We start from the raw sequence: 56,114 nt of genomic DNA on the forward strand, positions 1-56,114 counted from the left end.
CGCGCGTCGCGATCGCGTCAGCCGGCCGACGCCGTCGACGCGCGCATGATCAACCGCGGCTCGAACGTCGAATAGCTCGCGTCGGTGCGCCCGGCGAGCGCGTCGATCAGCTTCTGCATCGCGAGCTCGCCCATGTTCTCGCTCTGGATGTCGACGGTCGTCAGCGCGGGCGCCGCGTATTCGCCGTACGGCACGTTGTCGATGCCGGCCACCGACACGTCCTGCGGCAGCCGGAAGCCGAGCGACGCGGCTTCCTTCATGAAGCCGAGCGCGATCAGGTCGTTGTAGCAGATCACGGCCTGCGGGCGCTGCGGCCCGAGCATCACGCGGGAGCACGCGCGCTCGCCGGCCTCGGCGGTCGGCGCGTGCGCGTCGTGCACGTCGAGCGTGAGCCCCGCTTCGGCGAGGCAGTCGCGCGCGCCCTGGATCCGTTCGTCGTTCACGCGCGCGGTGCCGAAGCCGAGATACGCGATGCGCGTATGGCCGAGATTGAGCAGGTGGCGCGCGAGCATGTAGGTCGACAGCCGGTTGTCGATGCCGACGCTCGGAATCGGCAGGCCGGGGCTGCGGCGCAGCAGCACGAGCGGCTTGTTGAGGTCGAGCATCCAGCCGGCTTCGTCGTCGGGCATCCGCGTGCTGACGATCAGCCCGTCGACGCGCTGCGCGAGCGCCTCGATCAGCGAGCGTTCGCGCGCCTGGCTCTCTTCGGTATCGACGAGCAGCAGCGTGTAGTCGTGCTGCAGCGCGACGCGGTTCGCGCCTTTCACGACGTTCGTGAAGTGCGGGTTGCTGATGTCGAGGATCACGAGGCCGATGGTGCGCGTGCGGCCGGTGATCATCGAGCGCGCGAGCGGGTTCGACCGGTAGCCGAGCCGCTCGATCGCCTCCTTCAGCCGTGCCTCGACGGTCGGCGAGAAGCGCTGCGTGCCGTTCACGTACTTCGATACCGTCGCGACCGACACGCCGGCTTCCGCGGCCACGTCGCGGATCGTCGAGGAAACTTTTTTCATGCGAAGGGTAACGTTTTCGTTCGATAACGCCCGATTGTGGCAGAAAAAGCCGGCGCGCAGATCGCAGCCGATATCGGGAAAGTGCGGATGGCTGCGAGCAGCTTCGACCATTGACGCTCGGCGTCGCGTCCGCGTATAGTTGGAAAACGTTTTCCGTCTTAGGTCAGATCCAAGGAGATTCGATGAACGCCTCATCCCCCGCCGCGCGCAAACCGTTCGGCCGCCTGCTGCTGACGGGCGCGGCCGGCAACCTCGGCCGCCAGTTGCGCGGCGCGCTCGCCGACTGGGCCGACGTCGTGCGCGTCAGCGACATCGCGACGCTCGGCGACGCGGCCGCGCATGAAGAGCTCCGCGTGGTCGACCTGGCCGACCGGCCGGCCGTGATGGATCTCGTCGACGGCGTGGACGCGATCGTCCACCTCGGTGGCATTTCGGTCGATGCGCCGTTCGACGATCTGGTCGGCGCGAACATCACCGGCACGTACAACCTGTACGAAGCCGCGCGCAAGCACGGCGTGAAGCGCGTCGTGTTCGCGAGCTCGAACCATGCGATCGGTTTCCATCCGGTCACCGACGTGCTCGACGCCGATGCGCCGCTGCGGCCCGACAGCCTGTACGGCGTGACGAAGTGCTTCGGCGAATCGCTGTCGCGCTACTACTTCGACCGCTTCGGGATCGAGACGGTGTGCCTGCGGATCGGGTCGTCGTTCGAGGTGCCGAAGAACCCGCGCATGCTCGTCACGTTTCTCAGCTATCGCGACTTCATCGAGCTCGTGCGCTGCTCGCTGCTGACGAACCGCGTCGGGCACGCGATCGTCTACGGCGCGTCGGACAACCCGGTGAAGTGGTGGGACAACACGAAGGTCGGCTTCCTCGGCTTCCGCCCGCGCGACAGTTCCGAGCAGTTCGCCGGGCTGTTTCCGGTGACGGCGCCGACCGCCGAGTACGACGATCCCGCGCAGCGGTTCCAGGGCGGCGGGTTCGTCGTCGGCGAGCCGATGGAGCGGAAGGCGTCGTAAGCATCGTCGGCGTCGAGCCTCAACGCAGAATGTCGGTCGCCTTGTGCCGCTCGTCGACGCCGTCGATCAGGATCAACGGGCCGCTCGCGTGCCGTGCGCGCAGCGGCTGGATCTGCCGGTACGCATCCGATTCGTACCATTCGCGCGCGGTGTCGAGATCGGGAAACGCGATCGCGATCAGGTCGCCGCGCCACACGCCTTCGCGCACTTCGGGCCGTGCGCCGTGAATCACGAAATGGCCGTCGTACGGCGCGAGCGTGCCATCGATCCGTTCGAGGTACTCGACGATGTCGTCGCACATGTCGACGTCATGCAGGTGGGCGATGGCGTAGGCGGTCATGGCAGGCTCCTTGTCGGGATGCGGTTCGAGAGTCGATGGAGCCATGATCGCGGCGCGCGCGGCGCGCGTCGATTACCTGCGACGTAAGCAAATCGCGACGACCGCGTTACATCGTGCTTCAGGCCGCGTCGCGCATGGATCGACGGGACGGTGCCGTGCAATTCCGCATCGCAATCGATCACGCCCGCTTGCGCGCCGGCCGCACGACGGGCAAGGGCTCCAGCGGCTCGGCAGCCTGCTCGCACAGCCGATCGAGCATCCGCTGCGCGGCACCCGCGCAATCCTCGCCGGCCGGCTTGTTCTCGATCTCGTCGATCAGCGCTTCCAGATGCTGCCGGTTCTGCGCGAGACGCCGTTCGAGCAGCGCGATTTCGTCGACCTTGTGCCGCAGCGCGACCAGCAGCTGATCGTGCGGCCATGCGCCGAGATCCGGCGGCAGCACCGCACGGATCTCGTCGAGCGAGAAGCCCGCGCCCTGCGCGCGGTCGATGATCGCGAGCCGCGTCAACGCTTCCGGACCGTACTCGCGATAGCCGTTCGCCTGCCGGCGGGCCGGCTCGAGCAGGCCGCTCGCCTCGTAGAAGCGGATGCGCGACGCCGCGAGGCCGCTCGCCTTCGCCAGTTCGCCGATTTTCATGGTGGGCTCCAAAAGGGCTTGACCTTAAAGTTGACTTTAAAGTTATCGTGGGCCATCGTCAATCGAGGACCTGCCACCATGAATCTGTTTGCGCCCCTCACACTGCCCAACGGGGCGGTGATTCCGAACCGTCTGGCCAAGGCCGCGATGGAAGAAAACATGGCCGATGCGGACCACGCACCGTCCGACGCGTTGCTGCGCCTGTACCAGGCGTGGGCCGACGGTCAGGTCGGGCTGATCCTGACCGGCAACGTGATGGTGGACGGCCGCGCGATGACGGGACCGAACGGCGTCGTGCTCGAAAGCGACGCGCATCTCGACCGATTCCGTCGCTGGGCGCAGATCGCGCGCTCGGGCGGCGCGCACGTATGGATGCAGATCAATCACCCGGGGCGGCAGATGCAGGCGGCGCTCGGCCAGACGACGCTCGCGCCGTCGGCCGTGCCGCTTGCGATGGGGGCGCTGTCGAAGCAGTTTCCGGTGCCGAAGGAAATGACGGCAGCCGATATCGCCGACGTGCAGCAGCGCTTCGTGCGCGCCGCGCAGCTCGCGGAGCAAAGCGGTTTCACCGGCGTGCAGGTGCACGCGGCGCACGGCTATCTGCTGAGCCAGTTCCTGTCGCCGCTGACGAACCGCCGACAGGATCAATGGGGCGGCAGCATCGAGAATCGCGCGCGCCTGCTGCTCGATATCGTGAAGGCGGTGCGCGCGACGGTGTCGCCGGCATTCGTCGTCGCGGTGAAGCTGAACTCGGCCGATTTCCAGCGCGGCGGTTTCAGCGCGGACGACGCGAAGCGCGTGGTCGAACTGCTGAATCCGCTCGGCGTCGATCTCGTCGAACTGTCGGGCGGCAGCTATGAAGTGCCGGCGATGCAGGGCGAGGCGCGCGACGGGCGCACGCTCGCGCGCGAAGCGTATTTCCTCGAATTCGCGCGCGACATCACGGCCGTCGCGCGGATGCCGCTGATGGTTACGGGCGGTATTCGGCGCCGCGCGGTGGCCGAGCAGGTGGTGGACAGCGGCGTGGCGATGGTCGGCATCGCGACCGCGCTGTCGATCGACCCGAACCTGCCGCGCGACTGGCGCGCCGGCAAGGACAGCGCGCCGGTGCTGCAGCCGATCCGCTGGAAGAACAAGGCGCTGGGCGCGCTGGCGAACATGGCCGTCGTCAAGTTCCAGCTCGCGCGATTGAGCGAAGGGCGCCGCACGCACCCGCAGGTGTCGCCGCTGCGTGCGCTGGTGCGGCAGCAACTGGCCGCGCAATGCCAGACGCGGCGCTACCGGAAGTGGATGGCGGGCCCGCGTGCGTGACGGGCGCGGGCGGGCTGGCAGCGGCGCGACCGGACACTGACCGGCCCGCCGCCGCGCACCCGTTGCGCGCCGGCGCGCCGCATCAGAACCGGTAGTTCGCCAGCACCTCGAACCGCCGGTCGTTGCCGAGCAGATACTGCGTTTCGTTGTAGTACGCGGACTGCACGTAGCGGCGATTGAACACGTTGTACGCGCGGGCGGTGATCGTCGTGTCCTTGCGCGGCTTCCATGCGAGGCCGAGATCGACGGTCGTGTACGACGGCATCACGAGCTGGTTCGCGGTATCGGCGAACCGCTTGCCGACGTATTTCACGCCTGCGATACCCGTCCAGTCTGGCGCAAAGCGCCAGCTCACCCACAGGTTCGCGAGCCGCTGCGGCACCGACACCGGCACGTTGCCCGCGCGCGACACGGCCGTGCCGCCGGACGACTGCTGGAAATCGTCGTATTTCGCGCGCAGGATCGACACGTTCGCATCGACGCGCCAGTCCTTCGCGATCTCCGCGCCGACCGTCGCCTCGAGCCCGCGCGACGACTGCTGGCCGACCTGGATCGACTGGTTCGGGTTCACCGGGTCGGCCGTCAGCAGGTTGCGCTTCACGATCCGGTACGCGGCGAGCGTCCATTCCGCCTTGCCGTCGAGGAACGACTGCTTCACGCCGATCTCGATCTGCCGGCCGGTCGCGAGCGTGAAGTTCGCCTTCGACGCATTCAGCGACAGCAGCGAGCTGACCGGATCGGCCGCGACCGAATACTGGCCGTACACGGCGAGGCCGGGCTGCACGTCGTACACGGTGCCGATGCGCCAGCCGGTGTTCGCGAACACCTTCGTGAACGCGCCGCCGTTCACGAGATCGTCGCGGTTCACGCTCGCGTGGTCGTAGCGCAGCCCGCCGATCACCGACCAGCGCGGCGTGATCTCGAGCCGGTTCTCCGCGAACAGCGCGTACTGGTTCGACTGGCTGCGGTACTTCGGAAACGTGCCGGCCGTATTGATGAAGCTGCCCGGATCGAAGTCGAACGGATCGACCGTCGACGTGCCCGCATACGGCGAGTTGTTGTCGTGCTGGAACGTCGTGTGGTTGAACTCGACGCCCGCCGAAAACGTGTTGCGCATGCCGAACAGCGCGCCGCCGACGGTGGCCGTCGTCACGTTGCCGTATTGCTCCTGGTCGTGAAAGATCTCGGTGTAGCTGCTGCGCCGGACTTGCGCGCTCGATGGCAGGTACGTGTAGTACTCCGCATCCTTCCAGTGACGGTTGCTCTTCATCCGGTAGAGCGTGCTCGTCACGTTCAGGCTGTCGCTCGGCTGCCAGTTCGCCGAGACGGTCGCCCAACTGTCGCGGAACGCGATGTCGGCGTCGCCCACGTTGTAGTTCTTCTTGTCGAGCCCGCGATCGCGCGCACCGTTGACGAGCGGCACGCCGAAGTACTGCATCGGATGCATGAAGCCCTGCGCGTACGACGCCGTCACGAACAGGTCGGGCGTCACGTCGTAACGCAGCGCGCCGGAGACCGACAGGTTGCGCGAATTGCCGTGATCGACCCAGTTCGACGATCGGTTGCCGCTGATGTCGAAGCGGTACGACAGCCTGTCGTTGATCGCGCCGCCGCTGCCGAACGCGGCCCGCGCGGTGCCTTCGGTGCCGCCGCCGACCTGCAGTTCGTTGCGGATCGGCGTGCGTGTCGGCTTCTTCGGGACGATGTTGATCACGCCGCCGATCGCGCCTTCGCCGTAGATCACCGAAGCGGGGCCGCGCAGCACGTCGATATGGTCGACCGACCACGTGTCGAACGGGAACGTGACGCCGATCGCGCCGTACGGGCGCACGCCGTCGTAGAGCTGCGTGACCGACGACGCGCCGACGAAGCCGCGCGCGGCGAGCTCCGAGTTGCCGTTGCCGGGATGCGGCGACGCGCTGATGCCGGCGGCGCGGCTCACGGCGTCGATGATCGAACGGTCGCCGCGCGTGTCGAGTGTCGCGCGGCTGATCTGCTCGACGCTCGCGGGCGTTTCGAGCGACGACAGCCCGAGATGGCTGCCGGTGTCGAGCGGTTGCATCAGCGCGGGCGCCTTCTGCGCGTCGACGCGAATCGGTGCGAGCGTGGCGCCGCTGCCGTCGACGCCGTTTTCCTGTGCGTGTGCGTGCCCGGCCGGCGACAGCGCCGCGAGCACGGCAGCAGGCAGCATCAATCTGAACTTCATTGCTTCGGTTTCCTTCGAATGGGGGAAGCGCTTGCGTCGGTCACGCCGCGGCGCGTGCCGCGCGGCCGAACAGCAGCCGGTCGAGCAACCAGACCGCGACGATCGTCAGCCCCATCAACGGGAACACGATGCCGAGCAGCACGAGCCCGGCGATCCAGCCGCGCATCGGCGGCGCGCCGCGTTCGCGCGACGGTGCGCCCAGCGTCCGGGCCGGGCGGCGCTTCCACCACATCACGGTGCCCGTGACGGCCATCGCGGCCAGCCCGAGCGACAGCACCGCGCAGAGGATCTGGTTCGCGAGCCCGAAATAACGGCCCATGTGCAGCGACGTGCCGTACGACACCGCGCGCGATACCGCGCCGTAGTCGTCATAGCGGATGTCCTTCAGCACGGCGCCGCTGTACTGGTCGACGTAGATCGTGCGTTCCGCCTTCGGGTCGGCCGGAAAGTACGACGCGGTGAACACGCCGTCCGCGCCGGCCGGCAGCGCGAGCGTGTAGCCGCTCGTCACGCCGAGCCCGGCGACGATCGCGATCGCGCGGCCTAGCGGCAGCGGCGCGGGCGTCGGCGCGGACGTTGAATGCGGGACGGGCACGTTGCCGACCGCCCACGGCGTTTGCGGCAACGGCAAGTCGTCCATCACCATCCCGGGCATCGATTCGTCCGATTCGTGGTGATGGCCGGACGGGATGGCGGCCGGCGCACGCGCAGTGTCGGCCACCGCGGCGGCGCCCGGGCGCGTCGAGCGCACCGACGCACCGCCCCACGCGCCTTCCGGCGCGCCGAGGTTCACGGTCGCGGCGAGCGCCTTGAAGTTCTTGCCCCACGAGCCCGACCACGGCAGCCCGGACAGGATGAACGCGATCGTGCCGGCCGCGAGCCAGATGCCGGCCGTCGCGTGAATGCTCTTCCACAGCGGCCGGCCGCGCAGCGACAGGTCGGGCTGCAGCGCGCGCCCGACGCGTGCCGCGCCGCGCGGCCACCACAGCGCGATGCCCGTGCCGATCATCACGAGGGTCCAGCAGGCGGCGAGTTCCATCAGCAACTCGCCGGTCTTGCCGAGCAGCAGCTTGCGATGCAACATCCGGTCGACCTGCATGAAGCGGTTCTCGACGCTCAGCGTGCCGAGCACGCGGCCGTCGTACGGGTTCACGTACACGCTCTCGCGGCTGCCGTCGCGCAACCGGAAAACGTACTCGGCGCTGCGGTCCGGCGCGGCGGAGACTTGCACGGAAACCGGCGTCGCGCCGGCCGGCATCGCGGTGCGGGCGCGAGCGAGCAGCGTGTCGGCATCGAGCCGCGGCGTCGCGCGCGGTTCGACGACCAGCCGGTGCGGATACAGCAGCGGCTCGATCTGCGGCTGGAAGCAGTAGAGCGTGCCCGTGATCGCGAGGATCACGAGGAACGGCATCACGAACAGGCCGGCATAGAAATGCCAGCGCCAGAGCGTCCGGTAACCGGCGCTGGCGGAACGGGCGGGCGAGATGGCCCTATCGACGATGGTCGACATGGTATGAACTCCTCGGGTTCGTCGAGCGGCGGGGCCGGCGCGGGCCGGCGGCCGTCAACGTGCGTCGCACCCGCGTGCATGCGTCGGCGCGGCAGGCGGCACCGCGCGCTGCGCAAACGGGGCGCAGGGCGGCGTCGCCCGCGCGACGCGGGCATGCGGGTGAACGCGTGAATCAGGTCGGGCGAAACGAACGGCGTGAACGCGCATGCACGGCGACGTGCATGCGTCACAGGACGGAACGTTCAGCAGAACCGGGGAGGCGCGCGGGAGGGCGGGCGATCGTCGAATATCGATCGCACGAAAGGAGGGCTGTAGAAGTGAACGCGGAAGCGCCGCGGCGCCGCCGCGGGAAACAGCAGCACCAGCAGCACGAACGACGCGAGCGCGGTGAACAGCGCGGCGCCGAATGCGCACAGGCCGTCGCCGTCGCCGGAGGACGCGGGCTTGTCGGCGTGCGCGTCATGCTTGAGTGCATCGACGAGCGCGAGCGCATCGTTGGCCGGCGTGATCGGCGCGCTCGCGTCGAAGCGGGCGGCCAGTGCGGCGCCGGCGACGATCAGCGGACCGCGGCCCGAACACAGCACCACCGAGCCCGCCTCCGGACCGTCCGGATCGAGCATCACGGCGCCCGACATCAGCGCGCGGGACAGCAGCGTCACGAGGAGCAACCCCCACAGCCACTGTCGCGCGACGCCTGGCCGGAGCAGGAAGCGGCGAAGTGCGTTCATGGCGCGCGATTGTACCGCCGTTTGCGCGCAGGAGCAGGCGGGCCGTGCGTGTGCGGAGGCGAATCGCGCCTGGCCGGCGTGGCCGCAAGGGACGTGCGCGGCCTCCGGTCCGTTGCGCCGGCTTACACCGGATACGCGTCGTCGACCTTCAGGTTCGCGAGCCGGAACAGCGTGCGCAGTGTCTGCGGATGAATGTCGCGATGCGCGGCGAGCGACGTCAGCATGAAGTCGAGCACCTTCGCGTAGCGCAGCAGCACGAGGCAGCGCGCGAGATCGGGCGTGCGGCCGCGCATGTCTTCGGCGAGCGTGACCATTTGCGTCGACAGCGTGTGCGCCATCTCGAGTTCCATCTGCTGTTTTTCGGTCCAGTCGGGCAGCGGCTGTTCGAGCACCTTCGCGAGGAAGAGCTGGAACGACGAATCGGACGAGTTGGGCTGCGCATCCATGGAGAGCCTCGTTGCGTGTGCATGTCGTACGGGCGGATCCGGGGAGCGCCCGAGGGTGAATTCATGTCCGCGCGGTAACGGGCGCGGCTTCTGCCCGAACGGAATGCAGATTCCGTACCAGCGCCGCCGCGCGATTGTTGAGTAATGTTGAGCCGCGATCCGGCATCGCGCGGCGAGTCCCGTCGGGACTGGATCGCGCAGGCGATCGAAGAGCGTGTCTATCGGCTGCAGGCAGACGGTATTGGACGCCGGAAGCGGTGCGACGATGCGAAATGCTTCACGGATGTAACGTAACGCGGGCATCGGGCGCGTCGCGCGTTTCTGCCGGCGAAAGGCCGCAACGGCGCGTGCCGGGTGGTTCGGCCACGCCCGTCGTGCGTTCGCCGACGGGAAACGACTGCATGGAGCGCCCGCCGCCGCATCGCGCGAACCGGCGGCGAATGCGCCAGTTGTTTCAAAACAGAGACGGTCCGGGCGTGGCGACTGGTTGCATGGCCACACAACTGGCCCAGCGAATTGCCGTGCAATTGTCCATGGGCAGACGGCGCAGGTTTGCCAACAATCTCCCGATCGTCTCCGCGAGCTTCGACATGAACGTCCACGCCTTCTTCTCCGCCAACCTGTTGCTTGCCTACACCGCGTATTTCATCGGCACGGCCAGTCCCGGGCCGAGCAATCTCGCGATCATGTCGGTCGCCGCGAACCAGGGCCGCAAGGCGGCGTTCGCGTTCGCGCTCGGCGTAATGTCGGGGTCGATGTTCTGGGCGACGGTGGCGGCGCTCGGCGTCTCGGCCGCGCTGCTCGCGTGGTCGAAGCTGCTGGTCGCGATCAAGGTGTTCGGCGGGCTGTACCTGCTGTGGCTCGCGTTCAAGTCGGCGCGCACGGCGTTGTCCGGCCCGCCGGCGGCAGCGGCGAACGCCGCGCGCGAGCAGCGGCTGTCGCGCTTCTACGTGCGCGGCGCGATGCTGCACCTGACCAATCCGAAGGCGATTCTCGTGTGGGTGTCGATCGTCGCGCTGTCGTCGAACGGCGCGGGCGGCGCGCACGGCGCCGTCGTGCCGGGCTGCCTCGCGATCGGCTGCCTGGTGTTCGGCGGCTATGCGCTGGTGTTCTCGATGGACGGTGCGCGCCGGTTGTACGTGCGCGGGCGGCGCGCGATGGAAGCGTGTCTGGCTGTCGTGTTCGGGGTGGCGGGGTTTCGGCTGTTGGCGACGAACGTCTAGCCGACATGTGCCGGCATCCCTCCGCCGCACCGACGTGCGACGGAGGCGCCGGCATCGATCAATACCGCTTCAGAAAATGAAGCCCGTATTGATGAACTTCGAGTGGTGATCCGACACGATCGAATCGAGCAGCTGCTTGCTGCTGTCGGTCTGCTTCGCCGCGACCATCGAGCGGATCGAGAACGCGCGCAGCGCATCGCTCACCGACAGCGTGCCTTCCGCCGAATCCTTGCGGCCCGCGAACGGGAACACGTCGGGCCCCCGCTGGCACTGGCAATTGATGTTCACGCGGCATACCTGGTTCACGAGCGGATCGACGAGCGCGCCGATCTGCGCGGGATCCGAACCGAAGATGCTGACCTGCTGGCCGTGTTCCGACGTCGTCACGTAGTCGAGCGCGGTGTCCACGTCGTCGAACGGCGCGACCGGAATGATCGGCCCGAACTGCTCCTCGCGGTACAGCTTCATCCCTTCGGACACCGGATACACGACGGCCGGGTAGAACAGCGTCTTGCTGAACTCGCCGCCCTGATGGTTGACGACCTGCGCGCCCAACGCCCTCGCGTCGTCGATCGCGTCGGTCATGTACGCGGTGCGATGCATGCCGGGCAACGGCGTGATGCTGACGCCCTTTTCCCACGGCATGCCGATCTTCAGCTGTTCGAGCGCGGCGGTGAAGCGCTTCAGGAATTCGTCGACGATCGAGCGATGCACGAGCAGCATCTTCAGCGCGGTACAGCGCTGGCCGTTGAACGACAGCGCGCCGAGCAGGCACTCCTTCACGGTGAGGTCGAGATCGGCGTCGGGCAGCACGATCGCCGCGTTCTTCGCGTCGAGGCCGAGGATCGCGCGCAGCCGGTGCGACTTCGGATGCTGCTTCTTCAGGTGATCGGCGACCTTGCTCGAGCCGATCAGCGCGAGCACGTTGATCTTGCCCGACGCGAGCATGTGCGGCACGACCACCGCGCCCGGCGCGTAGATCGTATTGATCACGCCCTTCGGGAACGCGTCGCGGAACGCTTCGAGCAGCGGCTCGAACAGCAGCGTGCCGTATTGCGGCGGCTTGAACACCACGGTATTGCCCATCAGCAGCGCGGGGATCAGCGTCGCGAAGGTTTCGTTCAGCGGATAGTTGTACGGGCCCATGCACAGCACGACGCCGAGCGGCGTGCGGCGGATCTGGCCGATCGTGCCTTCCGCGATCACGAAGCGCGAGTTCGCGTTGTCGAGCTCCTTCAGCGCGTCGATCGTCTGCGTCATGTACGTGACGGTGCGGTCGAACTCCTTCTGCGAATCGGCGAGGCTCTTGCCGATCTCCCACATGATCAGGTTCACGACGAGTTCGCGCTGCGCGACCATCCGCTTGATGAAGTCCTGCATGCACGCGATGCGCTGCTCGACCTTCATCGTCGGCCACTCGCCGCGGCCGGCGTCGTACGCGCGCACCGCGGCGTCGAGCGCCGCGTCGCTTTCCGTTTCGCCCATCACCGGGTAGCTGCCGATCTCGACCTGCTCGACGCTGCCATCCGCCTGCCGCACGCACACGGGCGACAGCACGGTCTTGGTCGCGCCGTCCCACGGTCGCAATTCGCCGTCGACGAGCGACACGCGCTGGTGAATCGGCGAAGCCAGCCGGAATTCGGCGGGGATGTCCTGTAATGCGGGAAACAGGTGCTGCAGGGAGGCGGAATCGGGCATGACGGTCTCGTTTGACGGGGTGTCCGGGAAGGACGGGCGATGCGAATCCTGAACGGAATGATCCTCGATCCTGAATCGGCATCATGACGCGCACGCGAGCGCGCGTCACGCACGAACATGGCCGATTCAACGAATGGAACCAGTTCCATTTAAAAGGAACGTGGCGACGAATGCAACACAGAGGGAATCGTGTCGCAATTACCGTAAGCATTTGGAAAGACTGTTGCCGAATCGCCGGTATAACAGCTTGAGTGCAACCGCAAACGTTTTACTTCGGCAGGATTGAGCGGATAATGGCCCGACGCGGTGAGGAAAAAAATGCAGTGAACCTGAGAGCAGACGTAGTGAAGAACAGAAGAAGATCCGCCGCGCCGCCGATGCGAGGTCGGCTGGCCGGAGCGCCGGGCCGGGGTTGCCCGGTCCGGCGCACACCGGACTATTGAATCCGTCCCGCCTGCTTGTCCCGATCCTTCGTGATCCTTCCCAGCTTCTCCGTCGCCCTCCCGAATCCCGCCTTTTACCGATCGTTGCCGCATGAGGCGACTGATCCAATGCTTTCTTTTTCATTGCGATTCGGGCCGCCAAATGGCCTGAATAGAAAGGCATTCGTCAGGAATGCGGGGCGCGATAAGCGTTCACGTTGCGGGCAGGCGACACGATGAAAATTAATTAAAAACACGAATCATTCTCGTTTATTATTTCGCCGCATTACGGGCCGTGACGGGGCGTCACGGCTTTTTTCGTGCCGGTTGCGCCGGCCGGCAGCGATACGCGCCGGCCGTTCGCCGTTTTCTTCACCCCCTTCCACGTTCACGATGAAACTCAACACGAGCGCGTGCCATGCGCTTCTGATCGCCACGTCGCTGGCCGGCGCCCGCACTTCGTTTGCGCAGGCGGCCGACGCCGCGGCGACCCTGCCCGCGATTTCCGTCAACGCGGCCGCCGAGCATGCGTCGTACGACGGCGGCCATTCGCGCGCGGCGACCAAGACCGACATGTCGCTGATGGACGTGCCGCAGACCGTGAACGTCGTGCCGCACGCGGTGATCGAGGATCAGAACGCGACGTCGCTGCAGGACGCGTTGCGCAACGTGCCGGGCGTCGGCTTCTCGGTCGGCGACGGCCAGCGCGACCAGATCACGATCCGCGGCTTCAACAGCATCACGGACCAGTACGTCGACGGCATTCGCGACGATGCGTTGTACTACCGCGACCTGTCGAACGTCGATCGCGTGGAGGTGCTGAAGGGGCCGGCGGCCGTGCTGTACGGGCGCGGCTCGGCGGGCGGCATCGTGAATCGCGTGCTGAAGCGGCCGCAGGCGAACCCGGTGAACGACGTGGGCGTGACGCTCGGCACGCGCGGCGAGCGGCGCGGCGAATTCGACCTCGGGTGGAACCCGAACGACGCGGCGCGCTTCCGCATGACCGGCGCGGCCGAGAATTCGAACAGCTTCCGCGACCAGTTCCAGCTCAACCGGCAGGCGATCGCGCCGTCCGCGCAGTTCAAGCTCGACCGCGACACGGTGCTGAACGTCGAATTCGACTACCTGCACGACCGCCGCACGTCCGACCAGGGAGTGCCCGCGTATCGCGGCCGGCCGGTCGACGTGCCGATCAACACGTACTACGGGTCGGCCGACGGGGTGAACAGTTCGTACAACGACGTCTCCGCGAAAAGCGCGACGGTGTCGCTCGATCACCGCTTCAACGATTCGCTGTCGTTCCACGGCGCGATCCGCGCGTACGACTTCTCGCTCGAGCGGAAGAACTACGTGAACTACGAGCCGATCAAGACTGCCGCGCACCCGGTCGTCACGCTCGACCAGTCGACGCGCCAGCGTACCGATCACGGCATCGACGGGCTGTTCGAACTCACGCAGAAGACGTCGCTGTTCGGCATGCGCCACGAGCTGCTGTACGGGCTGGAGCTGTCGCAGCAGCAGAAGTTCGACACGATCTACAGCGTGACGAAGGTCGCGACCTACGATCTCTTCAATCCGCAGCCGGTCGTCCTGCCCGGCGTGCCGACCGGCACGCGTGCGAAGACGAACGCGTCGACCGTCGTCGGGCTCGCGGGCGTCTACGCGCAGGACCTGATCTCGCTGACCGAACACTGGAAGGTGCTCGCGGGCCTGCGTTTCGACTACCTGAACCAGATCCGCCACGACTACACGTCGTCGAACGTCAATCTCGACCGTACCGATCATGCGTGGAGCCCGCGCGTCGGGCTGATCTACGAACCGCTCGACTGGCTCACGCTGTACGGGTCGTTCAGCCAGTCGTTCTCGCCGCTGGCCGACACGCTGATCAGTTCCGGCGCGTTCTCGAACGGCGCCGCGCTCGCGCCACAGAAGACCACCGCGTATGAAGTCGGCTCGCGCTTCGACCTCGGCGGCAAGGCGACGGCCAGCGTCGCGCTGTTCGACATGCGCCAGACCAACCAGCAGATCGGCGATCCGGCGAATCCCGGCTACGCGCTGCCGATCGGCACGCAGCACGTGCGCGGGATGGAGCTCGGCTTCACCGGCGAGATCGCGCCGAAGTGGTCGGTGTATGCGGGTTACGCGTACCTGAACGGCACGGTGGACGGTTCCGCGCAATCGACGGCGGCCGGCCTCGCGGTGTCGAGCAACACGCCGGGGCTGATGCCGCGCCACAGCGCGAACCTGTGGCTCAAGCGCGAGCTGCCATACGGCTTCTATGCGGCGGCCGGCATGCAGTTCCAGTCGGCGCGCTATACGTCGGCGAGCGATCTCGTCACGCTGCCGTCGTTCACGGTGTTCAACCTGGGCGCAGGCTATCGCAGCAAGAAGGTCGACGTGACGCTCACGCTCGACAACCTGTTCAATCGCCGCTACTTCATCTCCGCGCACGGCAACGCGGACCTGTACAACATGCCCGGCGATCCGCGCACGCTGACCGCCACGGTGAAGTGGCACATGTAACGCACGCGGTGCGCGACAATGCGGGTCTTCGTCACGATGATCCGCACTTCGCTGCCCATGATCCGCCCCGCGATTGATGTCTCGAGCATGACCGGCCGCGCCCGCGCGCTGTTTTTATCTTTGCTGGCGTGCGGCCCGCTCGCGGCCGGGGCGCAGACGATCCCGGCGGATGCCGAGCCGGCTTGCCATGCGATGCAGATCGACCGGACGATCACGCTGTCGGGGCGTTACGCGCTCGACTACGGCGACGAATCGATCGGGTCGGACGTGTGGTTCGAAGAGGACGACGCATCGGCGCGACGCTTGCCCGCCCGCTCGCAACGCGCGGGCGTGATCGTTTTCACGAACCAGCACGAGGCGAGACGCGGGCTACGGCTACCGGCCGTGCAACCCCGCGGCGTATGCCGGTTCGACGGGCGTGCGACGCTCGTGATCCGCGATCTGGAGACGGCGTGTCCCGGGCTGGAAACGCCCGATCGTGCGCGGCTGGTGAAGGTCGTGGCGGCCGACGTGCCGTCGCGACACGCATGCGCAGCCGCCGCGCGATGACGCCGGTGCGACGCCGCCGTTACTCGACGTCCTCGTCGTCTTCCTCATCTTCCGCATCGGCGTCGTGCGCATCGCGCTCCGGCGCCGCATACGCGCTCGCCTGTTCGAGCAGCCAGCTGCGGAACGATTCCAGCGGCTTGCTGTGGCTGAACTCGGTCGGATACACGAGGTAGTACGCCGAATCGCCGACGGTTGCCGCATCGCACGGCACGACGAGGCCGAGCTGCTGCAACTGTTCCTCGACGAAGAACTTCGGCACGAGCGCGACGCCGAGCCCGGCCGCGGCCGCGCTGATCAGCATCGTATGCAGTTCGTAGCGCACGCCCTGCATCGTGCGGATGTCCTCGACGCCGTGCGTCTCGAACCACTGCGCCCACGCGCCGGGGCGCGTCGTCGAGTGCAGCAGCGGATACGCGAGCAGATCCTCGACACGCTCGACCGGCCCGTTCAGCAGCGCGGGCGCGCAGATCGGCACGACTTCCTCGCCGAACAGGTAGTCGGACGACGTGCCGGGCCAGGTCGGCTTGCCGTAGTGGATCGCGGCTTCGAAGTGCGTGTCCTCGAACGAGAACAGGTCGGTGCGGCTGCCCATGTTCACGCGCACGTCCGGCGTGCGGTCGTAGAAGCTCTTGATGCGCGGAATCAGCCAGTGCGACGCGAAGGTCGGCAGCACCGCGAGTTCCAGGTAACCGCCGCCGCTGCCATGAGCGATGATCGACAGCGTGTCGCGGTCGAGCGCTTCCAGCGCGCGCCGCACCTGCGTGCCGTATAGCTTGCCGGCGCGCGTCAGCACGACGCGCTGCTTCACGCGCGCGAACAGCCGCACGCCGAGGCTCGCCTCCAGCGTCGCGATCTGCCGCGACACCGCGCTTTCGGTCAGGAACAGCTCCTTGGCCGCGTGCGTGAAGCTCTCGTGGCGGGCGGCGGCTTCGAAAGCCACGAGCGCGCCCATGTTGGGAATCTTGAATTTACGCATGATGTTCGATTCGTCTGACGAACGCACCTGCCCGGTGCGGGCCGGCGGGCGGAGCTGGGAGCGGCCAATAATTCCAAAAACTCATCACATATCAATTTAATCTCGCTTTACGCCCGGCTGCAACCCTTTGAATAATGCTCCCCACGCAAGGTCAGGCGCTCGTGGGGCGGCCGGCCGACGAGTTGCCGGCACGATTGCCGGCGGTCCCCGACACGAGAATCCCGATGCGCAATCCGAATATCGACAGCCTGCTGACGAAGCTGCTGGGACAGGCGAAGACCGACGCCCTGTTCTCCACCCTGAACATGCCGGCCATCCTCGAGGAATGGGAAGACGGCGTCGTGACGCGCGCGGAAATCGCGCAGGCGATGAACATGGCGCTGTTCGAAGGGCTGCTCGAGCGTTCGGCGAACGGCCGCGCGTACACGGCCGACGCGGTCGAAAGCGGCGGCTCGGTCTATTTCGACCACGGCGCGTTGCGCACGGTGCGCTGGCCGCACACGGGCGCGCTGCCGCCGGGCGAGGCCGCGTTCACGCGCATCCTGCGGCCGCTCGGCTTTCGCCTGAACGGCCGTTACCCGCTCGACAAGCTCGGCATGACCGGCCGCGCGTATGCGCATGAGGACGCGCCGGACGAAATCGCGCAGTTCTTCGTCAGCGAACTGCATCCGGAGCGCTTCTCGAAGGAATTCCAGCAGGCCGTGACGAACGTCGTCGGCTCGTCGCGCGATCCGCTGTCGCCGGCGGCCGTCGCGCTGCTGTGGGAAGTCGAGCGCGAAGGCTGGCTGTCGCTGGAAGCCGCGCATGCGCTGCTGCCGGAGATCGTCGGCGCGTTCGCGCGTCAGCACGACGTGCCGAACGAACTCGACTACGAGACGCTGCTGATGGAATCGGCGGAAATGGCGTGGATCGCGACCGAGGGCAATGCGTTCAATCACGCGACCGACCGCGTCGCCGACGTGTTCAAGCTGTCCGACGACGAGAAGGCGAAGGGCCGGCCGATGAAGCCGGAAGTCGAACGCTCGCGCTCGGGCCGCGTGTTCCAGACGGCCTATCGCGCGGATACGGTCGAGCGCGAGTTCCGTACCCGCGACGGCGGCACGGTCAAGCGCAACGTGCCGGGATCGTTCTACGAGTTCATCACGCGCAAGCGCACGTTCGACCAGGCGGCGCGTCGCTGGGTGACCGACCTGCGCTTCGACGCGGGCAACGCGCAAGGCATCTTCAAGATGACGGCAAACGCGGCGAAGTAAGCGCGACGCATCGCATACAGCATGCGAAAGCAGACGGGCCGGCGGCTGGTGTCAGCCGTCGGCCCGTTTTCGTCGACGGGGCGTCACGTGCATCAGAAGAGGTGCGTGACCAGATAAAACAGCACCAGCAGCCCGATCGGTACACCGAGCAGCCATGCGATCAGATATTTGCCCATGTCGTTGTCCTCCGCGTGGCCGCGACGCGGTGCGCGTCGCGGCGGGGTGAGACGACTGGCGCGTTACAGCTCGCGGTCGAATTCCTTCAACTGCCTCTCGGCTTCGTCGCGGGCGATCCCGTAACGCTCCTGGATCTTCCCGGCCAGATAATCGCGATTGCCTTCCGCGACCTGGAGATCGTCGTCGGTCAGCTTGCCCCACTTGGCCTTCAGCTTGCCGGTGAGCTGTTTCCACTGACCCTTGATCTTGTCTTCGTTCATGGTGTGCTCCTTGTGTACGGGGAGAAAAGTGCGGCGGTCGGCCGCCGCGTGGTAGCTCAGCCCTTCGCCTTCAGGCCGGATGCGTCGACGTGCTTCACGCCCTTGACCGCGCGCGTCACGGCGACGGCCTTCTTCACGGCGGTCTTGGTCGGCAGCACGCCCGTGAGCGTGACGACGCCGTCGACCGTCTTCACGCTGACGTCAGTGCTTTCCACGCCCTTGGTGGTGGCGAGTTCACCCTTCACCTTGGTCGTGATCCATGTGTCGGTGACAGGCTGGTTCGATTCGGTCGCCATGCCGCTGTCGGTCGACGAGGCTTGGGCGTGCGCGTTCGTGAGCGGGGCAGCGGAAAGCAGGAAAGCCGCGCTGACGGCGAGCAGCGTCGAAAGGTGCGAGGTCTTGTTCATTGATGTTCTCCTTCGATTGGCGGGTTGAATCAGTTGCTGCGGGAGCACGGATCGTTCCCGTGCACTTCGGCGCGTTAGCGGGCGATCGGCGTGTCGTAGCCGGGCTCGCGCGGCGGCATGTCCGGGCGCGGCACGTCGGGCGGCAGCGGCACCGGCGGATCGGTGCCGGGCGCCGGCTCGGGCGGGTGATCCGGGGCCGGCTCGGGCCGCGTCGGATCGGGTGTCTGTTGCAATTTCATCCGGTGTCCTCCTCTGCGGTATGAAAGGGCGGCGCCTGAGCGCCGATGCAGTACCAGCGTACCGACGCGAACGCGAGCGGACATCGCGCAAATTCACCTGATCGGCTAGTGCGTTTGCACTGGGGACGGAACGGACGGGCGGGCACGCGACGTGCACCATGACCTGGGCAATGCTGCGTGACGGGCGCGCGGGCTGCGCTGCGCCATTGGGCGGGGCGCCGCACGAAACGCGGGCGGCGTGCGAATGTACTATTCGAGATAGTGCATCCGCGCCTGTCGCGCCGTTGCGCCGCACGTGATCATCGCCGCACCCGCCGGCCGGCGCGTGACGCTGCAACGGGTGCCCGGCCGCACTGTTGACGCTCATGTTTGACGACAGGGACAACGAATCGATGAACGAACCAGTAGACGAACAGGTGCTCAAGTCGCATACCGACCGGCGCCAGCTGCACCAGATCATCGCGGGACTCACCGAGGGCGTGATCCTGATCGAGCCCGACCAGCGGATCGTCTGGGCGAACGAGGCCGCGCTCGCGATGCATGGCGTGACCGAGCTGAAGGCGCTCGGCGCGAACGTCACCGAATACCGCGAGCGGTTCCGGCTGCGCTACCGGAACAACCATCCGGTGCGCGACGGCCACTATCCGATGGACCGCGTGATCGCCGGCGAGGAGTTCAGCGACGTGACGGTCGAGGTCGAATCGGCCGCCGACGAGTCGGTGAGCTGGGTTCACCGCATCCGCAGCCTCGTGCTGACGAACGCGGCCGGCGCACCCGACTGCCTCGCGCTCGTGCTGCACGACGCGACCGAATGGGCGAGTGCCGAGGAGCGCTTCGAGCGCACTTTCAACGCGAATCCGGCGCCGGCCGTGATCTGCCGGCTCGACGACCTGCGCTACGTGAAGGTCAACCAGGGCTTCCTCGACATGACGGGCCACGCACGCGACGACGTGCTCGGCCGCTCGGTATACGAGGTCGACGTGCTCGAACAGGCCGAGCGGCGCGAGCTGGCGATCGAGCGGCTCGGCGAAGGCGCGACGATCCCGCAGATGGAAGCCGTGCTGAAACTCGCCGACGGCAGCACCAAGGCGGTGGTCGTCGCCGGGCAGCCGATCGACATGAACGGCGAGGCGTGCATGCTGTTCACGTTCATGGATCTCGAGCCGCGCAAGCAGGCCGAGCGCGCGCTGATGCAAAGCGAGGAACGCTTCGCGACCGCCTTCCGGATGGCGCCGGTCGCGATGGCGATCGTCACGGCTGACGGTTTCGAGCTGCTCGACGTGAACGACGCGTTTGCCGCGATGACGGGCCACGCGCAGCCCGACCTGCTCGGCAAATCCGCGGACGAGATCGGGCTGTGGGCCGAACGCGGCGTATGGCCGCGCATCGAAGGCCGGCTCGTGCGCGACGGCAACGTGCGCAACGCGGACGTGCAGATCCGCACGCGCGACGGCGACGTCCGCGATTGCGTCGTGTCGGCCGACCCCGTCGCGATTCACGGGCGCGACTGCCTGCTCGTCGCGCTGCTCGACATCAGCGACCGCAAGCGCACCGAGATGGAGCTCGTCTATGCGATCGAGACCGCGATGCAGGATGCGTCGTGGTTCAGCCGCACGCTGATCGAGAAGCTCGCGAACGTGCGGCGCGCGAATGCGCCGGATGCGGGCGCGCAGTTGTCCGACCTGACCGCGCGCGAGCGCGACGTGTTCGACCTGCTGTGCCATGGCCTCGCCGACAAGGAGATCGCCGGTCGTCTCGGGCTGGCGCCGAACACCGTGCGCAATCACGTCGCGACGATCTACGCGAAGCTCGACGTGCACAGCCGCGCCGAGGCGATCGTCTGGGCGCGCGAGCGCGGGATCGTCGGTGCGGCCGCGGCCGAAACGAACGGCGCGCGTGGCGACAAGGGCGGCGCGAAGGACAAGGACTGACGGCGTTCGGTGCGAATGCACCATGCGCACTGGTGCATCCGCATCTGCCGCGCGCGGCGCCCGCTTGCGATCCTGTCCGCTCGGCGGTGCCGCGCAGGCCGCTGCATTGCCGGCTTTCCTCAACCATCGCAGGAGAAGACCATGGACAGGAATCGCATCGAAGGCAAGCTCAAGCAGGTCAAGGGTTCGGTCAAGGAAGCACTGGGCAAGGTGACGGGCGACCGCGAGACCGAAGCGGAAGGCGTCGCCGAACAGCAGGCCGGCAAGCTTCAGGAGAAGGCCGGCGAGGCGGCCGATGCGGTGCGCCACCACACGGGCACCGACCGGCACTGACCGATGATGCGGCGCGGGCTGTCGGCGTCGCGAAGGCCGGACGGCGTCGCCACGATGATGCGTTGCCGGCATGACCGCGCCGGCCTTTACCCGGCGACGCGACCGCCATTTCCCCTCGGAACACCTCCGTCCACGGCCCGCCGTCGTACGGGCCGCGGATCGGCCATGAATCCGGAACTTGATGACAAATCCTCACAACGTAGTTCCGATATTTCGTTTGCTGCACGGGTATTGGCTACCCACAATCCATTCACCTCTTTCGCGATGAAAGGTTCTTCGGAGACGGAATCGCGGTGATCGGCGCACCGGTCGCGCGCATTGCGCGTCGGCAGCGCAAGACATCATCGGCGCGCAGGAGGTTGCCGACGCGCGCCGATCGCGCGTTGCATCCCGACTCTCACAAGAAGGACTGCCATGACGTTCCGCATTCGTTCGCTTTCCGGCGTCGCCCTGACCGTCGTGCTTCTCGCGTTTCAGACGGGCGCGGCCCATGCGCAGGAGACGATCGTCAAGGTCGGCGTGGCCGGCCCGCTGACGGGCGGCGGCGCCGCTTACGGCAAGGACATCGAGAACGGCGTGCGGATGGCGGTGGACGAAGCGAATGCCGCGCACACGATCGTCGGCGGCAAGCCGGTGAAGTTCGTGATCGCGTCGCAGGACGACCAGAGCGATCCGCGCACCGGCGTGCAGGCCGCGCAGCAGCTCGCCGACGCGCAGGTGGCCGTCGTGATCGGCCACTTCAATTCGGGCACGACGCTGCCCGCGTCGAAGATCTACGCGAAGGCCGGCATTCCGATGATCACGCCGTCGGCGACCAATCCCGACATCACGCGCACCGGGCTCGATACCGTGTACCGCGTGATCGCGACCGACACGCAGAATGCCGGCAATGCCGGTACGTATGCCGCGAGCGTGACGAAAGCGAAACGAATCGCGATCATCGACGATCGCACCGCGTTCGGCCAGGGCGAGGCCGACGAATTCGAGAAGGCCGTGAAGGCGAACGGCGGCACGATCGTCGCGCGCGAATTCACGAACGACAAGGCCGTCGACTTCAGCGCGCAGCTCACGAAGATCAAGAGCGCCAACGCCGATCTCGTGTTCTTCGGCGGCCTCGACGCGCAGGCCGCGATGCTCGTGAAGCGCATGCGCCAGCTTGGCATCCGCGCGCAGTTCCTCGCGGGCGGCGGCGTGATGAATGCGAACTTCATCAAGCTCGCCGGCAATGCGGCCGAAGGCGCATCGGTGTGGGAGTACGGGCAGCCGCTGTCGCGTCTCGCGAAAGGCAAGCTGTTCGAGACGAAATTCAAGCAGAAGTACGGCGTCGACATGCTCGCGTATGCGCCGTTCGCGTACGACGCGACGTGGATCGCGATCAACGCGATGCAGAAGGCGAACTCGACGAAGCCGGCCGATTTCAATGGCGCGCTCAAGGGCACGCGCTACGACGGCATCACCGGCACGATCGCGTTCACGAGCACGGGCGACCTGAAGAACCCGAGCTCGACGCTGTACGAAGTGAAGAACGCCGCGTGGCAGCCCGTCACGACCAAATCGGCGGACTGAAGGCAACCCGCGCGGGCGGGCTTTCGCGGCGATGCAGGACGTGCTGAAATAGCCGCAGCGATCGTCCACGAAGCCTGCCCGCGCGACGCCGCGTGCGACGCGGCATGAATCACCCACAGGCCCTGAGCCTTTTACGTGCAACCGGAGTCAGTCGTGAGTTCTCAAGTCGTCATCGTCGGCGGTGGTGTGATCGGCAGCTCGATCGCTTATTTCCTGCGCGCCACCGATCCCACGGTCGCCGTGACCGTCATCGAACGCGACCCCACCTATGCCAAATCGTCGTCGGCATTGTCTGCCGCGTCGATTCGCCAGCAGTTCTCGACGCCGCTGTCGATCGAGATGTCGCTGTTCGGCATCGACTTCCTGCGCACGATCGGCGAGCGGCTCGAAGTGGACGGCAATCGGCCGTCGATCGATCTGCACGAAGGCGGCTACCTGTTTCTCGCGACGCCGGCCGGCGACGCGACGCTGCGCGAGAACCATGCGCTGCAGACGCGCCTCGGCGCCGATATCCGGCTGATGGATCGCGATGCGCTGCGTGCGAAGTTTCCGTGGCTGAACGTCGACGATCTCGTGTCGGGCGCGTATGGCGTGAGCGGTGAAGGCTGGTTCGACGGCTACGGGCTCGTGCAGGCGCTGCGCAAGAAGGCGCAGGCGCTCGGCGCGCGCTACGTGCCGGCCGACGTGAAGGACGTGGTGCGCGACGGCCGCAGGATCACGCATGTCGTGACGGGCGACGGCGAGCGCTACGCGTGCGACACGCTCGTCAACGCGGCCGGTGCCTGGACGCGCACGCTGTCGTCGATGATGGGCATCGATATTCCGGTGTATGCGCGACGGCGCAGCATCTTCAACGTATCGTCGCCGGCGAAGCTCGCCGATTGCCCGCTGCTGATCGATCCGACCGGCGTGTATTTCCGGCCCGAAGGGCGTACGTATATCTGCGGGACGTCGCCGAGCCCCGATCGCGACCCGGACGACCTGCCGCTCGACGAGGTCGACCACGCGCTGTTCGACGACGTGATCTGGCCGACGCTCGCGCACCGCGTGCCGGAATTCGAGGCGCTGCGCGTCGAGAATTGCTGGTCCGGTTACTACGAGTACAACGTGTTCGATCACAACGCGATCATCGGCTACCACCCCGAGCTCGACAACGTCGTGTTCGCGAACGGCTACAGCGGCCACGGGCTACAGCAAGGGCCGGCGACCGGGCGGGGCGTCAGTGAACTCATTCTGGGCGGGCGTTACGACACGCTCGACCTGTCGTCGCTCGGTTGGGCGCGTGTGCTCGAAAACCGGCCGATCGTCGAAAAGAACGTCGTGTAGTGTAGTGCGGCGTAACCGCCCGGTATGGGGTGGGCGGGATTCTCCTTGTGTCTCAAACCCGTTGGCCCGACGCTGTCGGGCCTTTTTTCGTGTGCACGCGTTAGCCGACGCCGTAGACGGCATCGCGCAGATCGAGCGTGTACTGCCCGTTCATCCCTTCGTAGAGCGTGTTCGTCAGCGACACGACGGTGAGTCCGCGCGCGCGATCGACGAACCACGAATGACCGTAGACGCCGCCCCAGCGCCACGTGCCGACGGATTCCGGCGACGCGGCCGCCTGCGGGTCGCGCAGCACCGAGAAGCCGATCCCGAAGCCCGCGCCCGGCAGGTCCGGCAATTCGAAATCGCCGGTCTGCACGCGTCCCATCTCGTCGACCAGTTCGGCCGGCAGGATCGCGCCGCCACCTGCGCGCAGCGTGTCCAGCACCGTCAGCACGTCGCCGGCGGTGCCGACCATTCCGGCGCCGCCCGACGGGAACGCCTGTGCATTCAGCGCGCGCGACGGCGAGTACGTGACGCCGACGAAGCCCTCCTCGATGGGCACCGTCTCGTTTTCCGCGAGCCGGTGCGGCTGCGGCGTGTCGTTGACGTACGGCGTGGCGAGCCGCGCGGGATCGCGTGCGACGAAGCCCGTGTCGCGTGCGCCGAGCGGGCGCAGCACGAGCGCATCGATCGCGTCGGCGAGCGGCACGCCGCACACAGCCTCGATCAGCGCGCCGATGACGTCGATCGACAGCGAATAGTTCCAATGGGTGCCAGGCGCGAACAGCAGCGGCACGCTCGCGATCCGGCGCAGGTTTTCGGCGAGCGTGATCGATGCGCCGTCGAGCCCGTCGGACACGCCCGCACGCGCATAGGGACCGTTCGCGTCGGTTTCGTTGAAGCGATAGTCAAGGCCGGCGGTATGCACGAGCAACTGGCGCACCGTGATCGTCGGCACGCGGCCATCGGGCAGCGCCGGACGGAATTCCGGCAGCCAGCGCGTGATGTCTTCATCGAGCGACAGCTTGCGTTGCGCGACGAGCGCCATCGCGGCCGCCGAGACGATCGGCTTCGTGACCGACGCGAGCCGGAACTGCGTGTCCTCGCGCATCGGCGTACGCGATTCGCGGTCCGCGAGCCCGGCCGCGCGGCGATAGACGAGTTCGCCGTCGCGAGCGACGAGGACGACCGCGCCGACGAGGCGCTGCGTATCGAGCTGGCGGGACAGGACCGCGTCGATGCGCTCGGCGAGCGCGGGATCGGTTGACGACTGCAGTGACGATGCGGGAGAGGAGGTCATCGTGAATTCCGTCGTGAGGGGGCTGGTCGACATGTTAGGCGGCTGTTGCCGTGCGCGTCGTTAACCCTTACACGGAACAGGGCGATGTGCGCGGCACGGACCGGCGTCGGCGCATACCGAGCCCGGGAGCGGGCAAAAATATGCGCCAATCGGCCGGCGGCGTTCGCTAGAATCGGCTTTCGTCGAGGAAATGACGTATTTGCATGGTGCAGAGCAGTATCGAATCGAAGACGCTGCTTGTCCTGATTCCATCGTTCATCTTTCACCGGAGGCGAGCATGCCAGGTTTACTTCCCGATGTTGACCGCGAGGGGCTCCTCGAATATTCGGTGGTGTACACCGATCGCTCGGTCAACCATATGTCGCAGCGCTTCCAGGGCGTCATGCGCGACATCTCCGCCACGCTGAAGAAAGTCTACAACGCGAAGTCGGTCGCGATCGTGCCGGGCAGCGGGACGTTCGGCATGGAAGCCGTGGCGCGACAGTTCGCGACGAACAAGAAGTGCCTCGTGATCCGCAACGGCTGGTTCAGCTTCCGCTGGTCGCAGATTTTCGACATGGGCAGCATTTCGTCAGAGACCACGGTGCTGAAGGCGCGCCCGGTCGAAGCGGGCAGGCAGGCCGCCTATGCGCCGGCGCCGATCGACGAAGTGGTCGCCGCGATCCACGCCAACAAACCCGATCTCGTGTTCGCGCCGCACGTCGAAACCGCGTCCGGGATCATGTTGCCCGATGCGTACCTGCGCGCGGTGGCCGATGCCGTGCATGCGGTCGGCGGGATGTTCGTGCTGGATTGCATCGCGTCGGGCACCGTGTGGGTCGACATGCAGGCGAGCGGCGTCGATATCCTGATCAGTGCGCCGCAAAAGGGCTGGAGTGCGTCGCCGTGTTGCGCGATGGTGATGTTCAGCCCGCTCGCGCGCGAGCGCATCGATTCGACGACCAGCACCAGCTTCGCGTGCGATCTGCGCAAGTGGCTGCAGATCATGGAAGCGTACGAGGGCGGCGGGTTCGCGTATCACGCGACGATGCCCACCGACAGCCTCGCGACGCTGCGCGACGTGATGAAGGAAACCGACGCATACGGCTTCGACAAGGTGAAGGCGGAACAACTCCAACTCGGCGAGCGCATTCGCGCGCTGCTGACGGAGAAGGGGTTCAGGAGCGTGGCCGCGAAAGGGTTCGAGGCGTCGGGTGTCGTCGTGAGCTACACCGACGATGACGGTATTCGCACCGGGAAGAAGTTTGCCGATGTCGGTTTGCAGATCGCGGCGGGTGTGCCGTTGCAATGCGACGAGCCGGAGGATTTCAAGACGTTCCGGCTCGGGTTGTTCGGGCTCGACAAGCTGCATGATGTCGACGGCGCGGTGAAGCGGTTTGCCGATGCGTTGAACCGGATTGTTTGAGGCGGTTTTGCGGAATCGGGGGCTCCGGTGGCTGCCGCTCGTTCGTTGAGCGGCGGCTTTCGAGTCGTTGAAAACGCAACCATTCAGGATCGTGACATGACCGAAGGCGCTCTGACGTTTGCCAGTCAAGCCGAATGGGAAAGCTGGTTGGGGCAGAACGGCGGCACGTCGACCGGAGCATGGCTGCGGCTCGCGAAAAAAGGTACTGGGCAGCAAACCGTCACCTACCAAGAGGCGTTGGAGAGTGCCCTTTGTTATGGTTGGATCGACGGCCAAAAGAGGGCCGAGAGCGAGCAATACTGGTTACAGCGCTTCACCCCGCGCTCGGCGAAAAGCATCTGGTCCAAACTGAACAAGGACAAGGCCGAAGCGTTGATCGCCGCAGGCAGAATGCGCGCGGCGGGCATGGGAGAGATCGAGAAGGCGAGGAAGGACGGCCGTTGGGCGGCTGCCTATACGTCGGCCAGCAACTCGATCGTGCCGGACGACTTGCAGGCGGCGTTGGATGCCCATCCGAAAGCCGGGAAGTTTTTCGCAACGCTGAACAGCCGTAATCGCTATGCGATCCTGTTTCGGATACAAAATGCCAAGAAGCCGGAAACACGAGCACGGAAAATCGCCGAATTCATCGACATGCTGAAGCGGGGCGAGACTTTTCATCCGTAGAGCGTGGGTTTCCGACGGAGATTTTGTCGAACGCGATCGGCGCGTGAATTGTTCCGATCGCCATATGAATGGGAAAACGGGAATAGGAGCAAGAATGCATATCCGCGCATCGGCGTTCAGCCTTCGTCGCGCGGCGCTGGGCGCCGCCATGGCGCTGACATTGTCGTGGTTCACCGCTGCGCAAGCGCAGAGCTGCGCACCGGATAGCGTAGCTCCCGAGTGCTTGCTGCAGCGTAGTCAAGATGAATTTCAGCAAGCAGACGACGAATTGAACCGCACTTACCAAAAGGTATTGAAGTCGCTGTCTCGGCCACGTGACGAGTACGTCGACTATCCAGCACTCAAGGTGAAATTTGTCGCGGCTCAGCGGCAATGGATCCGTTTTCTCGACGACGAGTGTTCCGCTTGGTATCTGATAAACGAGGCAGGCGCGGATCGTAATCTTGATCTAATGACTTGCGAAATCGACAGAATACGCGATCGTACGCGTCAATTGAACGCGTGGCTCAAGCAAGTGAGCCACGGTTAGCGCAGCGCTAGATAAAGACAGCATGAGTGCCGTGCGCGCGGCTAGCGTCAGGTTGGTTACGTGGTGCGCCGGGATGGTAGCTCGGATATAACGGGGAAACGAACGATGGTGTCGAAAAGCGTCCGCAGAGCGACGGCAGACGATGTCCCGGTGCTGACACAGATCCGGAACGATGCACATGCAAAGAAGGTCGCGCACGGCGACTACGTGTGGGGCAAGGAAGGCGACGGCTTTTCCGAACGGTGGGTACGAAACCACGTCGCCGAGAAGGCCGTGTACGTCGTCGAACAGGATGGCGCGCTGGTCGGAACGTTTTCGCTCGACTTCGACGACGACAGGCACTGGGGGGCCCAACCGCCGACTGCAGGCTACGTGCACGGCCTCTGTGTGCGGCAAGGTTTCAACGGGCTCGGGCTCGGCAGCTTCATGCTGGACTGGTGCGCTCATGAGGTGAGCCGCTTGAACCGGCGTTTGCTTCGGCTCGACTGCGGCGCTGAAAACACGAAGCTCTGCGCTTACTACGAGTCCCTGGGCTTTGTCCGCGTTGGATTGAAAACGGACGGTATTGTCTGGTCTCTTTACGAAAAGCCTGTCAATTCGGCCTGCTGCTGATCGCGGCGGTCCGGCAGCAAACATCGGCGACGAATTCCACGTCAGCCGGGGTCACACGATCGAACATCATGCGTTCGCGAACGTTCGACATCATCTGAAGCCGCGTGACCGTTACCCTGCTACGCCGGCAAAAGGCCCGCTTTACGATAATTGTCGATCAGCGCGTCATAGAGCGAGAGATCGGCGCGACTCCGCGCGATGAGCTGAGCGCCGGCGATGGCGGCGAAGATTGCCCGCGCCCGCGGTTTGCTCTCCCGAGCGCTGACCACCGCCGCCGCGGACAGCACCTTGCTGAGCCACGCCACGTTCACGTCGGCGAAGGCCAGCACTTCTTTCATCACGACTTCCGGCAGATCGTCGGTTTCGGCGGCCATGAAGCTGCACAGGCACAGGCGGTTGCCGGTCTCGAGCGCCTTGCGGAAGGTATCCGGATAGCGACGCAGGCAGTCCAGCGGATCGCGCGATCCGGCCAGCATGTCGTCCAGCGCCGCCGCTGCATCCCCCCAATAACGCCTCGCTACCGCAGCGCCGAGATCGGCCTTGCTGTCGAAGTGGTGGTAGATGCTCGCGGCCTTGATGCCCACCTCGTTGGCGAGATCCCGGTAATTCAAGCCGCCGTAGCCGTGCGTCTGCGCGAGCCTCGTGGCGGCTGCCAGAATTCTTTCTCTCGAGTTCGAGCTCGCGTCGTTCGTCACTGCTTCAGTCTCCGCGCGCGGGAAATGGGTGTTGACACTCCGGATTGTACCTTATATGGTTAACCTAACAAACGTTAGGTAGTTTCGTCGGCGACATGTTTCCGCGTCGTCCGATCCAGTGCAACCGACTACGGAGCGCCCCTGCAATGATTGCCAGTAACGTCGACTTCGACACAGCCCAACTGCCCATGATGAAGATCCACGATTTCCCGACAGGGCCCTATCCGACACGCGTGCGCATCGCGCTGGCCGAAAAGGGGCTGCAATCGCGCGTCCAGTTCGTGATGGTCGATCTTTACAAGGGCGAGCATAAAAAGCCCGAGTTCATCGCCGGCAAGAATTATTCGGGTACGTTGCCGGTGCTTGAACTCGATGATGGCACCTGCATTGCCGAGTGCACGGCCATTACGGAGTACCTCGACACGCTCGATGGCGTACCCGTGCTCACCGGCAGCACGCCACGCGAAAAGGGCATCATCCACATGATGAGCAAGCGCGCCGAGTTGGAACTGCTCGACGCGATCAGCGTCTATTTCCATCACGGCACGCCGGGGCTGGGGCCCGACGTGGAGACGTATCAAAATCCGGAGTGGGGATTCCGTCAACGCGACAAGGCGTTGAGGGGCATGCGCTACTTCGATGCCATGCTGCAACGGCAACCGTATGTTGCGGGCGAGACGTTCTCGATGGCCGACATCACCGTCATCGGTGGTTTGATCTTTGCGATGCTCGTGAAGCTGCCAGTGCCTGAGGAATGCGAAGCGCTTCGAGCCTGGTACGCGAGAATGCTCGCGCGTGAGAGCGTCAGGAACCAGCCGGTGTTTGCGATGCTGGCCTGAGCTGCCCGTGCATCGGTCGATAACGGGCGGATGAGGCGAGCGAACGGATGACCGCGCTACCGCGTCAAGCGGTACAAAACATCGGGACAACCCTCCTCGTTTCTGCTTCCGTCGCTGTACGCAATGGCAACGAACCCCGTGCTGCTCGTAAAACGCAGCAGCATCGTGGTTCATTTGGAACGTATGGAGCTGGAGTGTGCCGTCCGTTTGCGACTTCACCGATTCCAGCAGGGCAGTGCCGATCCCTTGCCGTTTGAATTCAGGGCACACGTACAGTTGCTCGAGCCAGGTCACGCCGTCGGTGACAGCGTGTGCGGCCATGCCGATGATGTGGCCATCGTTCACGGCAACGGTAACGTTGCCCGACGGAACAAGCATGTTGGCAACCCAATCGCGGACGGCCGCTTCGGCGTGCGCGAGTGGCGCATAGGATGCCAGCGTGTCGCGCGACCGAAGATAGACGTCGGCCACCGCCGCGGCATCGGCCATCGTCGCGCGACGCAAGATCAGGGGCATGGTTCGGCCACTCCGAAGTCAGCCAGGAATGCTCGACGATAGCAGCATGGCATCGAACTTCCAAGGTCGTGTGGAATGCTGCTGAAGGGGGCGGCTGAAATCGGCAAGTCCGCGCGATATATCGAGTTTGCAGCACGGACGATTGACGCAGCGTCCGGCCAGAAGTGGCGGGTGGGTGTTTTTCCGTGGACGACCGCTTCAGGCTGGTTGCAATCGGTCGGGCTGGCACGCCCATTACGCCCATTACGCCCATTCGGTCGCTGGAAGGGCGAACAGACGTTGATCGACCGGCCAACGGGGCATTGCTCAGCGCGTTCTTGGCGGTCACACCCAAAATCACGGTGACGTCACGACACTGAACCTTGCAGATGAAGCCCGCGGTGCCTCATCGGTAGCGCACCGAAGCGTGCATAACATGTGCGTCGTGACGTCGACCGGCGTGCTGTTCATGGCCACGCGGAAGGCTTTACCACAACACCATGCACATGATGCCGTTGGCCATCGACCATGATGGACAATTGTTCACCGGCGCCCGTCACTGTCGTGCAGTCGCGCGTAAGATGCGGGCAACCCATCGCCCGGCGTTTCGCCGCCGAGCGAAGGAACGGTCGAAGGCGCGCGCGCGAGCCCGATAGAGAGCGGGAGGTCGATGGCAGGCAGAATAAACAGACACGATCAGCGCTCGAACATCATTGGGAAGATCTACGAACCACGACAATTTCACTCAGCGCGAGCGTGCTCACGGGCCGGTTCAGCGAATCCGCAGGAGGAGCGACGAACGTCACGAATAATTCAACGACGTTCAAGTTGCCGCATCCTGACGGCCCGCCGGCGCACGCCCAACAATCCGTCGTTCTTCGCTACCGAATCGTCGGGCGCTGATCGCTCACCGCGGCTGTAACGATTCGGGCTTCAAAGCCCCAACTCGCTCAGTCCCGGATGATCGTCCGGCCGACGGCCCAGGGGCCAGTGATACTTGCGCGCGGATTCCTTGATCGGCATATCGTTGATGCACGCATAGCGGCGTTGCATCAGGCCATCCTCGCCGAACTCCCAGTTCTCGTTGCCGTAGGAACGGAACCAGTTGCCCGAGTCGTCGTGCCATTCGTAGGCGTAGCGCACGGCAATGCGATTGCCGCCGAACGCCCACAGTTCCTTGATCAGACGATACTCGTGCTCCTTCTTCCACTTGCGCTCGAGGAACGCCTGCGCTTCCGCTCGGTTGTTCGCGAACTCCGCGCGATTGCGCCATTTCGTGTCGAGCGAATAGGCGAGCGCGACCTTGGCGGCATCGCGCGAATTCCAGCCGTCTTCTGCGAGACGGACTTTCTCGATGGCCGTCTCCAGCGTGAACGGCGGAAGCGGCGGACGAACTGCTGCGGGTGAAGTCATTTCGGAACTCCTTGTGGGGGACAGCGCGTTGTTGGTGCTCGACGTGGAGCGCGGCCCCGTCATCGTGCAACCCGAGAGGGCAAGGCCGCCCGAAGCGAGCGCGGCACCGGTGCTCAGTAAGAATTTTCGTCTTTGCATCATGGGTTCAGAACGGCTTGGTCGGCAGATACTTGCCGTTGAGCGTGATGACGGCACGCTCGCCGCCTTCCGGGTCCGGAACCTTCTGGATATCGAGTTTGAAGTTGATCGCGCTGATGATGCCGTCGCCGAATTTCTCGTGAACCAGCGCCTTCAACGTCGAGCCGTACACCTGCACCATTTCATAGAAGCGGTAGACGGTCGGATCGGTCGGCACGCCCCCCGGAATGCTGCCCCGCACGGGAATGGTTTGCAGCAGGCGAACAGCGTCGTCGTCGAGCCCGAGGCGTTCGGCGACGAGCTTCGCCGCATTCTCCGGCAGCGCATGCTGACCGAGCAGCGCGGCTGTCGTGTATGCGAGGCTCAGGCCCGTGCCTTCGTTGATGGCTTCGAACGTGAGGTTCTTGCGCACCTTCGCGTCGACGATCGTTTCCGTCAAAGCTTCGCGTGCGTTCGGTGTGACTTGCGATTGGGTCATGATGTTGCTCCTTGAGTAAATCAACCTGGTGAGATCGGCAGTCGGTGTGACGAGCCGGGAATCAGAGCGCAGCCGCGCACTCGGCGGGCGTCGCGGTGACATCGGGATGCGCGGCGAGCGGCACGAACTGGCGAGTCGCGGCGTCGAGCGCTTCGATCGAGCCGGATTCGATGTCGTAGACCCATCCGTGCAAATTGAGGCGGCCTTGCGCGAGTCCCAGTGCAACGGAGGGATGGGTCTTGAGGTTGTCGAGCTGTGCGATGACGTTCTCGCGCACCATCGAATCGACGCGCTCGCGCTCGCTCGCATGTTCACGCGCCTCGTTGACGAGCTTCGCCGAGTCGGCGTAGCGCAGCCAGTTCGCGACGGCGGGCATGTGGTCGAGGCACTTGCACGTCGCGACGGCCGTCATCGCGCCGCAGTCCGAGTGGCCGCATATCACCACATCCGTCACGCCGAGCGCGGCCACTGCGTATTCGACGGTAGCCGACACACCGCCCGGCTCGGGACCGAACGAAGGCACGATGTTGCCGGCGTTGCGGATTACGAACAGATCCCCCGGTTCACGCTGCGTGACCAGTTCGGGAACCATGCGGCTATCGGAACAGGAAATGAACAGAGTGCGCGGCGTCTGGCTGGTGGCCAGCTTGCGGAACAACTCCCTGCGAGCGGGCATGATGTCCCGTTGAAATTTCAGAAAACCGTCGATGATCTCTTGCATGGTCAGCTCCATTCAGTCTGGCGTTCGTCGCCGCGTCGGTCAGTGCGATGCGTTGAACAGAGAATGGCCCCGTTCCGTCATAGTGTCCAAGACGGGTTTGTGATGCTAACCATAGGAAAGACCAATTGTTGTCGGGCGCGAAGAAATTCGCCGTGCTGTTGCGTGGTATCCGTTACTTCCCGGCCGTCCCGGAACACGGCAATTTCACGTGCGCCGCCGAGGCACTGCACGTTTCGCAGTCCGCGCTGTCGCAGCAGATACGTCGACTGGAAGACACGCTGCGCACTCAGCGGCTAGACCGTTCGGGGCAGAACGTGCAACTCATGGATGCCGGCGCGGCGGGGATCCGCTAAGCGAAATCCGTGCTATGGGATCTGGATGCGGGTGGGCGATACATGACGTCGGCGAACTGAAGGCTCGGCAGACGAGTGATGGCGAATCGATGATTTTTCCTGCCGACACCGCGAGTCACTGTCCGGCCGGGCAATGGGTGCCCGCGATGCTGGAAGGCGTATGGAGGCAAGCCACAAGCGCTCACGAACAGTAAGATCCGCTTCGTTTGCGCCGTAGCCGGGGTGTACACGTTGAGCAAGCATATCGGCAGTCGAGATCTCCTCCTGGTCATTCGGCTGTTGGTCTTCGTGAAGAGCAAGCGCTGCCCCAATACCAACGGGAGACTGCGGCGGCTCAACATCGGAGGACCGGTTCATGGTGAACAAGGGTCATTGGCGCGAACGATGCGAAGCGCCGCTCAGGGTCCTTTGGAGCCGGTAACGGACCACCGCCGCATGTGGCAACATTGCGGCCATCGCTACATCACACCACCGTGATGACTGATCGATCCATCGGAGGGATCTCATGTTTGACCACGTCAAATTCGGCGTCAGCGACTACGCCGCCAGCAAGGCGTTTTTCCTGAAGGCACTCGAACCGCTGGGCGCCGAAATTGTCGGGGAAAGCGACCCGTCGTACGGGATCGAGATCGGTCTGCCCAGCAAGTCTTCGCTGTGTCTGTTCCCGACCGACGAGAAGCCGGCGCCTCTCCACATCGCGTTCGCGGCCGACACGCGGCAGCAAGTCGATGCATTCCATCGCGCGGCGCTGGAGGCCGGCGGGAAAGACAATGGCGCGCCCGGGCTGCGGCCGCATTATCACGCGAACTACTACGCGGCGTTCGTCATCGGGCCGGATGGACACAATATCGAGGCGGTGTGTCATCGGGCGGAGGGGTGATGCGCTGGATCGGTAAAACGCTCGCGGCGATCGCAAGCATGGCGCTCGTCGGCATCGCCTGCGTTCAAGCCGCGCCCCGCGAAACGGCATTCCCGCGCTTCACTCAGACGGAAGGCAAGCTCGACGGCGACGGGCTGCCGCTTTCCGGCGTGAAGCTCTGCGTGCTGCCCGACCGTGCGCCGTGCTTCGAGATGCCGCCGGCGCCGCTTCCTCATTCCTCGAAGGAGCTGTACCAGTTCGGCCTGAATCCACGGTCCGAGCGGTTGCCGATTGCATCGGGCGGCTCGTGGGTATTCTTCTCGGGGATGTTCTCGGGTGGCGGCAGCGGGATGCTGGAGCGCGTGGCCGTGCTGCGGATCGGCGCGACTGGCAAGATCGAGAACCTGATGCCGATCGTTACCGAAACGGAAATGGCCGACCGCGCGATGTGGAACTTGCCGGAGGTGTCGCCGTATCCGCTGTTCGTCCGGGCCGATTACGTGTGGGGCAAGGACGAGGATCATTTCGGTCAGCACTTCTTCGACGTCGACGCGTGGATGTTCGATCCCGCCGCCAATCAATACGCGAAGCGCTTTTCCTACCGCACGAGCAAACGCTACGACAGGGGCGAGGGTGCGGACCACGTGCTGAGCGCCGAGCGTCCGGAAATCCTGCGGCGCCTTGCTGCCGGCAAATAATGCCGCTATCGCTGCACTTCTCCGTACGTCTCCTTGCATACCGCGCGTAGCGCGTCGACGAGCAGATCTCGCGCGGGCGATTGCGAATCGGCGGAGCGCGTGAACAGCGCGATCGGCGGCAACGTCCACACCAGCGAATAAGGCACGATCGCCACGCCGGCGATCCGCACCAGTTCCTCCGCGATATCGGCCGGCACGATCGACACGGCCTCGTCGCTCGACGCGATCATTTCGCCGATCAGCTTCGACGAGTAGCTTTCGACGATCGGCACGGGCGGCGCGATGCCGGCCGACAGGAACAGGTCGGTCACCTGTTCGCGCATCGGCGTATGCGGCGCGCCGAGAATCCAGTCGAGCGCGTGCAGCTTGTGCCAGTCCAGCGGCGTGCGGGCGAGCTTGGCCGCCAGCCGCCGGCTCGCGATCATGCGCGGCTGCTGCTGGTACAGCACTTCGAACGAAACCTGCCCGAGATCGATCGCCGACGACGCGCGCCCGATCACGATGTCGACGCTGTGATCGCGGAGTTGCAGCAGCAACTGATCGCTGGTGCCTTCGTGAATCGTCACGGTCAGGCGCCGCTCCATGCGCGCTTGCAGCCGCTTCAGCGCGGCCGACAGCATCTGGCCGGAGATGAACGGAATCACGCCGACGTGCAGATGGGCCGCATGCCCGGCGGCGACGGTCTCCATCTCGCGGGCGAGGTGGTCGAGATCCTTGATCATCGCCTTCGCCCGTTCGAGCACGACCGCGCCGAGCGCGGTGGGCCGCATGCCGCGCGACGAGCGCTCGAACAGCGGCGTGCCGAACATGCTCTCCAGCTCGGACAGCGCGTTCGTCACGGCCGGCTGGCTGCTCGCCATGTGCTCGGCGACGCGCGTCAGCGATCCGTGCTGCTGGATCTGCAGCAACAACACCAGATGCCGAATCTTCAGACGCGCGCCCAGCCGCCTGGCCACGTCGTTTGCGTCAAAATTCATTGACTAGTCATGTATGCATCATGAAAAAGTGATGGACCGATACTAAAACAAAATCGTCACGTTATGGCGGATCCCTAGAATCACCTTCATGGATCGCGCCGGGACTGGCCTGGCGCCCACGCCGGGACCACAACATGAAACAGACAGAGACACAGCAGCAGGCCGCGTTCGACTATCACGAGTTTCCGACCCCCGGGAAAATCTCGGTCGTGGCGAGCAAGCCGCTGGTGACGCAGCGCGATCTGGCGCTGGCCTATACGCCCGGCGTGGCGAGCGTGTGCGAGTCGATCGCCGCCGATCCGCTGCAGGCCCACCGCTTCACGAGCCGCGGCAATCTGGTCGGCGTGATCACCAACGGCACCGCGGTGCTCGGCCTCGGCAACATCGGCCCGCTCGCGTCGAAGCCGGTGATGGAAGGCAAGGCCGTCCTGTTCAAGAAGTTCGCCGGGATCGACGTGTTCGACATCGAGATCAACGAGACCGATCCGGACAAGCTGGTCGACATCATCGCCGGCCTCGAACCGACGTTCGGCGGCATCAATCTCGAGGACATCAAGGCGCCGGAATGCTTCACCGTCGAGCAGAAGCTGCGCGAACGCATGAAGATTCCCGTCTTCCACGATGATCAGCACGGCACCGCCATCACCGTTTCCGCCGCGTTCATCAACGGGCTGAAGGTCGTCGGGAAATCCATCAAGGAAGTGAAGGTCGTGACGTCCGGCGCCGGTGCGGCCGCGCTGGCGTGTCTGGACCTGCTGGTCGACCTCGGGCTGCCGGTGGAAAACGTGTGGGTGACCGACATCGAGGGCGTCGTCTATCGCGGCCGTACCACGCTGATGGACCCGGCCAAGTCGCGCTTCGCGCAGGAAACCGAGGCGCGCAAGCTCGCCGAAGTGATCGGCGGCGCGGATGTGTTCCTGGGACTGTCGGTCGGCGGCATCCTCACGGCGGAGATGCTCAAGCAGATGGCGGCGCGTCCGCTGATTCTCGCGCTGGCCAACCCGACGCCGGAAATCTTCCCGGAACTGGCGCATGAGACCCGCGACGATGTCGTGATCGCGACGGGCCGCTCGGATTATCCGAACCAGGTCAACAACGTGCTGTGCTTCCCGTACATTTTCCGCGGCGCGCTGGACGTGGGCGCGACGACGATCACGCGCGAGATGGAAATTGCCGCGGTGCACGCAATCGCCGGGCTCGCCGAGGAAGAGCAGAACGAAGTCGTCGCGGCGGCCTATGGCGCGTACGACGTGTCGTTCGGCCCGCAATACCTGATTCCGAAGCCGTTCGACCCGCGCCTGATCGTACGGATCGCGCCGGCCGTCGCGAAGGCGGCGATGGAAGGCGGCGTGGCGACGCGTCCGCTCGCGAATCTCGACGCGTACGTCGAGCAGCTGCAGCAATTCGTCTATCACTCGGGCGCGTTCATGAAGCCGCTGTTCGCGACCGCGCGCCAGCTCGTGCGTGACGGCGGCAAGGCGCGGATCGTGTTCACCGAAGGCGAGGACGAGCGGGTGCTGCGTGCGGTGCAGGTGATCGTCGACGAGAAGCTTGCGCGGCCGATTCTGGTCGGGCGTCCGGAGGTGCTGCTCGCGCGCATCGAGCGATTTGGGCTGCGCGTGCGACTCGGTCAGGATGTCGAAGTGACCAATCCCGAATATGACGAGCGTTTCCCGCAGTACTGGACGAAGTATTGGGAGCTGCGCTGCCGCGACGGTATTTCGAAGGAAATGGCGCGCGTGGAAATGCGCCGCCGCCTGACGCTGATCGGCGCGATGATGGTGCAGCTCGGCGACGCGGACGGGATGATCTGCGGGACGGTGGGCGAGTATCACAATCACCTGCGGTTCGTGGACGAAGTGATCGGCAAGAAACCGGGTGCGTCGACCTACGCGGCAATGAACATCCTGTTGCTCGATCAGCGAACGGTCGCGCTGGTCGATACGCACGTGAACGACAACCCCGATGCGGAGCAGATCGCGGAATTCACGATCGCGGCGGCGCGGCAGATGGAATGGTTGAATCTGACGCCGAAGGTCGCGCTGCTGTCGCGGTCGAATTTCGGGTCGGGGAGTGCGGCTTCGGGCGTGAAGATGCGCCGCGCGCTGGAGATCGTGCGGGAACAGGCGCCGGATATCGAAGCGGATGGCGAGATGCATGGCGACTGCGCGCTCGATGAAGGGCTGCGGGCAAAGCTGCTGCCGATGTCGCCGTTGAAGGGGGCGGCGAATTTGCTGGTTTGTCCGAATGTGGATGCGGGGAATATCGCGTACAACCTGCTCAAGACCGAGGCGGGGAGTAATGTGGCGGTGGGGCCGTTCCTGTTGGGCGTTAATGCTCCCGTGAATATTCTTACTTCGAGTGCAACCGTGCGGCGGATCGTGAATATGGCTGCGTTGACGGTGATTGAGGCTAATCGGGGCGCTTCCGCGTGATGGAATGACGTTAGTGGTGGGGCGGTCATCGCCGGCCCGCCACTAACGCAATGCGAAACGCCTTTTATCTCCGCCACAATAGGCTTCATACGCAAGGAATCATGCTGTGAACTGCGCGCTCATCTTATTGGTTGGCATACAGCAAGCGCACCAGTATGGTCGCAAGGTTGGTCTGCGTCGTAGCGTTGTGAACAGGAGTGCCCGTCGCCTGTAAACCATCGGTGTCGATGACAGTCGAATCGCCTTCAATGTTCCAGAGGTGACCATTGGCGGGAAACTGCTTTCGGCCTGTATGGGGTGACTCACTTCCCACCATCTTGGTACAAATGCCCGTGGCTGTCATCGCTTCCGTTGCGTTCTGATTGTATGGATATTCTCGTATCAAGCCGCACGTGTTTGCACCAGCTTCAAGGCTTTCAGGAACGTATTGCAGCACGAAGAAATGATAGGGAGCCGGCAGCCAGTAATTTTCTGTGAGAAGTGCCGCTATACGGCTCTTGTCTCCGCATCCCACGGCGTTGCAATCCGCAAAACTTATCTGATGCGTTTTGTAGGAGGGATAGTGACCGATGGTGCTGCCACTTGAATCGTCCCCCGGATGGTCGGGATGCATGTTGCCCAGCAGGTGTGCAAACGGATAGGTACGTCGAGTTGTCCAATCGTCGCGGCTCGTGATGTTCAGCCATGTTGGTGTGGATGCAGTCGGCGCAAGGCGTGTGGAGTCGTGATAGAGGTCATAGTAAGCGTCTGCTCCAATAGCCGCATTCAATGTAACGATCAGCGTCTTTTCTCCAAGAGGCTGGTCTGTTTTCATGAACGTGGGTAACAGGGCGCGCGATAAGATTCTGCCACCCAAGGAATGACCGGTCACAATCATACGGTTTGCTGTGGGGCCCTTCTGGACGGCGCGAGCAATATCGGCCAAATCGGATGCCATCGTGCCACTTGTGGCGATCGAATCTGCCGCGCGTGCACGGTTCGCGATTGTAAAGACGCTTGCTACTGGCGTTGAGATGCTTTCTCCCCGCCAGCCAACATAAACACCGAGTACCTGCGTATTCGCTTGCCCCGCGCGCGACAGTGCATCCTTGTACCGCGCCAGCATATGGTCGAAATATTTGACGTTCTCGTCGTCGGGGCTGGCGCTATGGTGCCAGCCATGCACGTAGACAGCGACAAACGTTGCTTCTCCCGCGGTATTTGAATTCTCGATTTTATGCAGGATGGCTTGTAGCTGATTTGGCGCGAACAGTTGGCCCGGCCCCTTGCATGCCTCGCTCTCCAGTTCGCAGTATTCGAGAAAGGCCACGCTGAAGCGCCTTTCCACGCGACCATCGTTGTTCTCCGTAACGCCCGCTTGGGTAGCCGGACAGTCGGCGCGTCGGCCGACTTTATCGATTGTGCATGACCTGGATTGGAAGCCAACTTGTTGATACTGCTTGTCTGGTACGGCACTGCACCCTGCTAAGGTCAGTGAAGTGATGCATGCGCCAAAGATCATCGTGCGTGCGATGCTTCGATACTCTTTAATTTCCCCATTTTTCATTTTTTTTGTCGCTCCGTTATCGATCTGTAACACTTCTCAAGTGTGCAGGTCGAGTCCGAGTCACGTTGGCCGCTCCTGCATGATCGAAACATAGTCGATCATTTTTAAAAGTTCCACTCAGGAGATTCCGCACTATCTCTGTACGGAATCGAGTTCAATAGGGCGGTCGACAGACGAACCAGGAGATTTCGGGAATTTCGAGAGAAGGATGTCTACTGGTCGAAGCATAACAAGACGTACCGACACTGGAGATCCGTGGATAATTGTGGCGGCGACTTCGTGGTCTACAGCTAGCCCAAACTCATCAAGCTGGACAAGCCGATCATTCTGAAAATTGACACCGTATGCAGAACCATTCCGGCCGAGCAATGAAAGTGGCAATGACCATCCTCAAAGTAGTCTTGTCGGTGGTCGCCATATATCTGGTTGTCGATATCGGCTGGCTGTTCTTACCGCGCAACGTGAGGAACGGGATCGTACTTGTCTCGGTCATGAACACGAAGCTGGCGATCTTCGCCATCACGTCGATCATCTTCGGGTTCTACGTGTACCGGCTCGTCAGAAATTTCAACCGTTTCAGCCGAGCGAAGCGCGCAGGCGCCGCGATCGTCACACTCGTTTTTTTCGCATTCGTCTACTTGGTAGGCTATCGCGGAATCATGATTGACCGTACCGATTGTCAGCGCTTCAACTACAACGTCAAGATGGATGGTGGTGTCAAACAGGTCGACGGCATAACCTACATCGTCAACATCTGCGGAAGCGGTGTCCGCAGCAATGGTTTTTTGGGTGATCAGAATGAGCAGGTCAAACTCGTCGTCAGCGATGCACATGGCTCGACGCTTGCTACGCGACCATTTTTCGTTTTTTGGGACGGCCGGCCGGGTGGACTCGACCATCATCCGTAAGAACAAGTTGGATTATTTCGACGCATCGGATGAGGACGACAGTGAAAGGTCGATCTCGCTGCCACCCACCACGTTCGATTGGGTCGCGGCAAAATTTCCGATTTGGCTTCGCTGAGAATGGTCCCGCCGCCCGGGCGGTCGTTGCGTTGAAGCGGCGCCACCCACGATTCTCGCCGAACCACCCAAGCCAAGAAAGCAGCGGTGATCGCCGTGACCACCCCCGGCGAAACAATCGCCCGAATCAAACACCCGTTCGACGAACCGCCACCGAACCCCGCATCCCCCACGCACCGCCAACACCCGCCCAACCGCGATGTAATGACCAAACCGCAAGACCTAGTGCATAGATATCGTTTGCCGAGCCCTTAATGACTATCGACAATCGTGGCTCGAATTCACCGCCGCGGCGCCAGAAGCGCCTTGGCGGCCGGCGCTCGACGGCTATCCCGGCCGTCCGCGCCCACCTGCACACGACGACATGTACGCGTTCACGCCCTCATTCCAAAATCCCGCCGGCTCGCCGATCCGCGAGTTGTTCAAGTACCTGTCCGAACCGGGCATGATTTCCTTCGCGGGCGGCTATCCGGCCAGCGACCTGTTCGACGTCGACGGCCTGAACGCGGCGGCCGAACGTGCGTATGGGCAGCCCATCCGCTGTCTGCAATACGGCCCGACCGACGGCCTCGCCGAACTGAAGCAGCAACTGATCGCGCTGATGGCGCGTCGCGGCGTCGCGTGCACGCCGGCCGAGCTGCTCGTCACGACCGGCTCGCAGCAAGGTCTCGACCTGCTGCTGCGCGTGATGGTGTCGCCCGGCGACGTCGTGCTGACCGAACAACCGGCGTACCCGGCCACGCTGCAGGCGATGCGTTTGCAACAGGCGCGCATCGTGACGATTCCGGTCGACGGCGAAGGCGTCGACGTCGATCGTCTGGCCGAACAACTCGCATCCGGCGCGATCGCACAGCCGAAGCTGCTCTACACGGTCCCGACTTTCGCGAACCCGACGGGCGCGACGCTCACGCGCGAACGCCGGCTGAAGCTGCTGCGTCTCGCGGCGCAATACCGTTTCCTGATCATCGAGGACGATCCGTACGGCGACCTGCGTTTCGCGGGCGAAGCCGTGCCGTCGATGCTCGCGCTGGCCGGCGAGGTGGATGGCGCGCGCGACTGGCTCGTGCATTTCGCGAGCCTGTCGAAGATCGTCGCGCCGGGGCTGCGCGTGGGCTGGACGATCGCGCCGGCCGAAATCGCGCGGCGCTGCGTGATCGCGAAGCAGACGGTCGACCTGTGCAGCGCGCCGTGGACGCAGGCCACCGCCGCCGAATATCTGGCGGACGGCGCGCTCGAACGCCATCTGCCGCGCATCACGGCCGCGTACCGGCGCAAATGCGACGCGATGTGCGATGCGCTGCGCGACGGCTTCGGCGATGCGATCGAATTCCATCGTCCCGAAGGCGGGATGTTCGTGTGGGCGCGGCTCGGCGCGGTATCGTCGGACGGGCTGCTGCAACAGGCGATCGCCAACAAGATCGTGTTCGTACCCGGCAAGGCGTTCTTCGCGGACAACGTCGACGCGGCGTCGCTGCGCCTGTCGTTCGCCGCGCCGGACGTCGATGCGATCCGGGAAGGCGTCGCGCGTCTCGTGCGCGCGTATGGTGCGGCGCGGGCCGCGTGAGGAGACACCGACATGAATAACACCATCAACGAAACGGCCGCGGTGGGCGCGGCTGCGAACACCGGCGACAAGCGGCCGGCAAAGCATCCGTCGTCGCAGATCAGCGCCGGGCCGCAGTATGTGGCCGACGTGCTCGGCCGCTTCGGCGCGGAGCCGGCGACCGATGCCGGCGATGCGGCGCCGGTCGTGCTCGGCTACAACTGAGCGGCACAACGGCGGCTGCGGCGCATCCGATGCGAGCCGTCGCCGACACAAGCGGTTAAGCTTGCGCGATCGAAACACCGACGATCGCCGCCGCCTCATGTCCGACTCGACCTCCGAATCGCTCGCGCAAACCTACGACCGCGTCTGGTCCTGCCTCGAATCCGGCGTGAGCGTACAGCGTTCGCCGTTCACGATGCTGCAGGCGGCGACGCTCGGCCTCGATGGCGCGCCGAAGGTCCGGACGATCGTATTGCGTCAGGTGAGCCGCACCGCGCACGTGCTGTCGTTTCATACCGACGCGCGTTCGGAGAAAGTCGCGGAGTTGCGTCGCGATCCGCGCATCTCGATCGTCGCGAATGATCTCGACGCGCTCGCGCAGATTCGCGCGGAAGGTGTTGCATCGATCTGCGACGACGAAGCGCAACGGCGCGCGATCTGGGCATCGAGCCGCCCGCATACGTTGCTGCTGTATCGCGCGCCGTTGCCGCCCGGCACGCCGATCTCCTCACCGGAAGACGCGCATATCGACAACGCCGCCTCAACCGGCGACGGCTACGACAACTTCTGCCTGATCCACATGACGATCACGCGCATCGACTGGCTCGAACTCGCGCGCGCCGGCCATCGCCGCGCGGTATTCGATCTGAACGAAAGCGGCTACGAAGCCCGCTGGATCGCGCCTTGACGCTGGTCAAGCGCGCTCGATCCACTCAAGGCCGCCCGTCCGACGCGGCCTGGATCATCCACTCGCGCATCACCGCGATCGCGTCGTCGTCGCGACGCTCGGCTGGATACACGAGATAGAACCCCACCGACAGCGGAAACGCGAAATCGAACGGCTTGCACAGCCGGCCTGCTGCGATATCGCGTTCGACCAAAGGCTCGGTCGCGAGCGCGATGCCCTGGCCGGCGACGGCCGCATCGATCGCGAGCGACGTCTGGTTGAAGCGCAGCCCCTTGTGCGGATCGACGTCGACCGGTTCGGGCATCGCGGCGAGGAACTCGGGCCACAGGTCGTGCGCGTCGTGCAGCAGCACCTGCCCGGCGAGCGCGCGCGGCGAAGCCGGCGCGGTCAGCACCGACGGGCTGCACACCGCGCACACGTCGAGCGGGAACAGCGCATGAGTGGCGAGATGCTTGCCGAACGGCGGCTTGCCGTAGCGGATCGCGAGATCGACGCCGTCATGGCGGAACGTCGCGATCTGCGGATCGGCGATCACGCGCACGTCGTAGTCGGGATGCGCGTCGGTGAACTGCGCGAGCCGCGGAATCAGCCACTTCGACGCGAACGACGGCGTCGTGCTGATCGTCAGCGCGGCGCGCCGCTTCACGAGCTTGTCGGTCGCGTCGGCGATCGCGTGCAGCGCGCGCTGCACGTCGGAGAAATACGCGGCGCCGTCGTGCGTGAGCGCGAGGCCGCGCGGCAGGCGCTCGAACAGCTTCAGGCCGAGCACGTCCTCGAGGTGGCGCACCTGCTGCGCGACGGCGCCCTGCGTGACGCCGATCTCGTCGGCGGCCGCGCGGAAATTGAGGTGCCGCGCGGACACTTCGAACGCGCGAAGCGCATTCAGCGGTGGCAGGCGGGAAGGACGTGGCGGCATCGTCAGGCTGTAGAAAAACTATCGGCTGGCGGCAGAAATACTGGTTCGACAGTGGGAAGCGATGCGCCTACATTACCACCATGGCGCGCCGAATGGCGGCTGCGCGGCGGCAGAATGAGAATGAGGAGCGGATCGTGACTGTAGAAAAAGTGGCGTTGATCACGGCGGCGGGCAAGGGCATGGGCGCGGCGATCGCGCGCGAACTGGCGGCGACGGGCTATCGCGTCGCGCTGATGTCGCCGTCGGGCAGCGCGGTGGCGCTTGGCGACGAACTCGGCGGTTTCGGCATCAAGGGCTCGGTGACCGAAGAGGCCGATATCGACCGGCTCGTGCAGGAAACGGTCGCGCGCTACGGCCGGATCGATGCGGTCGTGAACAACACCGGCCATCCGCCGAAGGGCGAGCTGCTGGCGATCACCGACGACAACTGGCACACGGGGCTCGATCTGATCCTGCTGAACGTGGTGCGCGTGATGCGCCGCGTGACGCCGATCTTCCAGAAGCAGGGCGGCGGCGCGGTGGTCAATATATCGAGCTTCGCGGCGGACGCACCCGAGCAGCCGATGCCCGTGTCGTCGGCGCTGCGCGCGGCGCTGAGCGCATGGACGCGGCTGTACGCGGAACGCTATGCGGCCGAGAACATCCGGATGAACGCGGTGCTGCCGGGCTTCATCGACAGCTGGCCGGAAACGCCGCAGATCGTCGCGCGCATTCCGGCCGGCCGCTTCGGCAAGACCGGCGAGATCGCGAAGACAGTCGCGTTCCTGCTGTCGGACGGCGCGGGCTACATCACCGGGCAGAACATTCGCGTCGACGGCGCGATCGTCAACGCGCTCTGAGCGCGACACCGGCGAGCGGCCGCGCAAGCGCTGCTCGCCGCGCAGCAGCTACAAACGCGTACAAATCAGACAAATTCGGGATACATCCGACCTTTCAAATGGGCGACGCCGCGTGACATGGGCACGCCGGATTGAAAGCCTGAGCGCGATCCCCCGCGGCATGTTCACTTTCCATTTCACGAAAGGAGATGCCGAACGATGTCCTTCACACCGTTTTCCCCGATGCGTCGCCACCTGCTGGCCACTTCCGTGGCCGCCGGGGTCTCGGCGATGCTGCCCACCGCGCTGCATGCGGCCACCGGCGCGAGCGGCATACGCCCGTTCACCGCCCACATCCCCGATGAAGCCGTGGTCGATCTGCGTCGTCGTATCGTCGCGACGCGCTGGCCGGGCCGCGAGACCGTCGTCGACGAATCGCAGGGCGTGCGGCTCGAGCGCATGCAGGCGCTGCTGCGCTACTGGGGCACCGACTACGACTGGCGCAAGGGCGAGGCGCGCCTGAACGGTTTCCCGATGTTCATCACCGAAATCGACGGGCTCGACATTCATTTCATTCACGTGCGGTCGCGGCACGCAAACGCGATGCCGATGATCATGACGCACGGCTGGCCCGGCTCGATCTTCGAGCTGCTGAAGGCGATCGGCCCGCTGACCGACCCGACCGCGCATGGCGCGAGCGCGGACGATGCGTTCCACGTCGTCGTGCCGTCGCTGCCGGGCTTCGGTTTCTCGGGCCGGCCGACGAAGACCGGCTGGGGCTCCGACCACATCGCGCGAGCGTGGGGCGAGTTGATGGCGCGGCTCGGCTATACGCGTTTCGTGTCGCAGGGCGGCGACTGCGGCTCGGTGATCTCGCACCGGATGGCGATGCAGCGCGTGCAGGGCCTGGCCGGGATTCACGTGAACATGCCGGCGACGGTGCCGCCGGATATCGCGACGCTGCTCGAGATCGATGCGCCCGCGCCGGCTTCGTTGACGCCGAAGGAGAAGGCCGCGTACGAGAAGCTCGCGACGTTCTATCGCGACAATTGCGGCTACTCGGCGATGATGGTCACGCGGCCGCAGACGGTCGGCTATGCGCTTGCCGATTCGCCGTCCGGGCAGGCTGCGTGGATGTACGACAAGATCTCGCAGTGGACGTATAGCGGCGGCGTGCCCGAACGCTCGATTCCGCGCGACGAGATCCTCGACGACATCTCGCTGTACTGGCTGACGAACACCGCGACGTCGTCCGCGCAGATCTACTGGGAGGATCACTCGAACAACTTCAACGCGGTGGATATCTCGCTGCCGGCCGCGATCACGGTGTTTCCCGGCGAGATCTACCAGGCGCCGCGCAGCTGGGCCGAGCGCAGTTATCACAACCTGATCTACTTCAACGAAGTCGACAAGGGCGGGCACTTCGCGGCATGGGAAGAACCGGAACTGTTTGCGCGCGAAGTGCGTGCGGGGTTCCGGCCGTTGCGGCGCGCGTAAGCGGCGTAGTAAGCGCAGTGAATACGGGCCGGCCTGGTGCGCGGCCCGTTTTCGTTTCTGCCGCGCGGCCGCGCCGAAACGTCGTTTTTCTCGCGATTTTTGAATCGCTGTGTGTCGTGTTCGCACACGGATACGTTGAGATACAAAGCCTCCGGACGGTTCGGATATAAAACCGGTGAAGCAATTCACACGGCGGCGCGGCGCCATCCGCTGCCGCCGCGAACGACGACATCCGATTGCCCGCACGTGCCGCGGGCCTCTTTCTTAGCGATCGACAATGGAGAACGAGTCATGACCGATACCGTGAACACCCGCCGCCGCCTGCTCCTGGGCACCACGCTGGCAAGCCTGAGCCTGGCCGACCTCGGCTTCAGCGCGCTCGCGCATGCGCAGTCGGCGCCCGATGGATCGGCGGCGAAGCGCCCGGCCGGCGTCGCGTCGCTGGGTACGATCCACCAGATCGATGCGGGCGTGCTCAACGTCGGTTATGCGGATCTCGGCCCGAAGCAAGGCCCGGTCGTGTTCCTGCTGCACGGCTGGCCGTACGACATCTACAGCTACGCGGACGTCGCGCCGCTGCTCGTCGCGGCCGGCTATCGCGTGATCGTGCCGTACCTGCGCGGCTACGGCTCGACGACGTTCCGCTCGGCCGACACGGTGCGCAACGGCCAGCAGGCGGTGACGGCCGTCGACATCGTCGCGCTGATGGATGCGCTGAAGATCGACCACGCGATATTCGGCGGCTACGACTGGGGCGCGCGCACGGCCGACGTCATCGCGGCGCTGTGGCCGCAGCGCGTGAAGGCGCTGGTGTCGGTGAGCGGCTACCTGATCGGCAGCCAGGCGGCGAATGCCAAGCCGCTGCCGCCGCAGGCCGAACTGCAGTGGTGGTATCAGTTCTACTTCTCGACCGAGCGCGGCGAACTCGGCTACGCGCAGAACCGCGACGCGTTCAACAAGCTGATCTGGCAACTCGCGTCGCCGAAGTGGCAGTTCTCCGACGAGACCTACGCGCGCTCGGCCGCATCGTTCCGGAATCCCGATCACGTGGCCGTCGTGATCCACAACTATCGCTGGCGTCTCGGGCTCGCGCAGGGCGAAGCGAAATACGACGACATCGAGCGGCGTCTCGCGGCCGGGCCTTCGATCGCCGTGCCGACGATCACGATGGAAGGCGACGCGAACGGCGCGCCGCATCCGGCCCCGGCCGCGTACGCGAAGAAGTTCACCGGCAAGTACCAGCACCGGACCATTACCGGCGGCATCGGCCACAACCTGCCGCAGGAAGCGCCGCAGGCCTTCGCCGATGCGATCCTGCAAGTGGAGCATCTGTGATGCGGGCCCGCGTGGGGGGATGGCGGCGCGGCGCGCGCCGCGCGTTCGTCGCGGGCGTGCTGCTGGCCGGCGCGTGGTCGGCGAGCGGCCCGGCCGCGTTCGCGGAACAGTCGAAGCCGGCCGCGGCCGCATCGCCGATTTACGGCGTGACGATTCCGCCCGGCTACCGGAAGTGGGAAATGGTCGCGCCGGCCGAAGAGGCCGCACCGCTCGACGAGTTGCGCGTGGTGCTCGGCAATCCGGTTGCGATGCGTGCGCTCGAAAAGGCGACGCTGCCGTTCCCGGACGGCACGATCCTCGTGAAGCTCGCGTACAAGCGCAAGCAGTCCGACGAGTTCGCGCCCGCGACGGTGCCCGGCCAGGCGACGACCGTGCAGGTCATGGTGAAGGACTCGCGTCGCTATGCGGCGACGGGCGGCTGGGGGTTCGGGCGCTTCATCAACGGCGTGCCGGCCGATATCGGCCAGCATCAGACGTGCTTTGCGTGCCATCAGGCGCGGGTCAAGAACCACGATTACGTGTTCACGCGGCTCGCACCGTGACGTGACGCGTGAGCGTGAAGCGGATAGGAAGGCGTGCCCGGCGGGGCACGCCTTTTTTTCGTGGTGCATCGCGTAGCCGGTGTGTATCGCACTGTATCTGCTGCCGTTCCTGAAAAACTGGCATGCAGAAAGCCCGGTTCCGGAAACATGCCGGATACGTGCGCGGGTTCTACTGTCGACATGCAGCAAACGTTCGGTGCCAGGCGTTCGCACCGGATGCCCAGTGCTCGACACCTCAACTTCGTTCAAGGAGAACCTTCATGAAAGCCGCTCGAATCCTCGCCGTTGCCGTCCTCGCCATCGCCCCCGCGCTGTCGTTCGCCGATACCGGCCACAGCCTCACGCGTGCTGAAGTGCGCGCCGACCTCATCCGTCTCGAGAAGGCCGGCTACAACCCGGCCGGCAGCGAAGCGCACTACCCGGACGACATCGCCGCCGCGGAGAACGCCGTCGCGGCTGCCGAGCAGGTCGCGCGTTCCGACCAGAATGGCCCGTCGAAGTCGCAAGGCGACAACGTGGCCGATGCGGTGACGCCGGCCGGCCATCGCGGTGCCGCGCCGTCGCGCGCCGCACGCTACGCCGCCGACGACCTGTACGCGCATTCGTGATCGGGCGCCGCGCTTGCCGCATGCACGCGCGGCTGCTCGGGCAGCACTTTATTTCAACGACACGATAAGGAAGGGAGCATGACGATGGCCGGTTTGATGAAACGCGTTCTGGTATCCGCCGCGATGATCGGCGGACTGTTCGGTGCGGTCGCGGCGCAGGCCGCGCCGAAGGAAGACCTGAAGGGCACCAACGTCGTGCTCGTACACGGCGCATTTGCCGACGGGTCGAGCTGGAACCGCGTGATCCCGCTGCTCGAGGCGCGCGGGCTGCACGTGGTGTCGGTGCAGAACCCGCTGAGCTCGCTTGCCGACGACGCGGCCGCGACGAAGCGTACGATCGACGAACAGAAGGGGCCGGTCGTGCTGGTCGGCCACTCGTGGGCGGGCGTCGTGATTAGCGACGCGGGCAACGACGACAAGGTGAAGTCGCTCGTGTACGTCGCGGCGTTCGCGCCGGACAACGGCCAGTCGATCGCCGACGTCACGCAGGGGCTGCCGGCGCCGGCATGGGCTGGCGAACTGCGCAAGGACGCCGGCGGTTTCGCGCGGCTGTCGGACAAGGCGATCGCACAGGATTTCGCGCCGGATCTGCCGCCCGCGCAGCAGCGCATCGTTGCCGCGACCCAGGGGCCGTGGTATAGCGGGTGCATCTCGGAGAAGGTCGCGCAAGCCGCATGGCATGCGAAGCCGTCGACGTTCGTCGTCGCGACGCACGACCGGATGATCGATCCGACGCTGCAGGAAGCGATGGCGAAGCGGATCGGCGCGACGGTCGCGCGCGTGAACGCGAGCCACGTCGCGATGCTGAGCCAGCCGAAGGCCGTGGCCGACGCGATCATCGCCGCCGCCGAGCGCGCGAAGCAGGATACGCAGTGAGCGAATGCGGCGCCGCGCTTTCGTGACGAAGCGCGGCGCCGCGCGTGATTGTGATGTCTTTTCAGCAGGAGAAGTCATGACCGAACTCTGGCAACTGTCGGCGACCGAACTCGCGAAACGCGTGCGGCAGCGTGACGTGTCCGCGCGCGAAGTGGCGGACGCCGTGCTCGATCGTCTCGATGCGGTGAATCCGGCGATCAACGCGGTGGTCGAACACCGCCCCGACGACGTGCGGCGGCAGGCCGACGAAGTCGATCGCGCGATCGCGCGCGGCGACGATCCGGGGCCGCTCGCGGGCGTACCCGTCACCGTGAAGATCAACGTCGATCAGGCCGGCTTCGCGACGACCAACGGCACGCGCCTGCAGGAAAACCTGATCGCGCCCGCCGACAGCCCGGTGGTCGCCAACATCCGCAAGGCCGGCGGAGTGCTGCTCGGCCGCACCAATTCGCCGACGTTCGCATTGCGCTGGTTCACGTCGAATCGCGTGCATGGTCATACGCGCAATCCGCGCAATCCGTCGCTGACGCCGGGCGGATCGAGCGGCGGCGCGGCGGCGGCCGTAGCAGCCGGGATCGGACCGCTCGCGGTCGGCACCGACATCGGCGGCTCGGTGCGCTACCCAGCCTATGCGTGCGGCGTGCATGGAATCCGGCCGTCGCTCGGTCGCGTGCCGGCATTCAATGCGTCGTCGCCCGAGCGGGCGATCGGCGCGCAACTGATGTCGGCGGCCGGGCCGATCGCGCGCACGATCGACGATCTCTCGCTTGCGCTGCGAGCGTTCTCCGCACCGGACCCGCGCGATCCGTGGCACGTCGCGGTGCCGTTCGACGGGCGTGAGGTGCCGAAGCGCGCGGCGCTGTGCGTGCGGCCACGCGGCCTGGCGGTCGTGCCCGAAGTCGAGGCCGCGTTGCGCGATGCCGCGCACCGGCTCGTCGATGCCGGCTGGACCGTCGACGAGATCGACGATACGCCGCCGATGCGCGAGGCTGCGCTGCTGCAGGAACAGCTGTGGCTCGGCGATGGCTTCGACGCGCTGGCGAACGCGGTCGAGCAGGATGGCGATCCGGGCGCGGCTGCGGTAATCGCCGCCGTGCGCGGCAAGGTGCGCGATCTGCCGGCCGACGTGATCAGCCGCGCGCTGGTCCGACGCACGACGTTGACGCGAGAGTGGCGGCTGTTCCTCGATGAATATCCGGTGTTGCTGTTGCCTGTTTCATCGGAACTGCCGTTTCCGGACGATCTCGACCGGCAAGGGCCGGACGGCTTCGAACGCGTGTGGGAAGCGCAGCTCACGTTGCGCGCGCTGCCCGCGATGGGGTTGCCGGGGCTGGCCGTCACGACGTCGGTCGTGAACGGCGTGCCGGTGGGCGTGCAGGTGGTCGCCACGCATCATCGCGAGGATCTGTGTCTGCTCGCGGGGCGCGATATCGAGGCGCGTGGCGCGCCGGTTACGGTGGTTGATCCGGTGGTGTGATGTACTGAAGAACACATGCATCGGCGAGGCGCGGTGGCTTCGTCGGTGCATCGCGTGATCCGTTCCATTTCGGACTCCATGACGACGCGCCGCATGCCGCGCCGATCGTTTCTCTCGCTTCCTTTCAAATCCCTTCGATGCACGACATCGAACGGCCCCCGTCCTCCCTTTCCATCCCGCCGGCGACCGCGCATCGATAGCGTGCGTCTGCTATTGCATTCCCCGCGGCGCTGATTAGGAAATGAATTTTTATTGGTTCTGCTTCCCCGGCCGCACTCGCATAGTGGCGCTGACGGCTATAGACAGCACGCAAGCTGCAACAGCCGCATTCCCGGTGTCTTTGTTCATACGAATCTGAGAATACAAGGAAGTGTCATGACGGTTGAACTGGAAGAACGAACCGCTGCGCAGCATGCGCTCGAAGACGCGCGCGCGGCGGCCCTGGCGGCCGGCAAGCCCTACGCGGGCGGCGTTGCGCCGGAAACTGCGTGGGCGCTGTTCTCGGCGGGCGACGCAGTGCTGGTGGACGTGCGCACGGCGGAGGAGCGGAAATTCGTCGGTTACGTGCCGGAGTCGCTGCATGTGCCGTGGGCGACCGGTACGAGCCTGACGCGCAACCCGCGCTTCGTGCGCGAACTGGAAGCGAAGACCGGCAAGGATGCGGTCGTGTTGTTGTTGTGCCGCAGCGGCAACCGCTCGGCGCAGGCGGCCGAGGCCGCGGCGAAGGGTGGGTTCACGCAGGTTTTCAATGTGCTCGAAGGCTTCGAGGGCGACCTCGACGAGCGGCAGCATCGCGGCGGCCACAACGGCTGGCGCTTTCGCGGCCTGCCGTGGGCGCAGGATTGATTCACGGCCGTTACGGGGAGAAAGCAGCATGGCCGCATTCGATATCGACGACATCGTTCAGTCGCTGCAGACGGTGCGCCGCGCATGGCGCGAAAAGCAGCGGCGCTCGCTCGAACCGGGCGGCCGCGATTTGCCGGCGCGCGAGGCGCTCGCGCAGATCGTCGGCGCGCTGAAAGGTGTGCTGTTCCCGATGCGACTCGGGCCGCCCGACCTGCGGCAGGAAAGCGAGAACTTCCACGTGGCCCACGCGCTCGACGCGGCGTTGAACGCGCTGCTCACGCAGGTGACGCTCGAATTGCGCTACGCGGCGCGCCAGCGCAACGTCGACGGTCCGGTAGACAACGTCGACGAAGTCGCGTCGAAGGCCGTGCAGGCGTTCGCCGCACGCTTGCCCGAGATTCGCCGGCTGCTCGACAGCGACGTGCTGGCGGCTTTCCACGGCGATCCGGCGGCCGGCAGCGTCGACGAGGTGCTGCTGTGCTATCCGGGCATCCTCGCGATGATTCACCACCGGCTCGCGCACGAGTTGTACGGGCTCGGCCTGCCGCTGCTCGCGCGGATCATCGCCGAGCAGGCGCATGCGGAAACCGGTATCGACATCCATCCGGGCGCGCGCATCGGCGCGGGCTTCTTCATCGACCACGGCACGGGCGTCGTGATCGGCGAGACGGCGATCATCGGCGAGCGCGTGCGCGTGTATCAGGCGGTCACGCTCGGCGCGAAGCGCTTCCCGCGCGATGCGGCCGGCCATCTGGAGAAAGGGCTCGCGCGCCATCCGATCGTCGAGGACGACGTGGTGATCTATGCGGGCGCAACGATCCTCGGCCGCGTGACGATCGGGCGCGGCGCGGTGATCGGCGGCAATGTTTGGCTCACGCAGGACGTGCCGCCCGGCGAAAACGTCACGCAGGCCGTGCTGCGCAGCGAAGCGAACGCCGCGCCGCGCACGGCGGCGCGCGTCGCCTAGGAGGCGCGATGAGCGACCTCATCCATCACTTCGGCGCCAACGTGCGCAAGCTGCGCGAAGCGCGTACGTGGTCGCAGGAGCAGCTGGCCGAGCACGCGGGGCTGAACCGCTCGTATGTCGGCGAGATCGAGCGCGGCGAAGCGATCGCGTCGATCGTCACGGCCGACAAGATCGCGCGCGCGTTCGACGTGTCGATCTCGACGTTGCTGCCGGGCGCATACGTCACCTGAGGCCGCCTCCATCGTTTTCCCCTTTCGGGTGCACGACCTGACGGCTATAGCATGTTGAGCCGGCAGGGGCGTGCTTCCGATAATCACCCAGCGTCATAAGCAATCCCGTTTTCCATCTTAAGAACCCGGAGCCACACATGTCGACCGTTGCAAGCGGCACGGCCGCGCTGAGCGATCACGCCGCCCGCCAACTAGCGAACGCTACCAAGACCGTCCCGCAGCTTTCCACGATCACGCCGCGCTGGCTGACCCATTTGCTGCAATGGGTGCCGGTCGAGGCCGGCATCTATCGCCTGAACCAGGTGAAGAACCCGGAAGCGGTGCGCGCCGCGTGCACGCAGCTCGAGGACGAAAGCGTGCTGCCGCAGACCTTCGTGCCGTACGAGGAACAGCCGCGCGAGTACTTCCTGAACGCGGTGAGCACGGTGCTCGACGTGCATACGCGGATCTCCGATCTTTACAGCAGTCCTCATGACCAGATCAAGGAACAGCTGCGCCTGACGATCGAGACGATCAAGGAACTGCAGGAAAGCCAGTTGATCAACAATCCCGATTACGGGCTGCTCGCGAACGTGACCGACGAACAGCGGATCTTCCCGCTGACGGGCGCGCCGACGCCGGACGATCTCGACGAGCTGCTGACGAAGGTGTGGAAGGAGCCGGCATTCTTCCTCACGCACCCGCTCGCGATCGCCGCGTTCGGCCGCGAATGCACGCGGCGCGGCGTGCCGCCGCCGACGGTCAGCCTGTTCGGCTCGCAGTTCCTCACGTGGCGCGGCATTCCGCTGATTCCGTCGGACAAGGTGCCGGTCGCGGACGGCAAGACCAAGATCCTGCTGCTGCGCGTCGGCGACAAGCGCCAGGGCGTCGTCGGCCTGTATCAGCCGGGCGTCGCGGGCGAGCAGGGGCCGGGCCTGTCGGTGCGCTTCATGGGGATCAACAACCAGGCGATCGCGTCGTACCTGATCTCGCTGTATTGCTCGCTCGCGATCCATTCTCCGGATGCGCTGGCTGTCCTCGATGACGTCGAAATCGCCAAGTTCCATGACTATCCCGACACCTACCGTTAATCCCGGCCTGGCCGGCGGCGACGCGCACGCGTTGCCGCATGCGCCGCTGCCGGCCGGCTTGCCCGACCCGGCGACGCTCGCGCGGCTCGCGTCCGAGTTCTTCGCGACGCCGCCCGGGCAGGCCACCGCGCCCGGGCTGTCGGCCGGCAGCGGTGCGGTTGGCGGCGTGCCGTCGGCCTTGCCGGCCGCGGCGCCGATTCTCGCGTCGGTGAGCAACCCGGTGCCGGGCGGCTCGCCGCTCGCGGGCCCGGGCGGCGCGGGCACCGGCGTGCCGGGTCTTGCGTTGCCGCAAGGCAAGGTACCGGGCGCGAACCTCGCGCCGTCCGCGCCGACGCACGTGCTGTCGCTCGGCAACCGCGCACCCGCGCTCGCGCCGCATGCGGCCGCGCAGAACGGGCTGCCCGACAACGCGGTGTCGATCGCGCCCGCGCTCGAACCGCGTGTCGGCGGCGCGGCGCTCGGCGTGCCGCAGGTGAATACGCCGGCACCGGAAAGCGCGGCGAAGACGTCGCCGTACTACTTCACCGACGGTTCGCTGCAAGGCTGGCAGGCGACGCCGCAGGACATCGTCGTGCCGTCGAACGGGCTGGCGTCGCCGGAAGCGTTCGGGTTGCCGGACGACGACGCGCTGCGCGAACTGCTCGCCGTGCATCGCGACGTGCCGGTGTCGCGTGCATCGGGCGCATCGGGCGCATCGGGCGCGGATGTGCCGCGGTATTTCATCGACGACGCGCACGCAGCCGAGCCGCAAAGCCAGCTGTATCGCGGCGCGCATCCGCCGTTCGACGTGAACGCGATCCGCCGCGATTTCCCGATCCTTCAGGAGCGCGTGAACGGCAAGCAGCTTGTCTGGTTCGACAACGCGGCGACGACGCACAAGCCGCAGGCCGTGATCGACCGCCTCGCATACTTCTACGCACACGAGAACTCGAACATCCACCGCGCGGCGCATGCACTGGCCGGCCGCGCGACGGATGCGTACGAGCATGCGCGGGAAACGGTGCAGCGCTTCATCGGCGCATCGTCGCCGGACGAGATCGTGTTCGTGCGCGGCACGACCGAGGCGATCAACCTGATCGCGAAGACGTGGGGCGTGCAGAACGTCGGCGAAGGTGACGAGATCGTCGTGTCGCATCTCGAGCATCACGCGAACATCGTGCCGTGGCAGCAGCTTGCCGCGGTCAAGGGCGCGAAGCTTCGTGTAATTCCGGTCGACGATTCGGGGC

The 56,114-nt window shown here is 65.4% G+C and carries 55 protein-coding genes and 1 pseudogene (1 of these 56 running past the window's edge); 36 read left to right on the forward strand and 20 right to left on the reverse strand.

The annotated features are described in order from the left end of the window. Window positions 1-17: 17 nt before the first annotated feature. A complete protein-coding gene (locus J8I33_RS03380) occupies window positions 18-1,121 on the reverse strand; it encodes a LacI family DNA-binding transcriptional regulator (protein WP_050018094.1) in 1,104 nt (367 codons plus the stop codon). A gap of 71 nt (window positions 1,122-1,192) precedes the next feature. Between J8I33_RS03380 and J8I33_RS03385 the strand changes: the two genes are divergently transcribed. Continuing rightward, on the forward strand, window positions 1,193-2,029 hold the full coding sequence (locus J8I33_RS03385) for an NAD(P)-dependent oxidoreductase (protein WP_209933160.1): 837 nt from the start codon (window positions 1,193-1,195) through the stop codon (window positions 2,027-2,029). 19 nt (window positions 2,030-2,048) lie between these two features. Here J8I33_RS03385 and J8I33_RS03390 read toward each other — a convergent pair whose 3' ends face one another. Further along, the gene (locus J8I33_RS03390; RefSeq protein WP_050018096.1) at window positions 2,049-2,369 is read right to left on the reverse strand and encodes a DUF1330 domain-containing protein; all 321 of its coding nucleotides are present in this window, start codon (window positions 2,367-2,369) and stop codon (window positions 2,049-2,051) included. A gap of 178 nt (window positions 2,370-2,547) precedes the next feature. Continuing rightward, complete coding sequence (locus tag J8I33_RS03395; RefSeq protein WP_209924554.1) at window positions 2,548-3,006, reverse strand: MerR family transcriptional regulator; 459 nt, start codon at window positions 3,004-3,006, stop codon at window positions 2,548-2,550. 78 nt (window positions 3,007-3,084) lie between these two features. Here J8I33_RS03395 and J8I33_RS03400 point away from each other — a divergent pair, with 78 nt between their 5' ends. Continuing rightward, window positions 3,085-4,317 (forward strand): NADH:flavin oxidoreductase/NADH oxidase family protein, encoded by a 1,233-nt coding sequence (locus tag J8I33_RS03400; protein ID WP_209933166.1) that lies wholly within the window; start codon window positions 3,085-3,087, stop codon window positions 4,315-4,317. Between the two features lie 82 nt (window positions 4,318-4,399). On the opposite strand, the gene J8I33_RS03405 is transcribed toward J8I33_RS03400, so the two are convergent. The 4 genes from J8I33_RS03405 to J8I33_RS03420 form a co-directional block, all read right to left on the reverse strand. Then, window positions 4,400-6,523 carry a TonB-dependent receptor gene (locus J8I33_RS03405; RefSeq protein WP_209933168.1) on the reverse strand — a complete coding sequence of 708 codons (2,124 nt, stop codon included), beginning with the start codon at window positions 6,521-6,523 and terminating at the stop codon, window positions 4,400-4,402. A gap of 40 nt (window positions 6,524-6,563) precedes the next feature. After that, window positions 6,564-8,033 (reverse strand): PepSY domain-containing protein, encoded by a 1,470-nt coding sequence (locus J8I33_RS03410; RefSeq protein ID WP_209933172.1) that lies wholly within the window; start codon window positions 8,031-8,033, stop codon window positions 6,564-6,566. A 242-nt stretch (window positions 8,034-8,275) separates the two neighbouring features. Beyond that, window positions 8,276-8,761, reverse strand: a complete 486-nt coding sequence (locus J8I33_RS03415; RefSeq protein ID WP_089488997.1) for a DUF2946 family protein — start codon at window positions 8,759-8,761, stop codon at window positions 8,276-8,278. A gap of 122 nt (window positions 8,762-8,883) precedes the next feature. Then, on the reverse strand, window positions 8,884-9,207 hold the full coding sequence (locus tag J8I33_RS03420; RefSeq protein WP_050018102.1) for a hypothetical protein: 324 nt from the start codon (window positions 9,205-9,207) through the stop codon (window positions 8,884-8,886). Window positions 9,208-9,797: 590 nt separating this feature from the next. Here J8I33_RS03420 and J8I33_RS03425 point away from each other — a divergent pair. After that, entirely contained in the window at window positions 9,798-10,430 is a 633-nt protein-coding gene (locus J8I33_RS03425; RefSeq protein ID WP_204384040.1) for a LysE family translocator, read from the forward strand. Window positions 10,431-10,499: 69 nt separating this feature from the next. Here the strand turns inward: J8I33_RS03425 and J8I33_RS03430 are convergent, their stop codons facing one another. After that, a complete protein-coding gene (locus tag J8I33_RS03430; RefSeq protein WP_050017283.1) occupies window positions 10,500-12,128 on the reverse strand; it encodes an NADP-dependent glyceraldehyde-3-phosphate dehydrogenase in 1,629 nt (542 codons plus the stop codon). Window positions 12,129-12,943: 815 nt separating this feature from the next. Here J8I33_RS03430 and J8I33_RS03435 point away from each other — a divergent pair. Next, on the forward strand, window positions 12,944-15,073 hold the full coding sequence (locus J8I33_RS03435; protein ID WP_050017282.1) for a TonB-dependent siderophore receptor: 2,130 nt from the start codon (window positions 12,944-12,946) through the stop codon (window positions 15,071-15,073). A gap of 87 nt (window positions 15,074-15,160) precedes the next feature. Beyond that, a complete protein-coding gene (locus J8I33_RS03440; protein WP_050017290.1) occupies window positions 15,161-15,622 on the forward strand; it encodes a hypothetical protein in 462 nt (153 codons plus the stop codon). A gap of 19 nt (window positions 15,623-15,641) precedes the next feature. On the opposite strand, the gene J8I33_RS03445 is transcribed toward J8I33_RS03440, so the two are convergent. Then, window positions 15,642-16,598 (reverse strand): LysR family transcriptional regulator, encoded by a 957-nt coding sequence (locus J8I33_RS03445; RefSeq protein WP_124594199.1) that lies wholly within the window; start codon window positions 16,596-16,598, stop codon window positions 15,642-15,644. 224 nt (window positions 16,599-16,822) lie between these two features. Between J8I33_RS03445 and J8I33_RS03450 the strand changes: the two genes are divergently transcribed. After that, entirely contained in the window at window positions 16,823-17,851 is a 1,029-nt protein-coding gene (locus tag J8I33_RS03450; RefSeq protein WP_050017280.1) for a DUF1338 domain-containing protein, read from the forward strand. A 239-nt stretch (window positions 17,852-18,090) separates the two neighbouring features. Here the strand turns inward: J8I33_RS03450 and J8I33_RS03455 are convergent, their stop codons facing one another. The 3 genes from J8I33_RS03455 to J8I33_RS03465 form a co-directional block, all read right to left on the reverse strand. Then, window positions 18,091-18,288, reverse strand: a complete 198-nt coding sequence (locus tag J8I33_RS03455; protein WP_050017279.1) for a CsbD family protein — start codon at window positions 18,286-18,288, stop codon at window positions 18,091-18,093. Window positions 18,289-18,344: 56 nt separating this feature from the next. Then, on the reverse strand, window positions 18,345-18,695 hold the full coding sequence (locus J8I33_RS03460; RefSeq protein WP_050017278.1) for a BON domain-containing protein: 351 nt from the start codon (window positions 18,693-18,695) through the stop codon (window positions 18,345-18,347). A 74-nt stretch (window positions 18,696-18,769) separates the two neighbouring features. Further along, complete coding sequence (locus J8I33_RS03465; RefSeq protein WP_162838130.1) at window positions 18,770-18,934, reverse strand: hypothetical protein; 165 nt, start codon at window positions 18,932-18,934, stop codon at window positions 18,770-18,772. A 392-nt stretch (window positions 18,935-19,326) separates the two neighbouring features. Here J8I33_RS03465 and J8I33_RS03470 point away from each other — a divergent pair, with 392 nt between their 5' ends. The 4 genes from J8I33_RS03470 (at window position 19,327) to J8I33_RS03485 (ending at window position 24,090) form a co-directional block, all read left to right on the forward strand. Then, window positions 19,327-20,865, forward strand: coding sequence for a helix-turn-helix transcriptional regulator (locus tag J8I33_RS03470; RefSeq protein WP_050017277.1), 1,539 nt, complete (start codon window positions 19,327-19,329; stop codon window positions 20,863-20,865). A 141-nt stretch (window positions 20,866-21,006) separates the two neighbouring features. Further along, on the forward strand, window positions 21,007-21,198 hold the full coding sequence (locus J8I33_RS03475; protein WP_050017276.1) for a CsbD family protein: 192 nt from the start codon (window positions 21,007-21,009) through the stop codon (window positions 21,196-21,198). A gap of 414 nt (window positions 21,199-21,612) precedes the next feature. Next, the gene (locus tag J8I33_RS03480; protein WP_209933173.1) at window positions 21,613-22,764 is read left to right on the forward strand and encodes a branched-chain amino acid ABC transporter substrate-binding protein; all 1,152 of its coding nucleotides are present in this window, start codon (window positions 21,613-21,615) and stop codon (window positions 22,762-22,764) included. 153 nt (window positions 22,765-22,917) lie between these two features. Further along, window positions 22,918-24,090, forward strand: a complete 1,173-nt coding sequence (locus tag J8I33_RS03485; protein WP_050017274.1) for an FAD-binding oxidoreductase — start codon at window positions 22,918-22,920, stop codon at window positions 24,088-24,090. 100 nt (window positions 24,091-24,190) lie between these two features. Here J8I33_RS03485 and J8I33_RS03490 read toward each other — a convergent pair whose 3' ends face one another. Next, window positions 24,191-25,372, reverse strand: a complete 1,182-nt coding sequence (locus tag J8I33_RS03490; RefSeq protein WP_209933177.1) for a serine hydrolase domain-containing protein — start codon at window positions 25,370-25,372, stop codon at window positions 24,191-24,193. Between the two features lie 277 nt (window positions 25,373-25,649). Here J8I33_RS03490 and J8I33_RS03495 point away from each other — a divergent pair, with 277 nt between their 5' ends. From J8I33_RS03495 to J8I33_RS03510, 4 genes are all read left to right on the forward strand, one after another. Continuing rightward, window positions 25,650-26,777 (forward strand): aminotransferase class V-fold PLP-dependent enzyme, encoded by a 1,128-nt coding sequence (locus tag J8I33_RS03495; RefSeq protein WP_209933180.1) that lies wholly within the window; start codon window positions 25,650-25,652, stop codon window positions 26,775-26,777. 96 nt (window positions 26,778-26,873) lie between these two features. Beyond that, entirely contained in the window at window positions 26,874-27,443 is a 570-nt protein-coding gene (locus J8I33_RS03500) for a YdeI/OmpD-associated family protein (protein WP_209933182.1), read from the forward strand. 94 nt (window positions 27,444-27,537) lie between these two features. Continuing rightward, entirely contained in the window at window positions 27,538-27,972 is a 435-nt protein-coding gene (locus J8I33_RS03505) for a lysozyme inhibitor LprI family protein (protein ID WP_245171424.1), read from the forward strand. 105 nt (window positions 27,973-28,077) lie between these two features. Next, window positions 28,078-28,584 (forward strand): GNAT family N-acetyltransferase, encoded by a 507-nt coding sequence (locus tag J8I33_RS03510; RefSeq protein ID WP_209933184.1) that lies wholly within the window; start codon window positions 28,078-28,080, stop codon window positions 28,582-28,584. Between the two features lie 119 nt (window positions 28,585-28,703). Here J8I33_RS03510 and J8I33_RS03515 read toward each other — a convergent pair whose 3' ends face one another. Further along, window positions 28,704-29,279, reverse strand: coding sequence for a TetR/AcrR family transcriptional regulator (locus J8I33_RS03515; RefSeq protein ID WP_209933186.1), 576 nt, complete (start codon window positions 29,277-29,279; stop codon window positions 28,704-28,706). 146 nt (window positions 29,280-29,425) lie between these two features. On the opposite strand from J8I33_RS03515, the gene J8I33_RS03520 reads away from it, so the two are divergent. Continuing rightward, window positions 29,426-30,118: a glutathione S-transferase gene (locus J8I33_RS03520; RefSeq protein WP_209933188.1), complete on the forward strand. Its 693-nt coding sequence runs from the start codon at window positions 29,426-29,428 to the stop codon at window positions 30,116-30,118. A 123-nt stretch (window positions 30,119-30,241) separates the two neighbouring features. Beyond that, the gene (locus J8I33_RS34390; protein WP_245171426.1) at window positions 30,242-30,676 is read left to right on the forward strand and encodes a hypothetical protein; all 435 of its coding nucleotides are present in this window, start codon (window positions 30,242-30,244) and stop codon (window positions 30,674-30,676) included. 870 nt (window positions 30,677-31,546) lie between these two features. Here J8I33_RS34390 and J8I33_RS03530 read toward each other — a convergent pair. The 3 genes from J8I33_RS03530 to J8I33_RS03540 form a co-directional block, all read right to left on the reverse strand. Then, complete coding sequence (locus J8I33_RS03530) at window positions 31,547-32,026, reverse strand: DUF1348 family protein (RefSeq protein ID WP_209924784.1); 480 nt, start codon at window positions 32,024-32,026, stop codon at window positions 31,547-31,549. Window positions 32,027-32,171: 145 nt separating this feature from the next. Further along, window positions 32,172-32,642, reverse strand: coding sequence for a cyanase (cynS, locus tag J8I33_RS03535; protein WP_124657387.1), 471 nt, complete (start codon window positions 32,640-32,642; stop codon window positions 32,172-32,174). Between the two features lie 61 nt (window positions 32,643-32,703). Next, complete coding sequence (locus tag J8I33_RS03540) at window positions 32,704-33,363, reverse strand: carbonic anhydrase (RefSeq protein ID WP_209924570.1); 660 nt, start codon at window positions 33,361-33,363, stop codon at window positions 32,704-32,706. A 152-nt stretch (window positions 33,364-33,515) separates the two neighbouring features. On the opposite strand from J8I33_RS03540, the pseudogene J8I33_RS03545 reads away from it, so the two are divergent. From J8I33_RS03545 to J8I33_RS03555, 3 genes and pseudogenes are all read left to right on the forward strand, one after another. Next, window positions 33,516-33,775, forward strand: a pseudogene (locus J8I33_RS03545) (LysR family transcriptional regulator); the annotation flags it as partial. Window positions 33,776-34,221: 446 nt separating this feature from the next. Next, complete coding sequence (locus tag J8I33_RS03550) at window positions 34,222-34,596, forward strand: VOC family protein (RefSeq protein WP_209924571.1); 375 nt, start codon at window positions 34,222-34,224, stop codon at window positions 34,594-34,596. Beyond that, window positions 34,596-35,273 (forward strand): hypothetical protein, encoded by a 678-nt coding sequence (locus tag J8I33_RS03555; protein WP_209924572.1) that lies wholly within the window; start codon window positions 34,596-34,598, stop codon window positions 35,271-35,273. Before J8I33_RS03550 ends, J8I33_RS03555 begins: the two co-directional genes overlap by 1 nt. Before the next feature lie 5 nt (window positions 35,274-35,278). On the opposite strand, the gene J8I33_RS03560 is transcribed toward J8I33_RS03555, so the two are convergent. Then, window positions 35,279-36,250 carry a LysR substrate-binding domain-containing protein gene (locus J8I33_RS03560; protein ID WP_209933193.1) on the reverse strand — a complete coding sequence of 324 codons (972 nt, stop codon included), beginning with the start codon at window positions 36,248-36,250 and terminating at the stop codon, window positions 35,279-35,281. A 134-nt stretch (window positions 36,251-36,384) separates the two neighbouring features. On the opposite strand from J8I33_RS03560, the gene J8I33_RS03565 reads away from it, so the two are divergent. Further along, window positions 36,385-38,685, forward strand: a complete 2,301-nt coding sequence (locus J8I33_RS03565) for an NADP-dependent malic enzyme (protein WP_209933195.1) — start codon at window positions 36,385-36,387, stop codon at window positions 38,683-38,685. A 124-nt stretch (window positions 38,686-38,809) separates the two neighbouring features. Here J8I33_RS03565 and J8I33_RS03570 read toward each other — a convergent pair whose 3' ends face one another. After that, window positions 38,810-40,264 (reverse strand): hypothetical protein, encoded by a 1,455-nt coding sequence (locus J8I33_RS03570; protein WP_209933197.1) that lies wholly within the window; start codon window positions 40,262-40,264, stop codon window positions 38,810-38,812. 347 nt (window positions 40,265-40,611) lie between these two features. Here J8I33_RS03570 and J8I33_RS03575 point away from each other — a divergent pair, with 347 nt between their 5' ends. The 4 genes from J8I33_RS03575 to J8I33_RS03590 all read left to right on the forward strand — a co-directional run bounded on the left by J8I33_RS03575 (window position 40,612) and on the right by J8I33_RS03590 (window position 43,706). Continuing rightward, window positions 40,612-41,139, forward strand: coding sequence for a hypothetical protein (locus tag J8I33_RS03575; protein ID WP_245171429.1), 528 nt, complete (start codon window positions 40,612-40,614; stop codon window positions 41,137-41,139). Window positions 41,140-41,617: 478 nt separating this feature from the next. Then, window positions 41,618-42,817 (forward strand): PLP-dependent aminotransferase family protein, encoded by a 1,200-nt coding sequence (locus tag J8I33_RS03580; protein ID WP_209924575.1) that lies wholly within the window; start codon window positions 41,618-41,620, stop codon window positions 42,815-42,817. A gap of 12 nt (window positions 42,818-42,829) precedes the next feature. Then, window positions 42,830-43,021, forward strand: a complete 192-nt coding sequence (locus tag J8I33_RS03585; RefSeq protein WP_124638385.1) for a hypothetical protein — start codon at window positions 42,830-42,832, stop codon at window positions 43,019-43,021. Window positions 43,022-43,118: 97 nt separating this feature from the next. Next, window positions 43,119-43,706: a pyridoxamine 5'-phosphate oxidase family protein gene (locus J8I33_RS03590; RefSeq protein ID WP_209924576.1), complete on the forward strand. Its 588-nt coding sequence runs from the start codon at window positions 43,119-43,121 to the stop codon at window positions 43,704-43,706. Between the two features lie 25 nt (window positions 43,707-43,731). On the opposite strand, the gene gcvA is transcribed toward J8I33_RS03590, so the two are convergent. Continuing rightward, complete coding sequence (gene gcvA, locus J8I33_RS03595; RefSeq protein ID WP_050017260.1) at window positions 43,732-44,622, reverse strand: transcriptional regulator GcvA; 891 nt, start codon at window positions 44,620-44,622, stop codon at window positions 43,732-43,734. 134 nt (window positions 44,623-44,756) lie between these two features. Between gcvA and J8I33_RS03600 the strand changes: the two genes are divergently transcribed. From J8I33_RS03600 to J8I33_RS03655, 12 genes are all read left to right on the forward strand, one after another. Then, a complete protein-coding gene (locus J8I33_RS03600) occupies window positions 44,757-45,461 on the forward strand; it encodes an SDR family oxidoreductase (protein ID WP_124554383.1) in 705 nt (234 codons plus the stop codon). 198 nt (window positions 45,462-45,659) lie between these two features. Next, window positions 45,660-46,937 (forward strand): epoxide hydrolase, encoded by a 1,278-nt coding sequence (locus J8I33_RS03605; RefSeq protein WP_124630874.1) that lies wholly within the window; start codon window positions 45,660-45,662, stop codon window positions 46,935-46,937. A gap of 291 nt (window positions 46,938-47,228) precedes the next feature. Next, entirely contained in the window at window positions 47,229-48,272 is a 1,044-nt protein-coding gene (locus J8I33_RS03610) for an alpha/beta hydrolase (RefSeq protein WP_209924577.1), read from the forward strand. Then, entirely contained in the window at window positions 48,272-48,814 is a 543-nt protein-coding gene (locus J8I33_RS03615; RefSeq protein WP_050017257.1) for a cytochrome P460 family protein, read from the forward strand. The genes J8I33_RS03610 and J8I33_RS03615 overlap by 1 nt, the downstream gene beginning before the upstream one ends. 260 nt (window positions 48,815-49,074) lie before the next feature. Beyond that, a complete protein-coding gene (locus J8I33_RS03620) occupies window positions 49,075-49,422 on the forward strand; it encodes a DUF4148 domain-containing protein (RefSeq protein ID WP_209924578.1) in 348 nt (115 codons plus the stop codon). A gap of 84 nt (window positions 49,423-49,506) precedes the next feature. Next, a complete protein-coding gene (locus tag J8I33_RS03625) occupies window positions 49,507-50,298 on the forward strand; it encodes an alpha/beta hydrolase (protein WP_050017286.1) in 792 nt (263 codons plus the stop codon). 76 nt (window positions 50,299-50,374) lie between these two features. Next, window positions 50,375-51,775, forward strand: a complete 1,401-nt coding sequence (locus J8I33_RS03630) for an amidase family protein (protein ID WP_209933199.1) — start codon at window positions 50,375-50,377, stop codon at window positions 51,773-51,775. 375 nt (window positions 51,776-52,150) lie between these two features. Next, window positions 52,151-52,621: a rhodanese-like domain-containing protein gene (locus tag J8I33_RS03635; protein WP_209933709.1), complete on the forward strand. Its 471-nt coding sequence runs from the start codon at window positions 52,151-52,153 to the stop codon at window positions 52,619-52,621. A 28-nt stretch (window positions 52,622-52,649) separates the two neighbouring features. Further along, on the forward strand, window positions 52,650-53,588 hold the full coding sequence (epsC, locus tag J8I33_RS03640; RefSeq protein ID WP_209933201.1) for a serine O-acetyltransferase EpsC: 939 nt from the start codon (window positions 52,650-52,652) through the stop codon (window positions 53,586-53,588). A gap of 8 nt (window positions 53,589-53,596) precedes the next feature. Continuing rightward, complete coding sequence (locus tag J8I33_RS03645) at window positions 53,597-53,818, forward strand: helix-turn-helix transcriptional regulator (protein WP_011356215.1); 222 nt, start codon at window positions 53,597-53,599, stop codon at window positions 53,816-53,818. 137 nt (window positions 53,819-53,955) lie between these two features. Continuing rightward, on the forward strand, window positions 53,956-54,888 hold the full coding sequence (locus tag J8I33_RS03650) for a family 2A encapsulin nanocompartment shell protein (protein ID WP_050017251.1): 933 nt from the start codon (window positions 53,956-53,958) through the stop codon (window positions 54,886-54,888). Further along, window positions 54,863-56,114: the 5' portion of a family 2A encapsulin nanocompartment cargo protein cysteine desulfurase gene (locus J8I33_RS03655; RefSeq protein WP_209924581.1), read on the forward strand. 767 nt of this gene lie beyond the right edge of the window; the window shows 1,252 of its 2,019 coding nt (coding positions 1-1,252); the start codon lies at window positions 54,863-54,865; its stop codon lies beyond the right edge, outside the window. Before J8I33_RS03650 ends, J8I33_RS03655 begins: the two co-directional genes overlap by 26 nt.

The sequence above is a fragment of the Burkholderia sp. AcTa6-5 genome (genome assembly GCF_017815075.1).
Lineage (GTDB): Bacteria > Pseudomonadota > Gammaproteobacteria > Burkholderiales > Burkholderiaceae > Burkholderia > Burkholderia sola.

Bases quoted from the DNA above. Each gene is read 5' to 3' on its own strand.
- J8I33_RS03420 (WP_050018102.1), bottom strand. From the start codon at position 9,207: ATGGATGCGCAGCCCAACTCGTCCGATTCGTCGTTCCAGCTCTTCCTC.
- gcvA (WP_050017260.1), bottom strand. From the start codon at position 44,622: ATGCCGCCACGTCCTTCCCGCCTGCCACCGCTGAATGCGCTTCGCGCG.
- J8I33_RS03540 (WP_209924570.1), bottom strand. From the start codon at position 33,363: ATGCAAGAGATCATCGACGGTTTTCTGAAATTTCAACGGGACATCATG.
- J8I33_RS34390 (WP_245171426.1), top strand. From the start codon at position 30,242: ATGGCAACGAACCCCGTGCTGCTCGTAAAACGCAGCAGCATCGTGGTT.
- J8I33_RS03510 (WP_209933184.1), top strand. From the start codon at position 28,078: ATGGTGTCGAAAAGCGTCCGCAGAGCGACGGCAGACGATGTCCCGGTG.
- J8I33_RS03445 (WP_124594199.1), bottom strand. From the start codon at position 16,598: ATGCGTAAATTCAAGATTCCCAACATGGGCGCGCTCGTGGCTTTCGAA.
- J8I33_RS03385 (WP_209933160.1), top strand. From the start codon at position 1,193: ATGAACGCCTCATCCCCCGCCGCGCGCAAACCGTTCGGCCGCCTGCTG.
- J8I33_RS03480 (WP_209933173.1), top strand. From the start codon at position 21,613: ATGACGTTCCGCATTCGTTCGCTTTCCGGCGTCGCCCTGACCGTCGTG.
- J8I33_RS03560 (WP_209933193.1), bottom strand. From the start codon at position 36,250: ATGAATTTTGACGCAAACGACGTGGCCAGGCGGCTGGGCGCGCGTCTG.
- J8I33_RS03450 (WP_050017280.1), top strand. From the start codon at position 16,823: ATGCGCAATCCGAATATCGACAGCCTGCTGACGAAGCTGCTGGGACAG.
- J8I33_RS03470 (WP_050017277.1), top strand. From the start codon at position 19,327: ATGAACGAACCAGTAGACGAACAGGTGCTCAAGTCGCATACCGACCGG.
- J8I33_RS03390 (WP_050018096.1), bottom strand. From the start codon at position 2,369: ATGACCGCCTACGCCATCGCCCACCTGCATGACGTCGACATGTGCGAC.
- J8I33_RS03460 (WP_050017278.1), bottom strand. From the start codon at position 18,695: ATGAACAAGACCTCGCACCTTTCGACGCTGCTCGCCGTCAGCGCGGCT.
- J8I33_RS03490 (WP_209933177.1), bottom strand. From the start codon at position 25,372: ATGACCTCCTCTCCCGCATCGTCACTGCAGTCGTCAACCGATCCCGCG.
- J8I33_RS03565 (WP_209933195.1), top strand. From the start codon at position 36,385: ATGAAACAGACAGAGACACAGCAGCAGGCCGCGTTCGACTATCACGAG.
- J8I33_RS03495 (WP_209933180.1), top strand. From the start codon at position 25,650: ATGCCAGGTTTACTTCCCGATGTTGACCGCGAGGGGCTCCTCGAATAT.
- J8I33_RS03415 (WP_089488997.1), bottom strand. From the start codon at position 8,761: ATGAACGCACTTCGCCGCTTCCTGCTCCGGCCAGGCGTCGCGCGACAG.
- J8I33_RS03425 (WP_204384040.1), top strand. From the start codon at position 9,798: ATGAACGTCCACGCCTTCTTCTCCGCCAACCTGTTGCTTGCCTACACC.
- J8I33_RS03505 (WP_245171424.1), top strand. From the start codon at position 27,538: ATGCATATCCGCGCATCGGCGTTCAGCCTTCGTCGCGCGGCGCTGGGC.
- J8I33_RS03605 (WP_124630874.1), top strand. From the start codon at position 45,660: ATGTCCTTCACACCGTTTTCCCCGATGCGTCGCCACCTGCTGGCCACT.
- J8I33_RS03590 (WP_209924576.1), top strand. From the start codon at position 43,119: ATGTCCGACTCGACCTCCGAATCGCTCGCGCAAACCTACGACCGCGTC.
- J8I33_RS03645 (WP_011356215.1), top strand. From the start codon at position 53,597: ATGAGCGACCTCATCCATCACTTCGGCGCCAACGTGCGCAAGCTGCGC.
- J8I33_RS03630 (WP_209933199.1), top strand. From the start codon at position 50,375: ATGACCGAACTCTGGCAACTGTCGGCGACCGAACTCGCGAAACGCGTG.
- J8I33_RS03615 (WP_050017257.1), top strand. From the start codon at position 48,272: ATGCGGGCCCGCGTGGGGGGATGGCGGCGCGGCGCGCGCCGCGCGTTC.
- J8I33_RS03650 (WP_050017251.1), top strand. From the start codon at position 53,956: ATGTCGACCGTTGCAAGCGGCACGGCCGCGCTGAGCGATCACGCCGCC.
- J8I33_RS03530 (WP_209924784.1), bottom strand. From the start codon at position 32,026: ATGACTTCACCCGCAGCAGTTCGTCCGCCGCTTCCGCCGTTCACGCTG.
- J8I33_RS03430 (WP_050017283.1), bottom strand. From the start codon at position 12,128: ATGCCCGATTCCGCCTCCCTGCAGCACCTGTTTCCCGCATTACAGGAC.
- epsC (WP_209933201.1), top strand. From the start codon at position 52,650: ATGGCCGCATTCGATATCGACGACATCGTTCAGTCGCTGCAGACGGTG.
- J8I33_RS03380 (WP_050018094.1), bottom strand. From the start codon at position 1,121: ATGGTCGAAGCTGCTCGCAGCCATCCGCACTTTCCCGATATCGGCTGC.
- J8I33_RS03520 (WP_209933188.1), top strand. From the start codon at position 29,426: ATGATTGCCAGTAACGTCGACTTCGACACAGCCCAACTGCCCATGATG.
- J8I33_RS03395 (WP_209924554.1), bottom strand. From the start codon at position 3,006: ATGAAAATCGGCGAACTGGCGAAGGCGAGCGGCCTCGCGGCGTCGCGC.
- J8I33_RS03400 (WP_209933166.1), top strand. From the start codon at position 3,085: ATGAATCTGTTTGCGCCCCTCACACTGCCCAACGGGGCGGTGATTCCG.
- J8I33_RS03550 (WP_209924571.1), top strand. From the start codon at position 34,222: ATGTTTGACCACGTCAAATTCGGCGTCAGCGACTACGCCGCCAGCAAG.
- J8I33_RS03475 (WP_050017276.1), top strand. From the start codon at position 21,007: ATGGACAGGAATCGCATCGAAGGCAAGCTCAAGCAGGTCAAGGGTTCG.
- J8I33_RS03435 (WP_050017282.1), top strand. From the start codon at position 12,944: ATGAAACTCAACACGAGCGCGTGCCATGCGCTTCTGATCGCCACGTCG.
- J8I33_RS03610 (WP_209924577.1), top strand. From the start codon at position 47,229: ATGACCGATACCGTGAACACCCGCCGCCGCCTGCTCCTGGGCACCACG.
- J8I33_RS03635 (WP_209933709.1), top strand. From the start codon at position 52,151: ATGACGGTTGAACTGGAAGAACGAACCGCTGCGCAGCATGCGCTCGAA.
- J8I33_RS03465 (WP_162838130.1), bottom strand. From the start codon at position 18,934: ATGAAATTGCAACAGACACCCGATCCGACGCGGCCCGAGCCGGCCCCG.
- J8I33_RS03555 (WP_209924572.1), top strand. From the start codon at position 34,596: ATGCGCTGGATCGGTAAAACGCTCGCGGCGATCGCAAGCATGGCGCTC.
- J8I33_RS03500 (WP_209933182.1), top strand. From the start codon at position 26,874: ATGACCGAAGGCGCTCTGACGTTTGCCAGTCAAGCCGAATGGGAAAGC.
- J8I33_RS03580 (WP_209924575.1), top strand. From the start codon at position 41,618: ATGTACGCGTTCACGCCCTCATTCCAAAATCCCGCCGGCTCGCCGATC.
- J8I33_RS03410 (WP_209933172.1), bottom strand. From the start codon at position 8,033: ATGTCGACCATCGTCGATAGGGCCATCTCGCCCGCCCGTTCCGCCAGC.
- cynS (WP_124657387.1), bottom strand. From the start codon at position 32,642: ATGACCCAATCGCAAGTCACACCGAACGCACGCGAAGCTTTGACGGAA.
- J8I33_RS03405 (WP_209933168.1), bottom strand. From the start codon at position 6,523: ATGAAGTTCAGATTGATGCTGCCTGCTGCCGTGCTCGCGGCGCTGTCG.
- J8I33_RS03575 (WP_245171429.1), top strand. From the start codon at position 40,612: ATGACCATCCTCAAAGTAGTCTTGTCGGTGGTCGCCATATATCTGGTT.
- J8I33_RS03440 (WP_050017290.1), top strand. From the start codon at position 15,161: ATGACCGGCCGCGCCCGCGCGCTGTTTTTATCTTTGCTGGCGTGCGGC.
- J8I33_RS03620 (WP_209924578.1), top strand. From the start codon at position 49,075: ATGAAAGCCGCTCGAATCCTCGCCGTTGCCGTCCTCGCCATCGCCCCC.
- J8I33_RS03455 (WP_050017279.1), bottom strand. From the start codon at position 18,288: ATGAACGAAGACAAGATCAAGGGTCAGTGGAAACAGCTCACCGGCAAG.
- J8I33_RS03585 (WP_124638385.1), top strand. From the start codon at position 42,830: ATGAATAACACCATCAACGAAACGGCCGCGGTGGGCGCGGCTGCGAAC.
- J8I33_RS03625 (WP_050017286.1), top strand. From the start codon at position 49,507: ATGGCCGGTTTGATGAAACGCGTTCTGGTATCCGCCGCGATGATCGGC.